Origin of the sequence: Kitasatospora sp. NPDC058032 (assembly GCF_042885845.1) — a bacterium.
Taxonomy (GTDB): Bacteria; Actinomycetota; Actinomycetes; order Streptomycetales; family Streptomycetaceae; genus Kitasatospora.
On sequence record NZ_JBHVRK010000024.1, the window covers coordinates 53,974 to 110,314 of the forward strand.

A 56,341-nucleotide genomic window follows, 5' to 3' on the forward strand; every position below is an offset into this window, starting at 1 on the left:
GGTGGGGCGGTTGGGGGTCGCGGGGGGTGGCGGGGGGGGGTCGGGGGGGGGGACGTTGGCCGGTGGGCGCGTGGTGCCCCCCCCGCACGCGGGGTAGGCCCACGACGGAACCGGGGACCCAGGCCCGGCCGTCAGCCGGTGGAACGGGGCAGCCGGGTGGTCAGGTAGAAGATGGTGAACGAGCCCAGGAGCTGGATGCCCAGGCAGAGCGCGAGCGCGTGGGCCATGCCGAGGGCGGGGGAGAGGGCCAGGTAGAGGGAGCCCAGGGTGGCGACGCCCAGGGCGAGGCTGGACTGCTGGCTGGTGGCGAGCACCCCGCTGCCGACGCCCGCCCGGTCGGCGGGGACCTTGGAGAGGACGACGCGGAACAGCGGGGTGCCGATCAGCCCCTGGCCGATGCCGGCGAGGGCGACACCCGGGGCCATCCGCAGCGGGGAGAAGCCGTCCGGGTCGGCGAGCACGGTGAGGGCCAGGGTGGCGAGGCCGGTGGCCTGGACGGCGGCGCCGGCGGTCAGGACCCGGCTGCCGAAGCGGCCGATCAGACGGGGGCCGGCGAGGGAGGCGGTGAAGTAGCCGACCGCCATCGGGACCAGCGCCCAGCCGGCCGCGACCGGGCCGAGGTGCAGGCCCTGCTGGAGGGAGACCGCGATGACGAACATGAAGCCGCCGAACCCGCCGAAGTAGGGCAGCGCGATGCCGAGGCCGCGCCGCATCTCGGGGATGCGCAGCAGGGTGGGCGGTACCAGCGGGGTGTCACCGCGGCGCTCGGCCCGGCGTTCGACCAGGGCGAAGGCGGTGGCGAGCACGGGGAACAGCGCGAGCAGCACCCAGGACCAGAGCGGCCAGCCGGCGGCGCGGCCCTCCATCAGCGGGACGAGCAGGGAGAGCAGGGTGGCGGTGAGCAGGACGGTGCCCGTGATGTCGATCCTGGCGGCCTGCTCGGCGCGGCTCTCCGGGACGAAGCGCAGGGCGAGCACGAGGGCCAGCAGGGCGAAGGGGACGTTCAGCAGGAAGACCGAGCGCCAGCCGCTGCCGAAGAGGTCGGCGGCGACCAGCATGCCGCCGAGCACCTGGCCGATGACCACCGAGATGCCGCCGACCGCGCCGTAGACCGAGAGCGCGCGACCGCGCCGGGCGCCGTGGGTGGCGGCCGTGATGGTGCCGAGCACCTGCGGGATCAGCAGGGCGGCCGACGCGCCCTGGGCGGCCCGGGCGGCGACCAGGGACCAGGCGTCGGGGGCGAGCCCGCAGGCGAGCGAGGTCACGGCGAAGGCGGCGGCCCCGGCGAAGAAGAGGCGGCGGCGGCCGAAGATGTCGCCCAGCCGGCCGCCGAGGACCAGCAGGACGGCAAAGGCGATGCCGTACCCGGCGGCGACCAGCTCCAGCACGGCGGGGCCGGCGGCGAGGTCGTGGTCGATGGTCGGCAGCGCGACGTTGACGATGAAGAAGTCCAGCATCGGGAGGAACGCCCCGAGCAGAACGGTGACCAGTCCGGCGGTGCCGAGGGAGGGGGAGCCGGCGGAGGAGCGGGCGGAGGGGGTGGCTGGGGAAGCGGTGGCGAGGGGCCTGGTGGCGGTCAGTTGCTGGGTCACGGTCCTACGATCCGCCGCGTCGCACCCTGGTACCAGAGTGTGCTTATCCGGGTATAAGAAGTACCTGGAAACAGGATGACGAGTGGCGCATCCTGGTGGAATGAGTCTGACCACCGTCACGGCAAGCGCGGCCGCGGCCACCACCGTCGCCGGATCCACCGTCGTGGAAACCACCGTCGTGGAAACCACCGGCAAGGCACCCGCCGATCCGCGGCGGCAGCAGCTGGCGGCGTTCCTCCGCAACCGCCGGGAGCGGATCACCCCCGAGCAGGTGGGGCTGCCACTGACCGGCCGGCGGCGCACGCCGGGGCTGCGCCGTGAGGAGGTGGCGCAGCTCGCCGCCGTCGGCGTCACCTGGTACACGTGGCTGGAGCAGGGGCGCGAGATCCAGGTGTCCGTCCAGGTGCTGGACGCGGTGGCGCGCGCCCTGCTGCTCGACCCGAGCGAGCGGGCCCATCTGTTCACGCTGGCCGGAGCGGAGGACCCGGCGCCGGTGCGGGAGTGTCTGACCGTGACCCCGAGCATCCGGCTGACCCTGGACCGGATGGCGCCCTACCCGGCCGCGGTGATCAACTCCCGCTACGACGTGCTGGCCTGCAACGCCCAGTACACCGGGATCGTCGGCGACCTGGAGGCGCTGCCCCCGGAGGACCGCAACCTGATGTGGCTGGCGTTCACCCCCTCGCGCTTCCGTGACGTGCTGGTGGACCACGAGGACGAGCGCGAGGTCATGGTGGCCCGGTTCCGCTCCGGGATGGGCGACCACGGGGGCGAGCCCGCCTGGCGGACGCTGCTCGGCCGGTTGCGCCAGGCCTCCCCGGTGTTCGACGAGGCCTGGCAGCGGCACGACGTGCTGCGGCCGGGGAACGGCCTGAAGCGCTTCCTGCTGCCGGAGGTGGGCCTGCTGCGCTTCGACTACACGAGCTTCTGGCTGGGCCCGTCCCAGGGCCCGCGGATGGTCGTCTACACCCCGAAGGACGAGGAGACCACCGCGCTGGTGACCCGGCTGCCCACCGGTCTGCCGTCGGCCGTCGCCGTGACGCCGGCCCCGGCGGTGCCGGCCCGCTGACGGCCGCCGCGCGCGGGCCAGCCCGAGCGCCAGGCAGAGTGCGGCGAGCGGGAGTTCGACGCAGCTCGCCATCATCAGCGCGGCGAGCGCCTCGGCGCCCGGGGCGGCCGTGGCGATGTCGACCAGGGCGTCGCCCGCGAGCAGCAGGGCGACCACGGCGGCGGGCACGACGGCGCCCGGCCGGCGGTGGCGCAGGACGGCGTCCAGCCGGAGCAGGGCGGCGAACTGGCACAGGTCGAGGACGACCCACGCCGTCTCGCCGGCGGCCGCGAGCACCGCGACCCAGGGCAGCAGCGCGAAGGCGGCGAGGACGGGCACCCGCGCGGCGACCGGGGCGAACGACGGGAGAGCGGGGCGGGCGGACAGGACAGCGGTGCTCATCGGACGTCCTCCGACCCCGTCACGAGGGCGCGGGCGCCGCGGGCGGCGCGCACCCGGGTCAGCGGGGAGCGCTCGGAGCCGGCCCCGCCGGCCGGCTCGACGAGCACGCCGTCGAAGACGCCCTCGGCCCAGGCGAGCCAGAACTCCCCGGCGACGGTGACCACCTCGCCCGCCGCGACCACCGGCGCGGGCCGCCCCGGGAGCCGGAGCAGCCGCCCGCCGGTGAACCCGACGGCCGGGGCGGCGCCGCCCCGCGGCAGCCGCCCCCAGGCGAGCCCGTGCCGGATGCGCCGCCGCCCGCCCGTCCACGCACCGGTACCAGCACCGGTCCAGGCGCGGGCGCCGCGCAGCAGACCGCGGCCGAGCCGGGCGGCGACCAGCACGTCCACCAGCTCGCCGTGCTCGTACACCTCCAGCGCCGCCCGTCCGCGCCCGGCCGGAACGCTGCGCACCGACCACGGCCCGACCGGCGCGACCGGGCCGTCCGGCAGCTCGAACCCGTCGAAGAAGCCGCCCGGCCCGACCGGCAGCCGGCCCTCGGCCTGGACGGTGTCGGTGGCGACGGCGGCGGCCGAGGCGGTGCCGTGGGCCGGACGCCGCCCGTGCGGCGGGGTGGCGGAGTTCGATGCGCTGCTCGTCATGCCGTCAAGACTCGTCCTCGGCCGCCTTGTTGTCGGTAGTGCGCCGATCCGAATCGGGGGTGTACCTAGCTTCACCATTTCTCGGCAGCCCCCTTCATGGTGACGCTTGATCACCTGGCTCTAGGCTGTCCGCCGTGCTCTCCACGAAGCCCCGCCGCGTGTTCGCCAGGAGCGCCGTCAGGCCCCCGTGGTCGGCGGCGGCCTGGCGGGACACCCGGTTCCTCGCCGCCGGGATCCCGCTCGCCCTGCCCGCCTGGATGCTGGCCATCACCCCGAAGGTGCAGCTGATCGTCCTGGGCGTGATCCTGCTCTCCGTCCGCCCGCTCACCACCGCGCAGCGCGGCCGGCTGCGCGCGCTGCGCGGGGTGGAGATCCCGCCGCTGCTGCGGCCCGCCGGAATGCCGGCCGGCCTGCTCGTCAGGCTGCGCACCGCCGTCAGCTGGCGGCAGGTCGGCTACCACCTGGTGGTCGGCCCGCTGGTCGCGCTCGCCGGGACCACCGTCATGTACGGCTGGGGCGCGGCCCTGGCGGCCTCGACGGTCTTCGGCTGGGCCTGGCTGATGCCGGCCGGCTCACCGGTCCACGAGCACTGGGCCGATCTGGACGTCGCGCTCACCGTCGGCGGCCTGCTGCTGCTCGTGGTGCTGCCCGCGGCGGCCGGCCTGCTGGCCTGGCTGGACGAGGCGATCGCGGTGCGGATGCTCGGCCCGGGCCGCACCGCCGAGCTGGAGCACCGGATCGAGGAGGTGGTCGAGAGCCGGGCCGGACTGGTCGACGCGGTCGACGCCGAGCGCCGCCGGATCGAGCGCGACCTGCACGACGGTACCCAGCAGCGGCTCACCTCGCTCGCCATGAACCTCGGCCTGGCCCGCCGCACCCTCAAGGACGTCCCGCCCGAGGCGATGCAGGTGATCGTCGAGGCGCACCAGGAGGCCCAGGCGGCCATCGACGAGCTGCGCGACCTGGTCCGCGGCCTGCACCCGGCCGTCCTGGAGGACCGCGGGCTGGACGCGGCGCTCTCCGGGATCGCCGCCCGCGCCCCGCTGCCGGTCCGGCTGGACGTCGAGGTGGCCGAGCGGATAGCCCCGACCGTCGAGGCGGTCGCCTACTTCACCGTCTCCGAGGCACTGACCAACGTGGCCAAGCACGCCCGGGCCACCCGGGCGGACGTCTCGGTGCGGACGGCCGGCGGCCGGCTGTGCCTGGTCGTCAGCGACGACGGCGTGGGCGGGGCGGACGCCGCGCGCGGCACCGGCCTGACCGGTCTGCGCCAGCGCACCGCCTCGGTCGACGGGTCCCTGTCCGTGCTCAGCCCCGTCGGGGGCCCGACCACCATCACCGTGGAGTTGCCGTGCGTGCTGTGATTGCCGAGGATTCCGTCCTGCTCAGGGTCGGCCTGGTCAAGGTCCTGGAGGCGGTGGGCTACGAGGTGGCCGCCGCCGTCGGGGACGCCGAGGAACTGCTCGCCGCGGTGCAGGAGCACCGCCCGCAGGTGGTGGTGGCCGACGTCCGGATGCCGCCCGGCTACACGGACGAGGGGGTGCGGGCCGCGCTGCTGATCCGCCGGCAGTGGCCGGAGGTGGCGGTGCTGCTGCTCTCCCAGTTCGTGGAGGAGCGGTATGCCGCGGACCTGCTGACCAGCAATACCAGCGGCGTCGGCTACCTGCTCAAGCAGCGGGTGGCCAACGTCGACGACTTCGTGGACGCGCTGCAGCGGGTCGCCGAGGGCGGTACCGCGCTGGACCCGGAGGTGGTCGCCCAGCTGCTGGTGCGCCGCCACCGCGATCCGATGGAGCGGCTGACCCCGCGCGAGCGGGACGTGCTCGCGCTGATGGCGGAGGGCCGCTCGAACGCCGCCATCGCCGCCGCCCTGGTGGTCAGCGACAGCGCGGTGGCCAAGCACATCAACTCGATCTTCGCCAAGCTCGACCTGCCACCCGCCGACGAGAGCCACCGGCGGGTGCTGGCGGTTCTGCGCTTCCTGGAAGTGGGATGACGATGACGACGGCGGGGACGACGGCCACCGGGCCGGCGGGGGCGGCGTCCGGCGGGACGCCGGCCGACGCGCGGGAGCGGGCACCGGAGCCCGCCCGCCGCACCCGCGGCCGCCGGACCTGGCGGCTGCTCGGTACGCTCGCGCTCCTCATGGTGCTGGTCGTCGGCTTCGTGCAGACCTGGGCGATGGCCGTGCAGCAGCGCACCCGCTCGGAGCGGTCCTACCCGGTCGCGGTGACCAAGGTGCGGCTGGACACGGGCAACGCCACGGTCCGGATCCGCCCCGGGCAGGAGGGCCGGGTGGTGGTGCGCGAGTACCTGAACTGGAAGATCCGGACGCCGGTGGTCACGACGCAGTTCGACCAGAGCCTGCTCGACGTCCGGATGCGCTGCGACCGGGTGCTGTCGGCGGTCGGGGACTTCGGCTGCGGCGCGGTGATCGAGCTGGACGTGCCGCCCGGGGTCGCGGTGACCGGCAAGCTGTCCAGTGGAAGCGTCCACGTCGCGGGGGTGGCGGGTGAGGTCAGTCTGCTTTCCACCTCGGGCGAGGTCCTGCTGACCGACGTGTCCGGCCCGGTGACCGTCCGCACCACCTCCGGCTCGGTGCGCGGCAGCCACCTCACCTCCCCGGACGTCAACGTCGCCGCGACCTCGGGTTCGATGGAACTGGGCTTCGCCGCCGTCCCGAGGATCGTGGACATCGGGGTGACCTCCGGGGCGGTGGTCCTGGGCCTGCCCCGGGGATCCCGCTACGACTTCGACGGCGGGGCGTCCCCGCTGGCGCTCGGCGACATCGACCCGGCGCTGGCCGACCGCTCCAGCCCGAACAAGATCAGGGTCTCGGTCAGCTCCGGCTCGGTGTCGGTCTTCGCGAAGGACGTCGACGACGACGGGTGGCCCCGATGGATCCCCCCGATGAGTGCCCCTGCGGGGTGACCCCGGGGGGTGACCCCGCGGGGACCGGTCCGCCGCCGGGAGGCCCGGGAACGAGGGCCCCGGGCGGCTCGGCCGGGTGGGGGACAATGAAGAGTCCCCCACCCGCCGTCCCCGAGGTCAGCCGCGCATGACAGTCCCGCCCGCCCCCATCGAGCCGAGCACCGCGACGGTCACCGCGACCGGCCCCGCCGACGGCGACACCACTGCGGCGGCCGGCGCCGCCGTGGCCGCCGCCACCGCCGCCGAGTTCGCGCCGCTGTCCATCGGCCCGCTGGAGGTCTGGCCGCCCGTCGTGCTGGCCCCGATGGCCGGCATCACCAACGCGCCGTTCCGCACCCTGTGCCGTGAGCAGAGCGGCGGCAAGGGCCTCTACGTCTCCGAGATGATCACCACCAGGGCCCTGGTCGAGCGCAACGCCAAGACGATGCAGCTGATCAAGTTCGACCCGAGCGAGAAGCCGCGCTCGATCCAGCTGTACGGGGTGGACCCGGTGACCGTCGGCAAGGCGGCCCGGATGATCGCCGACGAGGGCCTGGCCGACCACATCGACCTCAACTTCGGCTGCCCGGTCCCCAAGGTGACCCGCAAGGGCGGCGGCTCCGCGCTGCCGTACAAGCGCAACCTGCTGCGCGAGATCCTGCGGGAGGCGGTGGCCAACGCCGGTGACCTGCCGGTCACCATGAAGATGCGCAAGGGCATCGACGACGACCACCTCACCTACCTGGACGCCGGCCGGATCGGCGCCGAGGAGGGCGTCTCGGCGATCGCCCTGCACGGCCGCACCGCCGCCCAGCACTACGGCGGCACCGCCGACTGGTCGGCGATCGCCCGGCTGCGCGAGGCCGTCCCGGCCGGGATCCCGGTGCTCGGCAACGGGGACATCTGGTCGGCGGACGACGCGCTGCGGATGATGCGCGAGACCGGCTGCGACGGTGTGGTGGTCGGCCGTGGCTGCCTGGGCCGGCCGTGGCTGTTCAAGGACCTGGTGGCGATCTTCGAGGGCGAGGTGGACTACGCCCGCCCGACTTTCGCCGACGTGGCGCGGGCGATGGTCCGGCACGCGCAGCTGCTCGGCGAGTGGCTGGGCGACGAGGCCCGCGGCGTGATCGACTTCCGCAAGCACGTCGCCTGGTACACCAAGGGCTTCTCGGTGGGCTCGGAGCTGCGGGTGAAGCTGGCCAACTCCTCCTCGCTCGCCGAACTGGCCGAAACCCTCGCCCTGGTGGAGCAGTCGCAGTCCTGGCCTGCCGGTGCGGACGGTCCGCGCGGGCGGACCAGCGGCAACAACCGGGTCGTCCTGCCGGAAGGCTGGTTGGACGATCCGTACGACTGTGCCCGGCCGGGCGAAGATGCCGAATCGGACACCTCTGGCGGTTGATCTATACGCTCCGGCAAAAATGACCCCCGGGGGTCGATGGCCACTGCGGCCCAGCCCTCTTGGCCAATATGGCCAAGAGGGCTCCTTTTTGGCAGTCGAACATCACGGAGCGGACTCATTTCTGGACGCAGTGCGACGATGGGCGGAGCGGCTCTACGTTCGAACGCTGAGATGCGCCCGTGACGCTGGCCACATACCCTGGCGGTCGGAGGTGGCCGACAGGACGAAATGAACAAGTCGGGGGCGGATCGCTTCCCGAAGGGGAGTGGCGGCGGATCGGGCACTGAGGGTGCAGGAAATCAAGCCGGTCCGTCAGGCCGGAGCGTCCGTCGCTACGGTGCGTCCCCGTTATGTGATCTTCCGGTTTCGCCGCCTTCAAGACTTGAACGCTCGCTAGCGTCAGCCGGACGATTTCACCACCAGAGGTGAACGCCATTCAGTGCATTCGATCTAGCGGGTTACTTGCCGATCCTGGCGACGTACGCCCTATTGGCGGCGCGGAGGCGCCTTCGAAATGGGTATGTTCTCCGGCGTCAGGGCAACCGTGTGCGAGGAGACCGTCCCGTGGCGTCCCAGCAGAAGTTTGTTTACTCCTTCACTGAAGGAAACAAGGACCTCAAGGATCTTCTTGGCGGTAAGGGCGCGAACCTGGCCGAGATGACCAACCTGGGCCTTCCGGTCCCGCCGGGGTTCACCATCACCACCGAGGCCTGCAAGGTCTTCCTGGAGACCGGCAGCGAGCCCACCTCCCTGCACGAGGAGATCAGCGCCCACCTGGACGCCCTCGAGCAGGAGATGGGCAAGAAGCTCGGCCAGGCCGACGACCCGCTGCTCGTCTCGGTGCGTTCGGGTGCCAAGTTCTCCATGCCCGGCATGATGGACACGGTCCTGAACATCGGCCTCTCCGACGCCTCGGTGGCCGGTCTGGCCGCGCAGTCCGGCAACGAGCGCTTCGCCTGGGACTCCTACCGCCGCCTGGTCCAGATGTTCGGCAAGACCGTGCTGGGCGTCGACGGCGAGCTGTTCGAGGAGGCCCTGGACGAGGCCAAGCACGCCAAGGGCACCGTCAACGACCTGGACCTGGACGCCGGCGACCTGAAGCGGCTGGTCGAGGTGTTCAAGGGCATCGTCGAGCGCGAGACCGGCCGGGCCTTCCCGCAGGAGCCGCGCGAGCAGATGGACCTCGCCGTCCACGCCGTCTTCCACTCCTGGAACGGCGACCGGGCCCGGCTCTACCGTCGCCAGGAGCGCATCCCGAACGACCTGGGCACCGCGGTCAACATCTGCACCATGGTCTTCGGCAACCTCGGCGAGGACTCCGGCACCGGTGTCGCCTTCACCCGCGACCCCTCCACCGGCACCCAGGGCGTCTACGGCGACTACCTGTCCAACGCCCAGGGCGAGGACGTCGTCGCCGGCATCCGCAACACCCTGCCGCTGGCCGAGCTGGAGAAGCTCGACAAGAAGTCGTACGACGAGCTGATGACGATCATGCAGACGCTCGAGAACCACTACCGCGACCTCTGCGACATCGAGTTCACCATCGAGCGCGGCAAGCTCTGGATGCTCCAGACCCGGGTCGGCAAGCGCACCGCCGCGGCCGCCTTCCGGATCGCCGTCCAGCTGGTCGACCAGGGCCTGATCGACCTGGACGAGGCCCTGATGCGGGTCACCGGCGGTCAGCTCTCCCAGCTGATGTTCCCGCGCTTCGCCCCGAACACCGAGTCCAAGCAGATCGCCTGGGGCCTCGCCGCCTCGCCCGGCGCCGCGATCGGCAAGATCGTCTTCGACTCCTACACCGCCGTGAAGTGGTCGCGCTCCGGCGAGAAGGTCATCCTGGTCCGCCGGGAGACCAACCCGGACGACCTGGACGGCATGATCGCCGCCGAGGGCATCCTCACCTCGCGCGGCGGCAAGACCTCGCACGCCGCCGTCGTCGCCCGCGGCATGGGCAAGACCTGTGTCTGCGGCGCCGAGGAGCTGGAGGTCGACACCAAGCGCCGCCGGATGACCACCGCCGACGGCCTGGTGCTGGAGGAGGGCGACGTCGTCTCCATCGACGGTGCCACCGGCAAGGTCTACCTCGGTGAGGTCCCCGTGCTGCCCTCCCCGGTGGTCGAGTACTTCGAGGGCACCCTGCACGCCGGCGCCGACGTCCAGGGCGGCCTGGTCCAGGCCGTGCACCGGCTGATGTCGCACGCCGACGTCCGCCGCCGGCTCGCCGTGCGCGCCAACGCCGACAACGCCGAGGACGGCTCGCGCGCCCGCCGCTACGGCGCCCAGGGCATCGGCCTGTGCCGCACCGAGCACATGTTCCTCGGCGAGGAGCGCCGCAAGGAGGTCGAGCACCTGATCCTCGCGGACAACGACAAGGACCGCGAGCAGGCGCTCTCCACCCTGCTGCCGATGCAGAAGGGCGACTTCGTCGAGCTCTTCCAGGCGCTGGACGGCCTGCCCGTCACCGTCCGCCTGCTCGACCCGCCGCTGCACGAGTTCCTTCCGGACATCACCGAGCTGTCGGTGCGCGTCGCCCTCGCCGAGGCCCGCAAGGACCCCAACGAGAACGACCTGCGGCTGCTCCAGGCGGTGCACAAGCTGCACGAGCAGAACCCGATGCTCGGCCTGCGCGGCGTGCGTCTGGGCCTGGTCATCCCCGGCCTGTTCGGCATGCAGGTGCGCGCCATCGCCGAGGCCGCCGCCGAGCGCAGGCTGGCCGGCGGGGACCCGCGCCCCGAGGTCATGATCCCGCTGGTCGGCACCGTCCAGGAGCTGGAGCTGGTCCGCGACGAGTGCGAGCGCGTGCTCGCCGAGGTCGCCCAGTCCACCGGTGTCCAGCTGGACATCAAGCTGGGCACCATGATCGAGCTGCCGCGTGCCGCCGTCACGGCCGGCCAGATCGCCGAGGCCGCCGAGTTCTTCTCCTTCGGCACCAACGACCTCACCCAGACGGTCTGGGGCTTCTCCCGCGACGACGTCGAGGCCTCCTTCTTCACCGCCTACCTGGAGAAGGGCATCTTCGGGGTCTCGCCCTTCGAGACCATCGACCGCGACGGCGTCGGCTCGCTCGTCAAGCACGCCGTCGAGGCCGGCCGGGCCACCCGCCCCGACCTCAAGCTCGGCGTCTGCGGCGAGCACGGCGGCGACCCGGACTCGGTCCACTTCTTCCACCAGGTGGGGCTGGACTACGTCTCCTGCTCCCCCTTCCGGATCCCGGTGGCGCGCCTTGAGGCCGGCCGCGCCGCCATCGAGTCTGCGGGCAGCGACTCGCGCTGACGCCGGGGGGCTCTGAGCCCCCCGGCGCGGCCGGATCGCTGACCGCGTCCCCTCCATCGGGGAGGGGCGTACACCGGAGCTCGGCGCAGGAGAACCGGCGTACGTGAAGCGGCCGGGGCGGGAACGGACAACGGCGTCCGTACCCGCCCCGGCCGTGCGTGTTCCCCCGCCCGGACGGGGCGCGGCGGGTTGCCGCCGGGCCCGCCCGGCGCCCGGATGTGGCGGCGGCCACATGTGTGGCTGGCCGCGGGCGGGGCCGCCGACTGCCAAGCTGGAGCGCATGACCAGCAAGAACCGCCTGTGGACCGTCCTCGCCGTCCTGCTCTGCGCGATCGCCGCCGCAGTCGGCTACGTGGTGTCCGACGGCACCGGCGACGGCACGTCCAAGGCCGCCGCGACCTCCACCGGCCCGGCCGAGGCGTCCAGCGGCCCGTCGGCCCCCAAGCCGACCGCGTCCAAGCCCGGCGCGCCCAAGCCCTCCGCCCCGGCCACCCCGCCCCCGAGCGCCGCCGCCACCGGCTGGGTGCCGACCGACCCGGCGATGGCCGACGTCTGCCGCACCACGCTGCCCGGCCAGGCCCTCGACACCCTGGGCCTGATCGCCAAGGGCGGCCCGTACCCCTACCGCTCGGACGGCATCGTCTTCGAGAACCGCGAGAACCGCCTCCCGCGCAAGGCCTCCGGCTACTACCACGAGTTCACCGTCGTCACCCCCGGCTCCGGGGACCGCGGCGCACGCCGCGTGGTCACCGGCGACTCCGGCGAGCAGTACTGGACCGCCAACCACTACGGCACCTTCCAGGAGATCGACGCCCGCTGCTGAACCCCCGGGGGGTGCGCACAGCCGTCCCCTCGGGCGGGGTTACCGTGAAGCGCCGCGCGGGGGCGCGGGCTTTCCGGGAAGCGGTGGGGTATGAGGTTACGCAGAGTGCACGGGGTGGTCGCGGCGGTCGTCCTCACGGGCTTGCTGACGGGGTGCGCCTTCGGCACCGGGGACGGTCGGGCCGAGGACGCCGGGCCCGAACCGGAGATCGGGCAGATCATGGCGGAGCCGCTCGACGGCGCCCGGGTCGCGCTGCCGCTGGACGGCTACTCGGTCAGTGCCGAGGAATCCGCCGTCATCTTCCGGGCGATGGGCCGGGCCACCCAAACGTGCATGAGGGCCAAGGGGTTCGCCTACGACCCGGGCGAGGTCCCGGTGGCCCCGCCGTCGAGCCCCTTCGATCCGGGCAACCTCGGGCTGCTCTCGGCCGCCGCCGCCCGGCAGACCGGCTACCACAAGCCGCCCGGGCCGGCCGGTTCCGCGAACGGCACCACCGGTTCCACCGCGGCCGGGGCGGTCGAGCAGAGCGAGGCCTACCGGCAGGCGCTGACCGGCACGGCCGGCGTCGTGGACGCCGGGATCGACCGCGGGTGCATGGGCGAGATCGAGCTGCAGTTCCGGGCCGCGGGGGTCGGGAGCGGCACCGGCGACCTGGTCGGCAGCCTCCGCGCGAAGGCCTACGACCGGACCGCCGCCGACAGCCGGGTGAAGGCCGCGATCTCCGCCTGGCAGTCCTGCATGGCGGGGCTCGGCCACCACTACGACGGCCCGGCGCGGGCGAGTGCGGCGGGCTGGCCGGACCCGGTCTCGGAGCGGGAGAAGGCCACAGCCGTGGCCGACATGAACTGCAAGACGCAGGTGGGGCTGCTCGGCACCTGGTACACCGTCCAGACGGCCTACCAGGAGCAGTTCATCGGTCAGAACGAGGCCGCCCTGCAGGCGGTCAAGGAGAGGTCGGCGCAGCGCGTCGCGGCGGCCCGGAAGCTGCTCGGCCAGGGGTGAGGGAGGGCCGCGCCGGTCAGCGGGCCCGGCGCCAGGTGATCCGGGCGTGCGGTCCGTGCGGGCCGCCCGCGAGGAGCACGGCCAGCTCGTGCAGCACCGGGCCCGGGTCGCGGCGCAGCTGGACGGGTGTGGTGCGGACGACCGGCAGGCCGGCGGCGGTCAGCCGGTTGGCGCGGGTCAGGCTCTGCTCGTGGTCGGCCGGGCGCAGGTGCCAGGCCCGGGAGTCGATCTCCAGTGCGACGCAGGCCTGCGGCCAGTAGGCGTCCGGGACGGCCAGGAACCGTCCGTCCAGGTAGAGCGGCGGGTTCCAGAGCGGCTCGGGCAGTCCGGCGCCGCGCACCGCGTCCCGTGCCTCGCCCTCGACCACCGAGCGCACGCCGGCCGTCAGCTCCTCCACCACCGAGGCCAGCCGGGGCAGCTCGCGCGCGTCCGGCCGGGCGAGCAACTGGTCGAGCAGTTCGCCGAGTTCGCAGTGCCGGCGCTGGACGGCCTCGGCGCACAGGGCGCGGAACCGGTGCCGTCCGCTCTCCCTGGGCGCGAGGTCGGCCAGCGCCCGGGCGACCGAGGTGCTCCAGAGTCCGTCGTCGCGCTCGAAGCCGCCGGGCATCGCCCCGGCGGCCCGGTGGATGCGCACGAACCCCCGGTCGGCGACCCGGCGCCGAGCGGGGATCAGCACGTCCACCTCGGCGAGGTCGGCCGGGTGCCCGGCCGAGGGCAGCCCGGCGTCGGCGAGCACGGCCGCCCCGGTGAGCAGCACCTGCCCGCCGGACGGCGCGGCCGGCCCCTTGGGCCCCGCGTAGGCGAGGGCGGCCCGCAGCCGCTGGTGGGCCGTCAGCCGCCCGGTCTGCAGGCAGATCACCCGGGGCAGCACCCGTTGCCACGGCCCGCCGGCCCGCAGCCGGTGCGCGATGGTTCCGGACGGCACGCCGAGCCCGCGCAGCTGGGCGCGGGTGACGATGTGCTGCTGGTCGGCGCCGAGCAGCAGCAGCGGGTCGACGAGGGATCCGGCGCTGGTCATGCCGGGGTGCTTCCCGCCCGGATCGGGGGTATGCGGAACATCGCCCGCGGGGGGCTGCCCGGTCAAACCAGATTGACGCGGGACGGCGGGCGGGGTGGGCGTGCCCCCGATGACGACTCCTCACGCCGGCCCGGCGTTCGACGCGCTCGACGGCCTTTCCGTGGGCGACGCTCTCGGCGCCCGGTTCTTCGTTCCCGCCACCGCCCGCACCCGCCTCGCCGCCCGCAACGGCAGCCGGACCGGTGCCGCCGACACCGTCCCGTACGCGCTGTGGTGGGCGGTCCGGGTGGCACCCGTGCCGGGAGGCGGCCGGCGCCCGGTGTCGGCCGTGGCGGAGACGCACCCCGGGTACGTCAAGGCCCCGCTCGGACCGGACCGCCTCCGGGACGTCCTCGGCCTGGCGGCCATGGGCTACGCCTGCTGACCGCCGCGCCCGCGGTGGACGGCGGTGGCGGTGGCGGACGGCGGTGGCGGGCCTCAGGCCGTGATCAGGTGCCCGGCGCCGCCGCCGTGTCTAAGGCACTCCTGGTTGATCGCCGGATCCGGGGCGCTCGGCGAGGTGGCGGCGGCGATCCGCAGCTCGATGATGTCCCGGACGGCCGGCCACTCGCTGTCCAGGATCGAGTAGAACGCGGTCGACCGGACCACCCCGTCCAGCCCGCGCGAGTGCGCCCGGCGGACGCCCTCGGAGGTCGCCCCGAGCCGCTCGATGGCGGTGCGCGAGCGCAGGTTGCGGGCGTCGGCGCGCAGCGAGATCCGCTGCACGCCCCACGCCTCGAAGGCGTGCCGGAGCATCAGCAGCTTGGCCTCGGTGTTGATGCCGGTGCCCTGGGCCCGCGGGGACAGCCAGGTGTTGCCGATCTCGGCGGCGTCCGGGACGGCGGTGTCCGGGTCGCCGAACGGCACACCCGGCACCGGCGGCCAGACCAGCGGTCCCTGCCAGTAGTCGAGTTCCAGGAACCGGGTGGAGCCCACCACCCGGCCGTCGGCCTGGTTCACCGTGGCGAACGGCAGCGACCGGCCGGCGGCCTGGTCGGCCAGCGCGCGCGCGATGTACTCCCGGGCCGCTTCCAGGCCGTGCGGGACGGGGGTGAAGGCGTAAGTCGTACGGTCCTCGGCGCCGGCCTTGGCGATGGCCTCGGCGTGGTGCGCGGCGAGGGGCTCCAGCCGCACGGTGCGGCCGGTGAGGATGACAGGTACGGGCACGGAACCTTCGGTCCTTCATCGGTCGGAGGGTGCAGGCCCGTGCCGGGGTGCGGCGCGGGCGAGCGATGACTGGTTCGCCCCGCCCCGAGTGCGCCCACCGGTGCCCGCGCACGCCGGAGGCCGGTCGAGCGGAGCGGGGAGCGACGGCCCGGAGACGGGCAGCGCGGTGCCGGAACGGACACGGGTCCACGGACCGGTCCGGCGGGATGAGCGAGGGGACAGTGTGCGTCCGCGAGATGGCCGAGGAGGAAACGAGAGCGCGAAGGGAAGCAGGCGGCCAGGTGAAGGCAAGATGCGTCGTGGGTGGCTGGCCGAACACCGGTCCGGGACGTGGTCGACGGCGTTACGGACGACGTGACGACGACGCGACGATGCGAGGCAGCGAGAGGACGATACCCGTAAGAAGTCGGTGCGTCACTTCGCGGCACACGAATGGCCCCCGGGGCAGCGCCCGGACGGGCCGCCGGGACCGTTCGCACCCCCCTGACCAGGGGCTTTTCCGGTGGGTGCGATCATGGTCCGGCCGCCCCGCCGGGCAGCCCGCCGCACGGCCCGCGAGCAGCCCGCCGGGCGGCCCGCCGCGGGCGGTCCCGGCAAACGGGCCCGCCCCGCCGGGAATTCCGGCGGCGCCCCGCACGCTGGACGAGGAGAGCCGGGCACGAGCCCCCGCGCGCGCCGACGCACGGGGGAGCGGACGCGGCGAACCGCGACGAGGAGAGAAACGGGGTGTGGGTGAGCGGTGCGTGATCCCCAGGCGCTGTACGAGCTGGACCAGCAGGGCGTGGCCGCGGTGGCCGCGGCGAGGGCCGCGCTGGCGGACACCGGCGCCGGCCTGGTGCTGCTCCACCACTTCGAGGGCTTCATGGACGCCGGCGAGGCGGGCGGCCAGGTGGTCGACCACCTGCTGGAGACGGGGGCCCCGCAGGTGGTGGCCCGCTTCGACCACGACCGTCTGGTGGACTACCGCGCCCGCCGCCCCGCGATGGTCTTCGACCGCGAGCACTGGGCGTCGTACGAGCCGCCGGAGATCCTGCTCCAGCTGGTCCACGACACGGCCGGCTCGCCGTTCCTGCTGCTCAGCGGGCCGGAGCCGGACGTCGAGTGGGAGCGCTTCGCGACCGCCGTCCGCGAGCTGGTCGAGCGCTTCGACGTGCGGCTGAGCCTCGACTTCCACGGCATCCCGATGGGCGTGCCGCACACCCGCCCGGTCGGCCTGACGCCGCACGGCAACCGGCTGGACCTCGCGGCCGGCTACCCGCAGTGGTTCGAGCAGGCCCAGGTGCCGGGCAGCGCCCAGGCGCTGCTGGAGTACCGCCTCGCCGAGGCCGGGCACGACGTGCTGGGCTTCGCCGTGCACGTGCCGCACTACGTGGCGCGCTCGGCGTACCCGGCGGCCGCGGTGATGATCCTGGAGGCGGTGCAGTCCGCGACCGGGCTGGTGCTGCCCGGCACCCCGCTGCGCGAGCGGGTCGACGTGGTGTACGCCGACATCGAGGAGCAGCTGGCGCAGGGGGACGGCGAGCTGCGCTCGGCGATCCGCGGCATGGAGGGCCAGTACGACGCGGTGGCCGGCGCCGAGGACCGGGAGAGCCTGCTGGCCGAGCCGGTGGACCTGCCGTCGGCGGACGAGCTGGGCCGGCGCTTCGAGCAGTTCCTGGCCGAGCACGAGCGCGGGCCGGAGTAGCGGCCGGCGCGGGGAGCGGCGGAGGCCGGAGTGGAGTCCGGGGCGGCGGGCGGAGCGGAAATTCGCGGCCCCGGGCGGGATCGATCGCGCGCGCCCGTCCGTTGGGCCCTGCGGTGCCCGGGGGACGGGCCGTCGTAGGAAGAAGCGCTACCGGCTCCTACCCGGGGGGATCCCGTGCCACTGTCCGTACGCCCGACCGCCGCGCTCACCGGCGCGGTGAGCGCGGGCCTCGCCGCCGTGCTGGTGGCCGGCTGCTCCGGTTCCACCGGCCCGGCGGCCGGTTCCGCAACCGTCGCCGCGGCCGCCCCGGACGGCTCCGCGCCGCCGCGGGCCGCCGCCGTGACCACCCCGAAACCGACACCGACGCCCACCGGGCCGTACGTGGCGCTCGGCGACTCCTACACCTCCGGTCTGAAGATCAGCCCGCAGCAGGAGGCGGAGCCGAAGGGCTGCTCCCGGTCGGCGGTCAACTACCCGTCCCTGGTGGCCAAGGCGCTCGGCCTGTCCGGAGACCGGTTCCACGACGTCAGCTGCAGCGGCGCCCGCACCGGCGACCTGACCGGCGCCCAGAGCACCGACGGCGGCAGCAACCCGCCGCAGCTGGACGCGCTCACCCCGGCCACCCGCCTGGTGACCATCGGGATCGGCGGCAACGACGCCGGCTTCATGGACGTCGTCGGCCAGTGCGCCAAGGAGAACCTGGTGGACGCGCTCAGGGGCCTGGTCGGCTCGGACCGCGCCGCCGCGCCGTGCCGCGACTCCTACGCCGCCGCGGACGGCGGCGGCGACCAGGTCCAGCGCAAGGTCGACGCGGCGGGCGAGCGGCTCGGCCAGCAGCTGAAGGAGATCAAGCGCCGCGCCCCACAGGCCCGGGTCTACGTGGTCGGCTACCCGGCGCTGCTGCCCGCCGACCCGGCGAGCTGCGTCCCGGTGCTGGGCTCCACCGTGGCCGGCGGGGACCTGGGCTTCCTGGTGGAGAAGGAGCAGCAGCTCAACACCATGCTCAAACGGCGGGCGGAGGCGGCCGGGGCGGTCTTCGTGGACCTCGCGGCCCCCTCGGCCGGCCACGACATGTGCGCCGGGGAGAGCGCCCGCTGGGTGGAGCCGCCGTTCCCGGCGCACGGCCTGGCGGCCATCCATCCGAACGCCAAGGGCCAGGAGGGCGCCGCCGAGGCCGTCCTCAAGGCGGTCCGGGGCTGAGCCCCGAACGGAGCCGGAGACAGCCCCGCCAGGCCGACGGTGGGGGCCTACGGCGCGCGGCCAAGGGTTCACGCCCCGGCCCGCGCGCCGTAGCGCGCGGCACACTTCCGCTGTCACCGCCGCGGCGTACCGTGAGGGTCATATGGACGACACCGCGCACCGCCTCACCGCAGCCCCGGCCCCGACCCCGTACGATCACGCCGCCGAGGCCCGCTGGGTACCCGAACCGGACAAGCGCCCCGGCCGTACGGCGTTCCAGCGCGACCGCGCCCGCGTGCTCCACTCCGCCGCCCTGCGCCGGCTCGCCGGCACCACCCAGGTGGTCGCCCCGATGCGCAGCGACTTCCCGCGCACCCGGCTGACCCACTCGCTGGAGTGCGCCCAGGTCGGCCGCGAGCTGGGCGCCGCGCTCGGCTGCGACCCGGACCTCGTCGAGACCGCCTGCCTGGCCCACGACATCGGCCACCCGCCGTTCGGCCACACCGGCGAGGAAGCGCTCGACCAGGCCGCCGAGGCCTGCGGCGGCTTCGAGGGCAACGCGCAGTCGCTGCGCATCCTGACCCGCCTGGAGCCCAAGCGCTTCGCCCCGCAGGAGGAGGCACCCGCCCGGCTGGCCCCCTGGCCGGGCCGCAGCGTGGGCCTCAACCTGACCCGCGCCGCCCTGGACGCCGCCACCAAGTACCCCTGGACGCACGGCGCCCACCCCACCGACCCGGCCTCGCCCAAGTACGGCGTCTACGCCGACGACCTGGCGGTCTTCCGCTGGATGCGGGCCGGCTCCCCGCCCGGGCGCAAGTGCTTCGAGGCCACCGTCATGGACTGGGCCGACGACGTCGCCTACTCGACCCACGACGTCGAGGACGGCCTCCAGGCCGGCCACATCGACCCGGCCGCGCTGCGCGCCCCGGGCGAGCGCGCCGAACTGTTCAAGGTCGCCGAGCGCTACGCCCGGGACGCCGGGCCCGAGGAGCTGGCCGCCGCCCTGGACCGGCTGCTCGCCCAGGAGTGGTGGCCCGAGTCCTACGACGGCACGGCCCGCGCCCGCTCCGGGCTCAAGGACCTCACCAGCCAGCTGATCGGCCGGTTCTGCCTGGCCGCCGAGCAGGCCACCCGGGCCCGCTACGGCCCCGGCCGGCTCACCCGGTACGCGGCCGAGCTGGTGGTGCCGCGCGAGGTCCGGCTGGAGTGCGCGGTGCTCAAGGCGGTCGCCGTCCGGTACGTGATGCAGCGCGACGAGCAGGCCCAGCTGCGGGCCCGGCAGCGGATCGTGATCGCCGAGCTGGCCGAGGTCCTGGGCCGGCGCGCCCCCGAGGCGCTGGACCCGGTCTTCGCCGCGATGTACCGCGAGGCGGAGGACGACGGGGCCGCCCTGCGCACCGTGGTCGACCAGATCGCCACCCTCACCGACGCCTCGGCGCTGGCCCTGCACTCCCGGCTGGTCGGCCCGGCCCGGACCTGACCCGGGTCGCTCGCCCCGCCGTCCGGCCCGGTCGCCCCAGTAGACTTCCGGGGTGGCCGGGCGGATCAGGGACGAAGACGTGCAGGCGGTGCGGAGCGCACTGCCGATCGACGCCGTGGTCGGCGACTACGTACAGCTGACCAACGGTGGCGGCGGCGAGTACAAGGGCGTCTGCCCCTTCCACGACGAGAAGTCCGCCTCCTTCTACGTCAACCCGTCCAAGGGCGTCTTCCACTGCTTCGGCTGCCAGGAGAACGGCGACACCATCGCCTTCCTGATGAAGATCGAGCACTTCACCTTCGCCGAGGCCGTCGAGCGGATGGCCGCCCAGGCCGGCATCACCCTGCGCTACGAGGAGGGCGGCTACAGCCCCCGCCACCAGCAGGGCGAGCGCACCCGCCTGGTCGAGGCGCACAAGGTGGCCGCCGCCTGGTACCAGGAGCAGCTCGCCTCGCCCGAGGCCGAGATCGGCCGCCGCTTCCTGGCCGAGCGCGGCTTCGACGAGGAGGCCGCGAAGACCTTCGGCGTCGGCTACGCCCCGGCCGGCTGGGAGCACCTGGTCCGCTACCTGCGCGGCAAGGGGTTCAGCGACAAGGAGATCCTGCTCGGCGGCCTGGCCTCGCAGGGCCAGCGCGGCGGTCTGATCGACCGGTTCCGGGGGCGGCTGGTCTGGCCGATCCGGGACATCGCCGGCGAGGTGATCGGCTTCGGCGCCCGGCGGCTGCGCGAGGACGACAACGGGCCGAAGTACCTCAACACCCCCGAGACGCCGATCTACAAGAAGTCGCACGTGCTCTACGGCATCGACCTGGCGAAGAAGGAGATCGCCAAGTCGGGCCGGGCGGTCGTGGTCGAGGGCTACACCGACGTGATGGCCTGCCACCTGGCCGGGGTCACCACCGCGGTGGCCACCTGCGGCACCGCCTTCGCCGAGGACCACATCAAGATCATCCGCCGGCTGCTGATGGACACCTCCCAGTACCGCGGCGAGACCGTCTTCACCTTCGACGGCGACGCGGCGGGCCAGAAGGCCGCGCTGCGCGCCTTCGAGGACGACCAGAAGTTCGCCGCCAAGACCTCCATCGCGGTCAGCCCCGGCGGCATGGACCCGTGCGACCTGCGCCTGGCCAAGGGCGACGACGCGGTCCGCGAGCTGATCGACAACCCCGTCCCGCTCTTCGAGTTCGCGCTGAACTCGGCCGTCGCCAAGCACCGGGTGGACACCCCGGAGGGCCGCTCGGCGGCGCTGGAGGAGGCGGCGCCGATCGTCGCCAAGATCAAGGACCGCTCGATCCAGCACGAGTACGCCGTCCGGCTGGCCGGCATGCTCGGCATCCTGGACGAGCCGTTCGTGGTCCGCCGGGTCTCCCAGCTGGCCCGCTGGGACCGCGAGCGCCGGCAGAACCCGCGCGCCAACGGCCAGCAGCGCCGGCCCGAGCCGGCCCAGCAGACCCGCCCGGCCCGGCCCGCCTTCGTGCTCAACCCGCGCGACCCGGCGCAGTTCGTCGAGCGCGAGCTGCTCAAGCTGGCCCTGCAACACCCGGACCTGGTCGCGCCGGCCTTCGACAACTACGGCGAGGACGAGTTCCCGACCCCGCCGTACACCGCCGTGCGCCGTGCGATCGGCCAGGCCGGCGGCGCCGCGTACGGGGCCGCGCTGGCCGACTTCACCACCGTGGTGCGCGAGGCCTGCCCGGACGACCGGGTGCGCTCGCTGGTCACCGAGCTGACCGTGGAGCCGGTGCGCTCGCGCCGCAAGGCGGACGCCGTCTACGCGGGCGAGTTCCTGGTCAAGCTGCGGATGCTGGCCGTGGACCGGCGGGTCGACGAGGTCCGCGCCCACCTCCAGCGGCTGGGCAGCCGGGCCGCCCCCGAGGAACTGCACGCGGTGCAGACCGAGCTGTGGCAGCTCCAGCAGTACGGGCAGTCGCTGCGCAGCGGTGGCGCCGCCGCGTTGTAGGGGCTCGCGGGCGCTTGTAGGAGCGCGTTCAGAAAGTCCGCGCACGAGTCTCGGCCGCGGAGTGTGGCGTGCCCCACACTGGAGGACGTCCTGTCTCCGTTCAGCGCGGGTCCGCCAGAGTCGCGCCAGCCCCGAGGGGATGCCCGTGGACCGAGGCCTCGCCACGACCGCCCAGCCCACCACCACCGACCCGCTCGCCCCGCCCGAGGACCACGGCCGGGCGGGGGCGCCGCTGCCGGACGGCGCCCGGGTGCCCGCCCAGGGCCTGCCGGCCGGGCACCCCGACGCCGAGCCCCCCGAGCCCGGAGACGACGCCGCCGAGGCCGAGGACGCCGAGGAGGCCGAGGAGGTGCCGGAGCGCCCCGGCGTCGAGCCCGGCGGCCCGGCGGCCGACCTGCTCCGCCAGTACCTCCGCGAGATCGGCCGGATCCGGCTGCTCACCGCGGCCGAGGAGGTCGACCTGGCCCGCCGGATCGAGGCCGGCCTGTTCGCCGGGGAACGGCTGGACCGTGAACCCCCGCCCGCCGTCGCACTGGCCGGCGAACTGGCCGCCCTGGTGGCGGTCGGCGGGCTCGCCAAACGCCGGCTGATCGAGGCCAACCTGCGCCTGGTGGTCTCCGTCGCCAAGCGCTACGTCGGCCGCGGGTTGACCCTGCTCGACCTGGTCCAGGAGGGCAACCTCGGCCTGATCCGGGCCGTGGAGAAGTTCGACTACACCCGCGGCTACAAGTTCTCCACCTACGCGACCTGGTGGATCCGCCAGGCGATGAGCCGAGCGCTGGCCGACCAGGCCCGCACGATCCGGGTGCCGGTGCACGTGGTCGAGCTGATCAACCGGGTGGTGCGGGTGCAGCGCTCGCTGCTCCAGGAACGCGGGACCGAGCCCGGCGCGGCCGACATCGCGGCCGTCCTGGAGCTGACCGAGGTCCGGGTGCGCGAGCTGCTCCGGCTCGCCCAGGAGCCGATCTCGCTGCACACCCCGGTCGGCGAGGAGGACGATGTCGCGCTCGGCGACCTCATCGAGGACGCCGACGCGGCCTCACCCGCCGAGTCCGCCGCCTTCCTGTTGCTGCGTCAGCACCTGGACGCGGTGCTGGCCACCCTCGGCGAGCGCGAGCGGCAGGTGGTGCAGCTCCGCTACGGCCTGGACGACGGACGGACGCGCACGCTGGAGGAGATCGGGGTGCTCTTCGGGGTGACCCGGGAGCGGATCCGCCAGATCGAGTCCAAGACCCTGGTCAAACTCCGCGACCACGCCTTCGCCGCCCAGCTCCGGGGCTACCTCGACTGAGCCGGCAGGCAGGCCCTAGTGACCTGAGTCGGACTGGCTCGGCGGCGCGGGCTGGGCCGGGTCGGTGGCGGTCGCGGTGGCCGGCGGGGTGGCCGGGCCGACCGGGATCGGGGTCGAGGCGACCACCCGGGCCAGGTCGGAGACCGGGGACGAACAGGCGGAGCCCTCCGGGTCCTTGCGCTGCCCGCAGACCTGCAGGGTGACCGTCGGATCGGCCGCGTTCACCATCCACGAGTAGTTGTCGTACCCCCAGTGGATCAGCGCGGTCTCCGACTCGCCGGCGCTGGTGGTGATGGTCGCCTGGTCGCCGGGCTGGCCCTCACTGATCCCGGCCCAGGCCGCCTGGCACTTCTGGCTGTACCGGAGGTAGACGACGACCTTGCCGACGTTGGTGGTCAGCAGGGTCCGGGCGTCCCCGCCGCAGCCGGTCGGCCGGGGGTCCTTGTGGGCGCAGCCGAGCGCCTGACAGGTCGGGACGTCCGGGGCGGGGTTGGCGGGCACCGCGGCCGGCGAGGAAGCCGGGGGCGGCGAGGAGACCGGGGCGGACGCCGACACGGTGGCGGCGGCCTCCGCGGCGCCGTCGTCGGCGCCGTCGCCGGAGAGCACCCGCAGGCCGGCGAGGCCCAGCAGCAGCGCCACCACCACCGCGGCCGAGAGCAGGGCCACCGCAGGGCGGCGGCGCGTCGGACGGGGCGCCGGCCCGGCGCCCTCCGCAGGCTCCGCGTCCGCCGCACCCTCCGTACCTGCCGCGGCGTCAGGCTCCGTGTCCGGCAGGGTCTCCGGCGCCGTGTCCGGCACGGTCCCTGGCTCCGCTTCCTGGCCCGCCTCCGCCGGCGCCGACGCCTCCGCCGCCGTCAGGTTCCACAGCGCCCGCAGCGCCGGGCCGTCGCACTCCACGGTCCCGATCAGCGCGTCGAGCGCCTGCTCGGTGACGATCCGCTTGCCGTTCAGCCAGCGCTCCCAGGAGGCCCGGCTGTAGTGGGTCCGGGCGGCGAGCTCGGAGAGCGAGAGCCCGGTCGTGTCCTTGACGGCGCGCAGTTCCTCCGTCAGACGTCTGGCGGGGGCGGAGAGGTCGTCCGGCAGCTGCTTCCAGGCGGAACCCATGCGGTCTCTTCCAAACATCGAGGCGGGCGGGGCGGCGGGCTGGAACGGGCGACGCCCCGCGGGGCACCGCTCCGGGCCCGGGCGGGCATGTCCGCGTCTCAAACCTCAGCGGCCCGGCGTCCCAAAACCCAGGTCCTGGCGCTGAGACGGACGGAAGTGTCTCACAACACCGGGAAAGGCTCGAACATTCATATGGTCGTCGGGCATTGTTCTTCCGGCCGGAGCGGTTCGCCGCCCCGGTCCTTCGTCCGGGGACCGTTTCGACGGCCCGGCGACGGCCGTGCCCTGACCCCCACCGGTACGTGACAGCCTCCACGGGGGGAGGCTGCCCCGGACCGCAGGGACACGCGGCCGGGCCGACGCGTCCAGCGCGTCCGCCCGGCCGCGATCACGCCCGCCGCGAGCCCCGGCCGCACCTACATCCGCGGGTGCGGCGGGGCGGCGGCGGGCGGTGCCGGGGTCAGTGGTGGAAGCCCGTCCGGACCGGCACCCCGAGATCCTTGAGCGGGCCCGGCTGGCGGCGCAGCTCCGGCAGCAGCCGTTCCAGATCGCCCAGCAGCAGGTCCGCGAGGTCGCGGGAGAAGCCGTTGCGGCAGACCACCCGGAGCACCGCGAGGTCCTCCCGGTTCGCCGGGAAGGTGTACGCGGGCACCTGCCAGCCGCGCTCGCGCAGCCGGCGCGACACGTCGAAGACGTCGAACGGCACGTCGTCCGCCGTGGTGAGCGCGAACACCGGCAGCTCGTCGCCCCGGGTCAGCAGCCGGAAACCGCCGAGCCCCGCGATCCCGTCGGCCAGGTACCCGGCCACCTCCCGGCAGGCGCCCTGGACGGCCCGGAAGCCGGCCCGGCCGAGCCGCAGGAAGACGTAGTACTGGGCGATCACCTCGGCGCCGGGCCGGGAGAAGTTCAGCGCGAAGGTTGGCATGTCGCCGCCCAGGTAGTTGACCTTGAACACCAGCTCCTCGGGCAGCGCCTCGTGGTCCCGCCACAGCGCCCAGCCGACGCCCGGGTAGACCAGCCCGTACTTGTGGCCGGAGGTGTTGATGGAGGCGACCCGGGGCAGCCGGAAGTCCCAGGGCAGGTCCTCGTCCAGGAACGGCGCGATCATGGCGCCGGAGGCGCCGTCCACGTGCACCGGGACGTCCAGGCCGGTGCGCCGCTGCAGGTCGTCGAGCGCGGCGCAGATCTCCGCCACCGGCTCGTAGGAGCCGTCGAAGGTCGAGCCGAGCACCCCGACCACGCCGATGGTGTTCTCGTCGCAGAGCTCCACCGCCTGCTCGGGGCCGAGGTGGAAGCGCTCGCCGTCCATCGGCGCGGTGCGGGCCTCGACCTCCCAGAAGTTGCAGAACTTCTCCCAGCAGACCTGCACGTTGATGCCCATCACCAGGTTGGGCCGGGCCCCGGCCGCGTAGCGGTCGGCGTTGCGGCGGATCCAGCGCCGTTTGAGCGCCAGGCCGGCCAGCATGCAGGCCTCGCTGGAGCCGGTGGTGGAGCAGCCCACGGCGGCGTCCGGGTCGGGGGCGTGCCACAGGTGGGCGAGGATGGACACGCAGCGTCGCTCCAGTTCGGCGGTCTGCGGGTACTCGTCCTTGTCGATCATGTTCTTGTCGAGGCACTCGGTCATCAGCCGGGTGGCCTGCACCTCCATCGAGGTGCTGACGAAGGTCGCCAGGTTGAGCCGCGCGTTGCCGTCCAGCAGCAGTTCGTCGTGGATCAGCTGGTACGCCGTGTCGGCCGGTACGGGGCCGTCGGCGAGCCGGTGCAGCGGGGGCGCCAGTTCCATCGCGCCGAGCGGGTCGGCGGCGGTGCCGACGAACGGGCCGACGGTCAGCCGGCGGTCGTCGCCGGTCCCCTTGTGCAGTGCCATGGCATTCTGCCGCCCTTCCGAACGGTGGCCGCGTTGCCTTCCACGCTCCCACCGGTCGCCGGGTGACGCATCTTCACCGCTCGGGCCGTCCGTACACGCTCCGTGCACCCCCGCGTGCCCGGGCGGGGTGCCCCGGCCGGCCGTCTCAGCCGGCCGTCTCCGGGTGGACCTGCTCGCGGGCGGCCCGGTACTGCTGGCGGACCGCCGACCCGACCGGCAGGTCGTGCTCGGCGTCCGGGGTCACGGTGACGGCCTCCGGCAGGTCCCACCGCGGCGGCTCGGGCGTGCCGGCCAGTGCCCAGGCCGCCTGCCGGGCCGCGCCGCGGGCCGCGTGCGCTCCGGGCGGCGGGACGACCACCGGGACGCCGAACAACTGCGGGGCGACGTGCCGCACCGCCGCCAGCCGCCCGGCGGCGCCCAGCAGGAACACCCGCTTCACCTCGACGCCGCGGGCGCGCAGCACGTCCAGCGCGTCCGCGCTGTTGCAGAGCATGCCCTCGACGGCGGCCCGGGCCAGGTGCTGAGGGGTCATCGACTCGGCCCGCATCCCGGTCAGCGTGCCGGCCGCGTGCGGCAGCGCGGGCGTCCGCTCGCCGTCCAGGTAGGGGAGCAGCACCAGCCCGTAGGCGCCGGGGGACGACTGCAGGGCGAGGTCGCTGAGGCCCTCCAGGTCGCGGCCGAGCAGGGCGGCGGTGGAGCGCAGTACCTGGGCGGCGTTCAGGGTGGCGACCATCGGCAGGTGGCGCCCGGTGGCGTCGGCGAAGGAGGAGACCAGGCCGGTGGCGTCCACCACGGCCTGCTCGTGGACCGCGAAGATCGTCCCGGAGCTGCCGAGCGAGACCACCGCGTCGCCGGGGCCGAGGCCGAGGCCGAGCGCGGCGGCCATGTTGTCGCCGGTGCCGGCCGAGATGAGCAGTCCCTCGGGGGTGTGGCCGGCGGGTTCGGCGGGCCCGAGCACGTCCGGCAGCTTCAGCTCGTGGCCGAGTGCCAGCTCGACCAGGTCCTGCCGGTACTCGCCGGTGATCGGGGACCAGTAGCCGGTGCCGGAGGCGTCGCCGCGGTCGGTGGTGCGGCGCTTGGGGTGGCCGAGCAGCTGCCAGACCAACCAGTCGTGCGGCAGCAGCACCTCGGCGATCCGCCGGGCGCCGGCGGGCTCGAACTCGGCGAGCCAGCGCAGCTTGGCGACGGTGTACGCGGGGCTGGGGACGGCGCCGATCGCGGCCGTCCAGGCCGCCGGGCCGCCCAGTTCGTCCAGCAGGGCGGCCGCGGCGCCGCTGGAGCGCGGGTCGTTCCACAGGATCGCCGGGCGGACCTGCACACCGCCGGCGTCCAGGCCGATCATGCCGTGCTGCTGCGCGCTGACGCCGATCGCCCGGACGCTCTCCAGCAGGCCGCCGGCCGCCGCGTCGCCGAGCGAGTGCAGCCAGAGCTGCGGGTCGGTCTCGCCGGGCCGGGTGTCGGGGTCCTCGGGCGCGGGGTGCGGTGCCTTGCCGGAACGCAGGACGGCCCCGGTGGCGGAGTCGCACGCGACGATCCGGGTGCGACCGGTCGAGCTGTCTATCCCCGCGACGATGGCCATAGTCGAGATCATGCCTCAGCGGGCGTCCGGGCGCGGCCCGCCCGGGCAAGTGTTGCCCGTTCGGTACCGCGCCCGGGAGCCCGCCTCCGGCCGGCCGTCACCGCCCGGTCACCCGCCCGTCACGGACGGGTGTCGGACGGGTGTCAGGCGGTGCCGCGGGCCGGTCCGGGACGTCGGTCGGGGACGCCGGTCAGGGGCGGTAGGTGCCCCAGCTGTCGTCCTCGCTCCTGGCCCGGTTGAAGTACGGCACCCGGTCGGTGACCGAGTCGGGCAGCCGGTCGCCGACCTTGCCGGCGACGGCGCCGGCGGCCTTCCCGGCGACCGCGCCGGCCTGCTGCCGGGCCTTGCCGGCGGCACCCTGGACCTTCGGGTTCTGGGTGACCTGCCGGGTCATCCTGGCGATCTGCTCGTACCGCTGGCGCCCCGCCCGCGTGCCCAGGACGTAGCCCGTCGCGAGTCCGACACCGAACGACAGCTTCCACATGGTCGGATTCCACCCTCTCCTGGCGGCCATTGCCGCATTGCCCTACCCGTCTGCCGGGACGGTGAACCGTCGGCGACCCCAAGCATCCACGGATGGTGCCTCGGGCGCGCGGGGAACGCGCCGGGCGGGGCGTCCGGCCGGGGGCCGGGGAAAGCGATTGGCGGACCACCCCCCCGAGTGCGCTAATGTATGTCCCGCAGCGAGCGCCGAGGGGCCCGGGAGACCGGGAGCCGGAGCGCGAAGCTCGATCCCCCATAGCTCAATTGGCAGAGCAGCCGACTGTTAATCGGCAGGTTATTGGTTCGAGTCCAATTGGGGGAGCGCGGTGGATGCCCATCTGGTGCTGAAGCCATACGTGGTACGGGAGTTGTGTGCCGCGATCCCGCATAGCTCAATTGGCAGAGCAGCCGGCTGTTAACCGGCAGGTTTTTGGTTCGAGTCCAAATGCGGGAGCTGCGCCGGGTCCGCCCGGTGACTGCTCAGAGCGAAGGCCCCTCGGTAGACCGGGGGGCCTTCGTGTTGCTCCGGGCGGTCCGGCCGGTGTGAGCCGCCTCACGTCGGTGCTGGACGTCGGCGCCTCACGCCACCGCCTGCTGGAAGAGCTCGGTGACCCGCTCGTCGAAGGTGACGCTGTACGAGGTGCCCGGCGTCTCGCCGCCCTCCTGGTAGCCGCCGATCACCCCGATCACCCGGCCGTTGGTGGTGAGCCAGGGGCTGCCGCTGGTGCCGTCGGTGTAGCCGGCGCAGTCGAACCGCTCCTGGGTGGGGCTCTGCGAGGCGGTCAGGCCCGAGCAGGTGATCGGCTCGTCGCGCTCGTTGGGGTAGCCGGTGACCGAGACCGCCAGGCCGAAGCCCTGGTCGGTGCCGAGCGGGTTGCCGCCGACCGCGTCCTCGACCTGCCGGCCGCCCAGCGGGCCCACGGTGACGAACGCCACGTCGTAGTCGGGGTCGGCGCCGGCGGACCAGCGGGGATCGACGGTGACCGACCTCACCGGCCAACTCCCGTACGGTGAGTATCCGTTGCGGTAGCCGGGGGTGAACACCAGGCCGTCCAGCAGACCGATCCGGTGGTTCTGCACGCAGTGCGCGGCGGTCACCAGCAGATTGCGCCGCGGACTCTGCACCACGCTCGCCGTGCACGCCCGGGGCCCCTGCGGGGTGTGCACCGACAGCGTGCCGACCCGGTCCCAGGCCGGGTTCTGCGGGGCCACCTCCGCCGTCCGTCCGCCGCCCTTGCCCCCGCCGCACGCGATCGCGGCGGCCAGCAGCAGGGCCGCCACCACGACCGTCCTCGCGGCGTGCGCGGTGCGGACCGGGCGGGAGGGCATCCGGGGCTCCGTCTCCTCCTCGGGGCGGACGCGACCGTCCACGCTTCTCCGCCGTTCGGGACCAAGATCTACCAGTCCGGCGCGGCCGGCGCCACCGTCGTCCGCCCGCCCGCGCACCCGTGCGCGCCCCCGGCGCGCACCACGGGTGATCGACCGGCTATGCTGCCCGGGACGGCCTTCCGGGGCCGTCTGCTGCTGCCGCGACCGGCCTGCCGTCGCGTGCCGCGAACCGGGGCGGTAGCTCAGCCGGTTAGAGCAGGGGACTCATAATCCCTTGGTCGTGGGTTCGAGTCCCACCCGCCCCACCCTCCGTACCCGCGCGAGCGGCCCCCTGGCTGGGAAAACCCTAGGGGATCGGGCCTGCTGCCACGTGGCGACGCGCCAGAATTCACCCGGACGATGAGGCCTCGGGCCCGCGTCGGCACCCCGTCAACCACGGCCGGACCCCGGCCGGACGGCGGGCCGGTGCGGGCGGCTCCGTATCCTGGCCGGGTGCTCCAGGCTCCGTGTGTACCGACCCCGCTGGTCCCGTGTGTTGACGAGGTGTTCGAGCGGGCCGGGGTGGGGCTGCGGCTGAAGCGGGACGATCTGGTGCATCCGCTGGTGCCGGGGAACAAGTGGCGCAAGCTGGGGCCCAATCTGGAGTCGGCGGTGCGCGAGGGGCACCGGCGGCTGGTGACCTTCGGCGGGGCGTACTCGACGCATCTGCGGGCGGTGGCGCTGGCGGCGGGGGCGCTGGGGCTGTCGAGCGTGGGGCTGGTGCGGGGCGAGGAGCTGGCGGGGGCGCCGCGGAACTGGTCGTTGCGGGCCGCCGAGGAGGCCGGGATGGAGCTGGTGTTCCTGTCCCGGGCCGAGTACCGGGAGGTGGCCGGGCGGGTCGCCGGGGGCGGCGGCGGGGAGGCGGAGCTGCGGCGGCGCTTCGGGCCGTGCCTGGTGCTGCCCGAGGGCGGGTCCAACGCGCTCGCCGCGCGCGGTGCGCGGGCGGTGGTGGCGGAGCTGCTGGAGTCGGGCGGGCTCGGGGAGCGCGACGTGGTCTGCTGCCCGGTCGGCACCGGCGGCACGCTGGCCGGGATCGCGGCGGGCCTGCCGCCCGGGGCGCGGGCGCTGGGCGTGGCGGTGCTGCGCGGCGGCGAGGGCTACCTGGAGGGCGAGGTGACGCGGCTGCACCGGGAGGCGTACGGGCGGGAGTTCGACGGCTGGCGGATCGACCACGGGCACCACGGCGGCGGGTACGGGCGGGTGCCGGCCGCGCTGGAGGAGTTCGCGGCCGGCTTCGAGCGGCGGCACGGCATCGCGCTGGAGCGCCGCTACGTGGCGAAGGCGCTGGCGGCCCTGTACGACCTCACCGCGGCCGGCGCCTTCCCGCCCGGCACCCGGCTCACCGCCGTCGTCACCGGACTGCCCGACCCGGTCTGAGCCGGGCAGCCCGCGTCGGCTCAGCCGAAGGTGAGGTTGGCGCAGGGGTCGGTGTCGGCGGAGCGGCTGTTCTCGGCTATGGCGCTGGGGACGGTGGTCGGCAGCGGGCCGGTGGCGGCGGCCGCGACGCCGGACGGGACGCCGGGCGTGGGCGCGCCGGTGGCGGCCGGGTGGTAGTCGCGGCCGAGGGTGACGGTGATGCCCTCCGAGCCCGGCTCCTCGGTCATCCGGGAGCCCGGGAAGAGCGCGGCGAGCTGCTCGGCGACGGCCTTGAACGGCGGGTCGTAGGCGATCTCGGTGCGCAGCCGCCCGCCGGTGGTCTGGCCGAGCGCGACGTTCTGGTAGCCCTGGGCGCGGATCGCCGCGGAGCCGTGGCCGGCCAGTCCGTCGGTGCCGACGCCGTTGACCACGGTGACCGGGGTGGCGAGCTGCTCGGCGGTGAGCGGGGTGGCGGTCGGCGAGGGCGAGGGGGCGGACTCGGCGGGGGCGGTGGGGGTGGCGCTCGCGGCGTCGGCGACCTCGCCGGTGGCCTGGCCGTCCAGGGTGCGGTCCTCGCGCAGCAGCCGCCACAGGGTGTCCACGTCGGGGTGGACGAGGTCGACCCGGCCGTTCTGCACGGTGGAGAACCGCCAGGGGGCGGTGACGAAGGTGATGTCGGAGAGGTTGATCTGCTGCAGCGACTGGGCGAAGTCGACCAGCTTCATCGCGGTGCCCAGGCCCTCGTCGACGGTGAGCGAGCGGGTCGCGGCGTCGGCCAGCGGGAGCAGGGTGGGCAGGGAGAAGCCCTGGGACTGGACCTTGCGGATCATCGAGGAGAGGAAGGCCTGCTGGCGCTTCATCCGCCCTATGTCGGAGTTGTCGCCGAAGCCGTAGCGGGCGCGCAGGTAGTCGACGGCCGGCGGGCCGGACAGCTTCTGCGGGCCCTTCTTGAGCTTGATGTTGTGCGAGTTGACGTCGTTGGGCACGCAGACGTCCACGCCGTTGATGGCCTCGGTCATCGCGGCGACGCCCTTGAAGTCGACCACGATGGTGTGGTCGATGCGCAGGCCGGTGAGCGCCTCGACGGTGTTCTGGGTGCAGGCCGGGTTGCCCTTCTCGGCCTCGCCGACGGTGAAGGCCTCGTTGAACATCTGGCTGGTCCGCGGCTTGGTCCAGTCGCCGCTGGGCAGCCGGCAGGAGGGGATGGTCACCAGGGCGTCGCGGGGTATGGAGACGCCGACGGCGTGCTTGCGGTCGGCGTAGACGTGCAGCAGGATCGCGGTGTCGGAGTGGCCGACGCCCACGTCGCCGCCGCCGAGGTCGGCGTTGCCGTCGTTGCGGGTGTCCGAGCCGAGCAGCAGGACGTTGACCGGCACCGAGGCGCCCCGCGCGGTCGGTGTCGGTGCCGGCGGCCGCTCGGTGGCGACGCCGCCGGCGTCGAAGGTGGTGATGTTGGTGTCGAGCCGGTGGTAGAACCAGGCCCCGGCACCGACCACGGACAGCACCAGCACGGCGGCGAGTCCTATGACGGTCCGTATGACACGCCGACGGCGCGAGCTGCTGCTCATCCTTCCCGTCCCCCCGTCTTCCGCTCAGTTTCCCCACCCGTACCGCGTGGCCGCGGGCGGGTGCCGGTCATCCGAACGTTAGACGTTTCGGGGGAGTGTTCGGTTACCTCCGATCGGCGGCCAATTCGGGGGCCGGTGCTGTGATGCTTCTCACGCCCCCGGCCCGGCGGCGCCGGCGAGCATCCGCCGGAGCAGGTCGCGCAGCTGCGTGCGCTCCTCCGGTCCGAGCGCGGCCAGCGGCTCGCGGGCGAAGTTCAGCGACTCGCGCAGCTCCGTGGAGGCGGTGCTGCCGGTGTCGGTGGCGGCGACCAGCTTGACCCGGCGGTCCTGCCGGTCGGGCTGGCGGGTGACGAAGCCGCGGGTCTCCAGCCGGTCGACGATGCCGGTGATGTTGGAGGGCTCGCAGCTGAGCGTCTGGGCGATCTGGCGCATGGGCATGGGGCCGCGCCGCAGCAGGGCGAGCACCTTGGCCTGCGCTCCGGTGAGCGAGCGGGCGGCGGCGGCCTCCTCGTACTCGCGGTGGAAGAGCGCGACCAGGTTGGCCATGAGATCGACGACCTCGCGGGTGATCTCGTCGGCCTGCGGCGGCGTGTCCCGGTTCTGCTGGGCGTTCATGGCCACCAGTCTATCTGAACATTTGACCACGTGAACTTTTCATGCCCATCGCTACTTCACCTACTCAACCTTTTATCTGGGGAGATCACCATGGCCGCCGAGCCGACCGCGCCGGAAGCCCCCGCCACCGCTCGTGAGTGGCACCTCGCCGCCCGTCCGCAGGGCTGGCCCGCCCCGGCCGACTTCGCCCTCGTCGAGGCGCCGGTCCGCCCCCCGGGCCCGGGCGAGGTGCTGGTCCGCAACACCCACCTGTCGGTCGACCCGTACATGCGCGGCCGGATGAACGACGTGAAGTCCTACATCCCGCCGTTCCGGCTCGGCGCGGTGATGGACGGCGGCGCCGTCGGGTACGTGGTCGCCTCCGGCGCCGAGGGCTTCGCCCCGGGCGACGCGGTGCTGCACGGGCTGGGCTGGCGCGAGTACGCCACCGTCCCGGCCTCGCGCGCGGTCAAGGTGCCGTCGATCGAGGGCGTGCCGCTCTCCGCCTACCTCGGCGTGCTCGGCATGCCCGGCCTGACCGCGTACGCGGGCCTGCTGGCGGTCGGCGCGCTCAAGGAGGGCGACCGGGTGTTCGTCTCCGGTGCGGCCGGCGCGGTCGGCTCGATCGTCGGTCAGATCGCCCGGCTCAAGGGCGCCTCGCTGGTGGTCGGCTCGGCCGGCTCGGCGGAGAAGGTCGCCCGGCTGACCGGGGAGTACGGCTTCGACGCCGCCTTCAACTACAAGGACGGCCCGGTCGGCGAGCAGCTCGCCAAGGTCGCCCCGGAAGGCATCGACCTCTACTTCGACAACGTCGGCGGCGAGCACCTGGAGGCCGCGATCAGCGCGCTGGGCGTGCACGGCCGGGCCGTGCTGTGCGGCGCCATCGCCCAGTACAACGACACCTCCGCGGCGCCCGCCCCGCGCAACCTGGCCCAGATCATCGGCAAGCGGCTGCGTCTGGAGGGCCTGCTGGTCGGCGACCACGACGCGCTGAAGCCGCAGTTCCTCGCCGAGGTCGGCGGCTGGCTGAAGGACGGGAAGCTGCGCTTCGAGGAGACCGTGGTGGACGGCTTCGAGAACGTTCCGCAGGCCTTCCTGGACATGCTGCGCGGCGCCAACACCGGCAAGATGGTGGTCCGCCTGGACGGCTGACGTCCCATCGGCGCCGCTCCGCCCCGCACCCGGTCCGCCCGGTGCGGGGCGGTTCGCGTACCCGGCGGAGAGGCTCGGGCCGCACTACCGCATTCCGGCCGGATCCGAAAGTGCGTCATCCCCGCTGCGGGGCCGCGCGGTACGGTGGTCCCGCCCGGCGATGGGGCCGTTCGGGGGAGAGATCCGACCGGGGGGTGGACCTCGTTGCGGTTTCGACTAGCATTGAGCGAAAGCCTGTCCGTTTTGCTCAATTTAGTGGCTTAATGTCAGCCGACGTGGGTAACTGCGGATCAACTACGGGCACGAACACGAGGCAGCTGGGGAAGGCGACCCTCGTCCACAGCCTGGAGGTCCCGGTGACGACACGTGGAGTCCTGTACATCCACTCCGCGCCCCGCGCGCTGTGCCCGCACGTCGAGTGGGCCGTCGCGGGGGTGCTCGGCGTGCGGGTGAGCCTGGACTGGATCCGCCAGCCGGCCGCGCCCGGGCACTGGCGTGCCGAGCTGTCCTGGCAGGGCGAGCCCGGTACCGCCTCGAAGCTCGCCTCCGCGCTGCGCGGCTGGCAGCTGATGCGCTACGAGGTCACCAGCGAGCCCTGCGCCGCGGCCGAGGGCGAGCGGTACAGCAGCACCCCCGGCCTCGGCATCTTCCACGCCGTCACCGGCATCCACGGGGACATCCTGATCCCCGAGGACCGGCTGCGGGCCGTCCTGCTGCGCGCCCGCAGCGAGGGGGCGGACCTGGAGGCGGAGATCGCCATGCTGCTGGGCAAGCCCTGGGACGACGAGCTGGAGCCCTTCCGGTACGCCGGCGAGGGCGCCCCGGTGCGCTGGCTGCACCAGGTGGTCTGACCGGACGGACGAACGGGAGAGGGGGCCGGCGCTCGCGATGAGCGCCGGCCCCCTCTCCGTCGTACGGGACCCGGAAGCCGGGACCGGGGTCAGCGGGTGCGGAAGGCCAGCACCACGTTGTGGCCGCCGAAGCCGAACGAGTTGTTCAGCGCGGCGATCCGGCCCTCGGGCAGCTTGCGGGCCTCGTCGCGGACGATGTCCGCGTCCACGTCGTCGTCCAGCTCCTCGACGTTGATGGTCGGCGGGGCGAGGCGGTGGTACAGCGCCTGCACGGTGGCGACCGTCTCGATGCCGCCGGCGCCGCCCAGCAGGTGACCGGTCATCGACTTGGTGGCCGAGATGGCGATGTGGTCGAGGTCCTCGCCCAGCTCCTTGCGCAGCGCCTTCAGCTCGGCGGTGTCACCCTGCGGGGTCGAGGTGGCGTGCGCGTTGACGTGCACGATCTCGGCCTTGTCCAGCTGGTTGCGGTCGAACAGGTCGGCCAGCGCGCGGGCCACACCGGCGCCGGTCGGCTCCGGCTGGGCGATGTGGTGGGCGTCCGAGGACAGGCCCTGGCCCACCGCCTCGCAGTAGATCCGGGCGCCGCGGGCCTCGGCGTGCTCCACCGACTCCAGCACGACCACGCCGGCGCCCTCGCCCAGCACGAAGCCGTCCCGGCCCTTGTCGTACGGGCGGGAGGCGCGCTCGGGCTCGTCGTTGTTCTTGGACATCGCCATCATGTTGGCGAACGCGGCGATCGGCAGCGGGTGGACCGCCGCCTCGGTGCCGCCCGCCACCACGACGTCGGCGCGGCCGCTGCGGATCATCTCGATCGCGTAGCCGATCGCCTCGGCGCCGGAGGCGCAGGCGGAGACGGGGGTGTGCACACCCGCGCGGGCGCCGACCTCCAGGCCGACGTTGGCCGCCGGGGAGTTGGGCATCAGCATCGGGACGGTGTGCGGGGAGACCTTGCGGGCGCCCTTCTCCTTCAGCACGTCGTACTGGTCGAGCAGGGTGGTCACGCCGCCGATGCCGGAGGCGATCACGGCGCCCAGGCGCTCCGGGGCGAGCTTGGACGACTCGTCGGTGGCCGGGGTCTCGAAGCCGGCGTCGGCCCAGGCCTCACGGGCGGCGATCAGCGCGAACTGGGCCGAGCGGTCCAGCTTGCGGGCGAGCGGACGGGGCAGGATCTCGCCCGGCTCGACGGCGGTGCGCGCCGCGATCCGCACGGGAAGCTCGGCGGCCCACTCCTCGGTCAGGGCAGCCACCCCGGAGCGCCCGGCGACCAGGTTCTCCCAGGTGGTGGCGGCGTCGCCGCCCAGCGGCGTGAAGGCGCCGATACCCGTGACGACCACGGTACGGTTCTCAACAGTCACTGGATCTTCTTCTCTCACGTTGTGCGGGGGTCGGCGGCGGCCGAAGGTGAGCCCGGCCGGGCGCCCGGTGGGGCGTCCCGGCCGGCGGGTCGGCCGACTCCCGGGAGCCGGCCGATGTCAGGCGTCGAACGCGTCGAGCGCGTCGACCGCTCAGGCGTGGCTGAGGATGTAGTCCACGGCGTCGCCGACGGTCTTCAGGTTCTTGACCTCGTCGTCCGGGATCTTGACGTCGAAGCGCTCCTCGGCGGCCACGACGACCTCGACCATGGACAGCGAGTCGACGTCCAGGTCGTCGGTGAAGGACTTGTCGAGCTCGACGTCCTCGGTCGGGATGCCGGCGATCTCGTTGACGATCTCGGCGAGACCTTCCAGAACCTCGTCCTTGGTAGCCATACTGGCTGCTCCTCTTCGGTGTTGAATGCGGCCGCCCGGCGGACGGACGCAGGTTTGCGGGTGGTATCGGGCGAAAACGCCTAGGGGAGCGTAACGACTGCGGCGGCGTACACGAGACCCGCCCCGAACCCGATGATCAGGGCGAGGTCGCCGCTGCGGGCCTCGCCGCTCTCCAGCATGCGCTCCATCGCCAGCGGGATGGACGCCGCCGAGGTGTTCCCGGTCTCCGTGATGTCACGGGCGACCGGCACCGTGGCGGGCAGCTTGAGGGCCTTGATCATGGCGTCGGTGATCCGCATGTTGGCCTGGTGCGGGATGAACGCGCCGAGCTGGTCGGCGGTGATCCCGGCGGCGTCCAGCGCCTGCTGCGCCACCTTCGCCATCTCCCAGACCGCCCAGCGGAAGACCGTCTGGCCCTCCATGCGCAGCGCGGGCCACTTGATCTCCTCGCCGGCGCCGTTGACGGCGTCCTCCTTGGCGAAGGCGGTGTCCCAGGCCTCGGTCTGCGAGATGACGTCCTTCTGCGAGCCGTCCGACCCCCAGATGACCCGGCCGATGCCGGGGGTGTCGGACGGGCCGACGATCGCCGCTCCGGCGCCGTCGCCGAAGATGAACGCGGTCGAGCGGTCCGAGGTGTCGGTCAGGTCGCTGAGCCGCTCCACGCCGATCACCAGCACGTACTCGGCGCTGCCGCCGCGGACCATGCCGTCGGCCAGGCTCAGGCCGTAGCCGAAGCCGGCGCAGGCGGCCGAGATGTCGAAGGCCGGGGCGGTGCCGCAGCCGAGCCGCTCGGCGATCTCGGTGGCGATCGCCGGGGTCTGCTTGAGGTGCGAGACGGTGGCGACGATCACACCGCCGATCCGCGCCGGGTCGATCCCGGCCTGGGCGATCGCCTTGCCGGCGGCCTGCACCGACATCTCGGCGACCGACTCCTCCGGCCCGGCCCAGCGGCGCTCGGCGATCCCGCTCCGGGTGCGGATCCACTCGTCCGAGGAGTCGATCCAGGTCAGCACCTCGGCGTTCGGGATCACCCGGACCGGGCGGTAGCCGCCCACGCCGTGGATGCGCGCGTACTGCGCACCGGTCACCGGTGTGATCTGGGGGGTGTCGCTCATGCCTGCTGCTCCTGCTCCTGCCCACCGTGCTCCGCGACGAGCTCGCGGGCCTTGTCCAGGTCGGCGGGGGTCTTGAGGGCAAGCGTCGCCACGCCCTTGAGGTTGCGCTTGACCAGTCCGGTGAGGGTGCCCGCCGGGGCGAGCTCGATGACGGCGGTCGCGCCGAGCCGCTGAAGGGTCTCCATGCAGAGGTCCCAGCGGACCGGGTTGGAGACCTGCGACACCAGCCGGCTCAGCACCTCGGCGCCGGAGGCGACGACCTCGCCGTCCTGGTTGGAGACGTAGGCGACCTTGGGGTCGGCGACCGGCAGGGTCGGGGCCAGCTTGGCCAGCCGCTCGACACCGGGAGCCATGTGGGAGGTGTGGAACGCGCCCGCGACCTTCAGCGCGATCAGCCGGGCGCCGGCCGGCGGGTCCGCGCGCAGCGCGTCCAGCTGCGGCAGGGTGCCGGCCGCGACGATCTGGCCGCCGCCGTTGTTGTTGGCCGGGGCCAGGCCGTGCTCGGCGAGCTTCGCGGCGACGACCTCCGGGTCGCCGCCGAGCACGGCGGCCATGCCGGTCTCGGTGGCGGCGGCGGCCTCGGCCATGGCGAGGCTGCGCTCGCGCACGAAGGTGAGCGCGTCGCGTGCGCTGAGCACGCCGGCACCGGCCGCGGCGGTGATCTCGCCGACGCTGTGGCCGGCGACGGCGCCGACCAGCGCACGGGCCGCGTCCTCGTCCGGGAACAGCGCACGTGCGGTCACCAGGCCGGCCGCCACCAGCAGCGGCTGGGCGACGGCGGTGTCCTTGATCTCCTCGGCGTCCGCCTCCGTTCCCGCACGCACAAGGTCGAGCCCGGCGACCTCCGACCAGCCCTGCAGGCGGTCGGCGACACCGTCGAGCTCCAGCCAAGGGCTGAGGAAACCGGGGGTCTGGGCACCCTGTCCAGGGGCGACGATTACGAGCACGGTTCAACCCTCTCTCGCCAGGCGCCCGGGGGCGGGTAGGCGACGGTAACGAAGAAAAGCATCCGGGATTGTAAGGTCCCTACAGCGTGGTCAGCTTGACTCTCCGGCGGCGGTGAGCCGGCCCAGCGCCAGTGCGATACGCAGGGTGAACGCCGAACGTACGTCGGAAGGCGCGTAGCCCGTGACGTCGGTCACACGTCGGAGCCGGTAGCGCACCGTGTTGGGGTGGACGAAGAGCATCCGGGCGGCACCCTCCAACGAGGAGGCCTGCTCCAGGTAGACGCTCAGGGTCTCCAGGAGTGCCGAGCCCGCCTCGTCCAGCGGTGTGTAGATCTCCTCCACCAGCTGCTGCCGGGCCGCCTGGTCGCCGGCCAGCGCCCGCTCCGGCAGCAGGTCGTCGGCCAGCACCGGCCGCGGCGCGTCCGGCCAGGCCGCGCAGGCCCGCAGGCCGGCCGCGGCGGCGTGCGCCGAGCGGGTCGCCGAGAGCAGGTCCGGCACGGTCGGGCCGACCACCACCGGGCCCGGCGCGAACTGGCCGATCAGCGCCCGGGCCGCGTGCACCGGCTCCTTCTCGCCGCCCACCACGACCACCAGGCGCTTGCCCAGCACCCCGGTCAGCACGTGCAGCTTGGCGTACCGGGCGGCCCGGCGGATCGCCTCGACCACCAGCTCGCTGTCACCGTCCGGAGCCGAGCCCATCACCACCCGGACCTGGCTCGGCTGGCCCCAGCCGAGCGCGGCGGCCCGGGACAGCACGCCCTCGTCGGCGTCGCCGGAGAGCAGCGAGTTGACCACCAGCGCCTCCAGCCGGGCGTCCCAGGCGCCCCGGGCCTCGGCGGCCTGGGCGTACACCTGGGCGGTGGCGAAGGCGATCTCACGGGCGTAGACCAGCACCGACTCGCGCATGTCGGCCTCGTCGCCGGGGGCGGCCACCTCCTCGATGGCCTCCTCCATCACCTCGATGGTGGTGCGGATCAGCTCGACGGTCTGGCGCAGGGTGATCGCCCGGGTCAGCTCGCGCGGCGCGGTGCCGAAAACATCGGTGGAGATCGCCTGCGGGGCGTCCGGCCTGCGGTACCACTCGGTGAACGCGGCGATGCCGGCCTGGGCGACCAGGCCGATCCAGGAGCGGTGCTCCGGCGGCATCCGCCGGTACCAGCCGAGCTGGTCGTCCATCCGGGCGATGGCGGCCGAGGCGAGCTTGCCGGAGGACTTCTCCAGCCGCTTGAGGGTCGCCGCCCGGCGCTCGGCGCGCTCGGCGGCGAGTCGGCGCTCCTGCGCGGTCAGGCGCGGCGCCGCCCGTCCGGGCCGGTCTCTCCCGGCGCCCGGGGTCGGGCTCTTCCCGTTCTTGTCGGGATTGGCGGTCGGATCGCTCTTGGAGTTCGCGGAAGCGGCTGGCACAGGGACAAGACTGCCTCACCGGAGTGACTGCTCGTGCACAGGGCCCGGTGGACGGGCCGGGTGGTGACGGTCACACCCGTCCCGGCTGCCACTACGGTGGGTCCCGTGACCGATGCCCCCGCCCGCCCCCGCGCCGATCTGCGCCGTACCGCCGAGCGCTACCGCTCGACGCCCGCCGAGGGCGTCGAGACCCGGCACGCGTTCTCCTTCTCCGGGCACTACGACCCGAAGAACACCCACTTCGGCGCGCTGCTCGCGTGCAACGAGGAACTCCTCGCCCCCGGCGCCGGGTTCGACGAGCACCGGCACCGGGACACCGAGATCCTCACCTGGGTACTGGAGGGCTCGCTCGCCCACCGGGATTCCCAGGGGCACGGCGGGGTGGTGCGCCCCGGCATGGTCCAGCACCTGAGCGCCGGCTCCGGCGTCACCCACACCGAGCGCAACGTCGGCGGCGCCGACGGCCCGGTCCGCTTCGTCCAGATGTGGCTCCAGCCCGACGTCTTCGACGCGCCCCCCGCGTACGGGCTGCGCGGGGTGGAGCGTGCCGCCGACGGGTTGACGCTGCTCGCCTCCGGGCTGGAACGGGACGCCGGAACCCGGGCGCTGCGGCTGCGGCGCGGCGACGCCGCGCTGTGGCTGGTGACCGCCGGGCCGTGGCAGCCGCTGCCCGAGCTGCCGGCCGCCGCCTACCGCTACGCGCACCTGACGGCCGGCTCGCTCGGCTACCGGACGGTGCCCGGGCCGCAGGGCGGGGGCCGCTCGATGGTCCCCGGTGACAGCGTGCGGATCACCGGGGACGCCTTCGCGGCGCCGACGGCCGGCGAGAGCGGCGCGGAGCTGCTCCTGTGGGAGATGCACTCGCCGGTCTCGTACGGCTGATGTCCTAGAGCTCGGCGAGGACGGCGTCGCTGAGGGCCGGCCAGGCCTCGGCGGCCCACGGGCCGAAGTCCCGGTCGGTGAGCGCGACGCAGGCCGCGCCGGCCTGCGGGTCCACCCAGAGGAAGGTGCCGGACTGGCCGAAGTGGCCGAAGGTGGCCGGGGAGTTGGCGGTGCCGGTCCAGTGCGGCGCCTTGCCGTCGCGGATCTCGAAGCCGAGGCCCCAGTCGTTCGGCCGGCGGTGGCCGAAGCCGGGCAGCACCCCGCTGGTGCCCGGGAAGGCGACCTCGCGGGTGGCGGCGCGCAGGGTGCCCGGGTCGAGCAGCTTGGGCGCCTGGAGCTCGGCGGCGAACCGGGTGAGGTCGGCGAGGGTGGACAGGCCGCCGGCGCCGGCGGGGGAGCGGTGCGCGGTGTTGATCAGGGTGGCGTGCATGCCGAGCGGCTGGAACACGGCCTCGGCGGCGTACCGGCCGAACTCGATGCCGGCGGCCCGCTCCAGGGTCTGCGCGAGCACGTCGAAGCCGGCGTTGGAGTAGAGCCGGCGGTTGCCGGGCGCGGCCATCACCTTGTGCTCGTCGAAGGCCAGGCCCGAGGTGTGGGCCAGCAGGTGCCGCACGGTCGAGCCCTCCGGCCCGGCCGGGTCGTCCAGTTCGAAGACGCCCTCCTCGACCGCGACCAGCACGGCGTACGAGGTGAGCAGCTTGGTCACCGACGCCAGCGGGAACAGGTGGTCCTGCGGCCCGTGCGCGCCCAGCACCGCGCCGTCCGCGCCCCGTACGACGGCCGCCGCCGCGTGCGGCACCGGCCAGGTCTCGATCTTCCGCAAGCTCTCCATGGGGCCCGACTCTAACCGGGCCGGCGGGCCCGGCGGGATGGCAGGCTTGACGGTGGCGCGCTTGCTTCGAGTGCGCTCCAAGGCGCTGGTTTCGTCGTCACGTTCATCACCGGGGGACCGACCATGACCGAACTCGCATCGTTCGAGACCGAACTGCGTTCCTGCTGGGAGGTGTTCCGGGATCCGGCCGGCACGCCCGACCGGAGGCCGCGGCACACCATCGGCGAGGTGTCGGAGGCCAGCGGGCTGACCGCGCACACCCTGCGCTGGTACGAGCGGATCGGCCTGCTCGATCCGGTGGACCGCTCGGCCTCGGGCCAGCGCCGGTACAGCGACGGCGACCTGCACCGGCTGGCCTTCCTGGGGCGGCTGCGGCTGACCGGGATGCCGGTGGCCGACATGCTGCGGTACGTGGAGCTGGCCCGGCAGGGCGAGCGGACCTCCGCGGACCGCCGCGACCTGCTGCTCGCCCACCGGGAGGCGGTGCGGCAGCAGATCGCGGACCTGCACGCGACGCTGGCCGTGCTCGACCACAAGATCGACGTGTACACCGGGCGGCTGGAGCGGTGCGCGTCGAGCCACTAGTTCCCGGCCGGGAGCCCTCGGACCGCGCGGCCGGAGTGGGCGGCGAGCCGGGTGTACACGTCGGCGTCGTCCGGGGCGGGCTGGACGGGGGCGAACGGGACGCCGCCGCCGCGCCGTTCGGCCGGCAGCGCGACCCGGGCGATCGCCAGCGCCGTCTCGCCCAGCCGCTCGTCCAGCGGGCGGTCGGTGCCGAGCGCGCGCGCGATGTCCCAGGAGTGGATGACGGTCTCCAGGAGGTAGCCGCCCACCGCGTCGCGGCCGCTCACCTCGCCCCAGGGCACCGAGGTCGGGCGGTCCAGCTTGGCGTCCTCCGCCCAGGCGGCGGTCACCCGGGCGCGGGCCCGGCCGAGGGCGGCCGGCCAGCCGTCGTCGGGAACCCCGCCGGTCGCGGCGGCGACGTCCAGGGAGAGCCCGCCCTCGCCGGTGTAGGCGAACCGGTGGATCCCGCCGACCACGTGGCCGAGCAGGGCCCGCAGGTCGTACTCGGCGCACGGGGTGGGCCGGTCCAGGTCCTCCGGTCCGACCTCGGCGAGCAGCTTCTCCAGCTGGTCGAGGGCGAGCAGGTACAGCGGGCGCGGGTCCTGGGTGGTGTCCATGAGGTGTCTCGGCTCCAAGGTGCGGAAGGGTTTTCCTGTCGGCAGGCAATCTCCCGGTAAAACCTGACAACCATCGTCATGATTCTTGGGATCCTCGTGCCATGAAGGCCGACCGCCTGCTCTCGATCCTGCTGCTGCTCCAGACCCGCGGCCGGGTGCCCGCCACCGAACTGGCCGAACGGCTGGAGGTGTCGGTCCGCACCATCTACCGCGACGTCGAGGCGCTCTCGGCGGCCGGCGTGCCCGTCTACACCGAACGCGGCCGGCACGGCGGCATCAGTCTGCTGCCCGGCTACCGCACCGACGTCAGCGGTCTGACGGCCGACGAGGCGCGGGCCCTGTTCGTGCTCTCCGCCCAGGGCGCGCACAGTGACCTCGGGCTGGACGGCGCGCTCGGCTCGGCGCTGCGCAAGGTGATGGCCGCGCTGCCCGCCCCGCACCGGCCGGGCGCCGAGCGGATCAGCGAGCGGGTCCTGGTCGACCCGGCGCGCTGGCTGCAGGCCGGTGCGCCGCCGGGACCGGATCTGGGCGAGCTGCAGTACGCGGTGTTCGCCGACCGGCGGCTGCGGCTGCGCTACCGGCACAGCGGCACGCCCGCGCCGATGGAGTACACCGTGGATCCGTACGGCCTGGTCAGCAAGGCCGCGGTCTGGTACCTGGTGGCCGATCTGCACGGTGAGCCGCGGCTGTTCCGGGCCGACCGGGTGCTGTACGCGGAGACCGCGGAGGAGCCGGTGCGCCGACGGCCCGGGGTGGGACTGGGCGACGTCTGGACGGTGCTGCGCGAGCAGGTGGAGCGGCTGCCCAAGGAACTGCTGGTGAAGGTGCGGGTGCGGCGCGGGCGGCTGGACATGTTCGTCCGGATCCACGGCGCCCGGCTGGCCGCCCCGCCGCCGGAGAGCGGGGGCGGGGCGCCCGAGGACTGGGTCGAACTCGCGCTCGGTTTCCAGTCGTTGCTGGCCGTCCGGGCGCTGCTCGCGTTCGGCGCGGACGCCGAGGTGCTCTCCCCGCCGGCCGCGCGCCGGGAGATGGGCCGCACCGCCGCCGAGGCCCTGCGGCTCTACGGGGACCCGCGCTAGCGTCCGGCGCCGGGCCGTCCGGCGCCGGGCCCTCCGGTGTCAGGCCCTCCGGTGTCAGGCCTCCGGGGCGGGCCGGACCACGTCCCCGTAGGTGCCGAGGGCGACGGCCGCGAAGTTGTGCAGGCTGTCGGTGCCGGTGGCGAAGTAACCGTTGTGGCCGGCGGAGCGGGCCGAGGAGATCCGCTCGGCGCCGAAGTCCAGCGAGGTCGGATCGGCGCCGTGGCCGAGCCCGCCGACCTCCAGGTACGGCACGTTGCCGATCCAGTCGGTCTCGTTGCGGGTGGCCCAGACGTGCACGCCCGCGCCCAGCTCCGAGGTGCTCTCCACGCCCATGCCGGGGGAGCCGAACACCACGAGGTCGGTGATCCCGCTGGTGTCGGCCGGCGAGGCGGCGGCCCGCGGGATGTCCGGTGCGGCGGTGCCGCAGACCACCGAGCCGTAGGAGTGGCAGAACAGCGCGGGCGGCGCCTGGGGCCGGGTGGTCTCCTTGAGCCCGGCGAGCAGCCGGCGCAGCCGGGGCGCGCCGACGTCGGCGAGCCGGGAGGTCACCGCGTCGGGGCCGAGGCCGGAGGGGGTGACGTAGCCGGTCCAGGCGACCACCGCGGTGCGGGTGCCGGGGGCCTGCCGCCGCTCCTCCTGGTACAGCGCCCGGGCCATTCCGGCGGGGGAGCGCAGCGGTTCGACGGCCTGGTCGAAGTGGCCGAGGTCGGCGTCGGAGCCGGGGACGAGCACCGCGACCCGGTCGGCGCTGCCGAGGTCGCCCCAGACCTCGGTGAGCAGCCCTCGGCCGCGCGGGTCGAAGGCGAGGATCTGCCGGCCGGGCGCGAGCAGGCTCTGCACGTCGTTGGCGCGGGAGACGGCGAGCGCGTGCTGCTCGGGGGTGAGGGCGCGGTCGGTGGAGCGGGCCCGGGCGTGGTCGCGCTCGGCGGCGAGCGCGATCCGGTTGGCCCGGTAGCGCACGGCGAGCGGGGCGCCGTCGAAGTTGCCGACGACCAGCGGGTAGGCCTCGACCAGCCGGTTCAGTTCGGCGGGGGAGAGCTGGGCGAAGAACTCGGCCGCGGCGGCCGGGGCGGTGGTGGCCGGGTCGGGCAGGTCGTGCCCGTAGGAGTGGTCCTCGACCCAGGCGGCGCTGCCGGCCGGCGGGGTGGAGATGGCCAACTGCTCGGTCGCGGCCGCGGCCTGGGCCGCCGCGGCGCCGGCGTCGGCGAGGACGGCGGCACCCGCGAAGGCGCCGATCAGGACGTGCTTCCACCGCCGACGGCGCATCGCCTCAACTCCCCGAGAGTCCCGTCACCGATCCCGGACGGGGCCCGGAGGGCGGTACGACTGCCAATTTCCCAGCGCAAGCCTAGGGGCCAGGAGGCGCGCTGGGCGCGGCTCAAACTGTGGGATGGATCACATGAACCGGGAGTGTCCGGGATGCGTCCTGATCGTTCGCGCGAGCACCGCCGCGCCCCCGCGGCCGGGTGGTCGCGGGGACGCGGACGGCGGGCCCGGTGCCCGGCTCAGAGCAGCGAGTTCCAGGCCGAGACCGAGCGCGAGCCGCCGACCAGGCGGTCCGGGTGGCCGCTGCCGTCGGCGACCGAGATCCGCCGGTAGCTGTCACCGTGGAACACCCAGTACTCGCTCCGGCCGCCGATCCGCTGGGCGTCGGGGACGGGCAGGAAGCAGTCCACCGCGGCGACGCCGTCCAGCGAACCCCACTGGGAGAGTTCGCGGTCGCCGCGCTCCAGCGTGTCGGGGTGCCCGGTGCCGTCGGCGACCGAGATCAGCCGGTAGCGCTGCCGGCCGCCGGTGGTGTGGAAGGCCCAGTACCAGCTCCGGCCGTTCACCCGCTGCTGGTCGGGTACGGCGAGGAAGCAGTCCACCCGCTCGACGCCGTTCAGCGAGGCCCAGGGGCCGAGGTCGCGGTCCGGGCGCTCCAGCGCGAAGGTGTATCCGCCGCCGGAGGTGATCGAGACCGCCCGGTACCGCTGACCGCCGCCGCTGCCGCTGTGGAACGCCCAGTACCAGCTCTTGCCGCCGGGGTTCTGCAGGTCGGGCATGGGCAGCAGGCAGTCGATCCGGCCGATCCCCTGGAAGGCCGGCCGGCTGCTCAGCGCGGTGTCGCCGTCGACCAGGCGGTCGGTGTGGGCGGTGCCGTCGGCCACCGAGATCTGCCGGTACCGGTCCCCGTGGTAGGCCCAGAACCGGCTCTGGCCGCCCTGCCGCCACTGGTCCGGGACGGCGAGGAAGTCGTCGCACGGGTAGGCGGGCCCGCCCGGGGCGGTGCTCTGGCCGCCCTGCTGGGCCTGGGTCTGGGTCTGGCTCTGCCCGCCGTTCTGCCCGCCGGCCTGGCCGCCCGTCGCGGTCCGGTCGGGGCCGACCAGCCGTCCGTCGGCGAGCCCCCGCAGGGTGCTGAGCGAGGGCATGAAGGCGTACACCGAGCCGGTGGTGCGGACGAACTGGGCGAAGCTCACCGGGGTGTGCTTGACGGTGCCGTCCGGCTCCTCGCTCTCGAAGTCGACGTCGTCGGCCGGCTGGGTGACCGGGTCCTTGCCGGGCTGCGGGGTGCGGCCGGGCGGGAAGTTCGGCTCGTCCATCCAGTCGGCCTGGATGAACTCGAACTGCCGGGCGATGTCGGCCTGGTAGCAGACGAACAGCAGGCCGCGCGGGTCGTCGGGCCCGCCCGGGCCCTCCGAGGCCGGGTCGAACGGTGCCCCGTACGGCGTGCCGCGGCGCATGATCCGGCGGCCGTCGAGCTCCTTGGCGTCGAGCGGCGGGTCGGTGGGGCCGGGTGCCTGGAGGCCGGCCCGCGGGCTGGTCTTGCGCAGGTGCGACCAGAGCGGGGTGACCAGGCCCTCCGGGTCGTCCCGGAAGTCGAAGTCGTTGTCCGCGGCGGCGACGGGGTCGTTGGGGACGTCGCGGTCCTTGAAGTGGCAGACCGGGGCGCCGGAGCGCCAGCGGCCGACCATCCGGGCCGCCAGCCACTCGGTGGTCGCGGCGTCCGGGACGGCCTTGGCGAGCCGGAGCTCCTTCAGCTTGACCGAGACCTGCGACCACCAGCCGGGGACGTCCTGGGCGAGCCGGCGCACCACCTGGAAGGAGCCGTCCGCCGTCCAGTCCGGGTACTGCTCCCTGGGAAAGCTCAGCGGGGCGTTCTCCTGGCCGCAGACGAACTCGCCGGCCGGGATGATCCGGGTGCCCGGGTGGCCCGCGACCTCGTCGGGCCGGCCCGGGTCGGGCGGGTCGAAGCCCCGGACGCCCGGCTCGCTGATGCCGTCCTTGAAGCCGAAGTGCTCCTTGCCGCGGCGGCTGCCGAGCAGGGTCTGCGCGTTCTGCTGGTAGACGATCAGCACCCGGGACTCGGCGGCGGCGATCCGCTGCTCCTCGATCGCCGTCCGCAGGTCCGGCTCGGTGTCCGCGGAGAGCTTCAGCACGGCGTGCACCGGCTGGCTCCTGCCGTTGCCGAACAGCCAGTTCGCCGGGGAGTTCTCACCGGTGTCGCCGAGCGCCCCGGCCCGCTTGGCCGAGCCCTCCTTGAACGCCTCGAGACCGGTGCCGACCGGCGGGGGCTGCGGGAACGGGTCGGTGTCGGAGAGCAGCCGCAGGCCCTCGTAGGTGAAGCTGACGCCGAGCCAGGTCGCCTTGAGGGTCTTGGGGTCGTCGCCGCCGGAGGTCCTGCGGGCCTCGCTGAAGGCCTCGTTGAACGCGGCGACCTCACGGGTGGTGGCGATCTGCGGGGTGAGCTGCCGCAGCCACTCGCGGGCCAGGGCCGCGTCCTCGAACTTCAGGAACAGGACGCTGACGTTGTCCTTCTTGAAACCGGCCAGGATGTCGCCCTGGATCTCCTCGCTGTCGCGGAGGAACAGATCCGTTGCCGTTGCCATGGGGGTGGGGGTTCCTTTCGGGTGCGCGGTCAGGCGGTGAGCTGGATCCACTTGGCGACGGAGGGCACGCCCTGGTCGTTGAGCAGGAAGAGCAGGTACCAGCCGGGCGGGGCGGCCTTGGCGTCCGGCGGGGCCTGGAGCTCCAGCCGGTTGCCGGCCCGGCTGCTGAGCCGCAGGTCGAGGTGGCGCTGGCTGGTGTTGATCGAGTGGGTGGAGGTGGTGGGCGAGAGCAGCACCGCCTTGGTGACCCGCTCCGGGGTGGAGGTGTTGACCAGGAAGGTCTGGTCGTAGCCGACGGGCGTGGTCGGCGCCCCGGTGAGGACCGGGCGGTCGCCCTGGTGGAGGTAGGCGGGCTCGTAGATCTCGATGGTCCCGTTCATGGTGACCGGGCCCGTGGTGCCGGGGATGCCGCTCACCGTGCCGTCGATGTCCGGGTTGTTGGCGAGCTGCTGGAGCTCGTCGCCGGTGACCATGACGCGTCCGTCCGGCAGCACCACGGCGTTGGAGTGGTAGCCGCGCGGGAGCCGCTGGACCGGGCCGAGCTGCCAGTTGCCCTGGTCGTCGCGGAGTTCGACCTGGCGGTACTTGAGGTCGGCGTTCGGGTTGTACGGGCCGTTGCCGTAGTCGCGGATGTCGTAGGCGCCGTTGACGGTCATCAGCCGGCCGTTGGGCAGCAGCAGGGTGTCGTCCTGGGTGCGGCCGAAGGCGCGGGACTTCTCGGCGGTCCAGCTGCCGTTGGAGAAGCGCAGGGTGCTGGGGTTGTCCCGGTCGCCGCCGAGGATCAGCGCGGAGTCCGGGCCGTTGACGCCGCCGGGCAGCGGGACGGCCGAGCCGTAGTTGCGCTTGCGGCCGTCCGGGCGGGCGGTCAGGTCGCTGCGGGACTCCGCGACCGGGTCGAACTTCCACTGCTCGGCGGCCTGCCGGCCGAAGCCGTAGATGTTGCCGTCGTTGAGCGAGAACAGGTGCGGGTAGTCCAGGGTGAACGGGGCGTCGGCCTTGAACCGGTCGACGGGGGTGTTCACCGGGGTCTGGGTCTTGAGCGTGGGCACCGGGTAGTTCTTGGCGGGGAAGCGCTCGACCACCGGGGTGGGGGTGCCCCAGCCGAGTTCGGACTGGCCGGACATGATCAGCTGCCGGCCGTCCGCGCCGGTCACCACCGTGGGGTACCAGCGGCCGACGGACATGTCGGGGTTGCGGGTCCAGGTCTCGGTCCACGGGTCGAAGATCAGCGAGAGCTTGGCGCCGGTGCCGCCGTTGCCGCCGAGGTTGCCGCCGAAGACGCCGAGCATGCCGTTGGGCAGGAAGGAGTGGCCGGCGCAGAAGAACGGCGCCGGGCGGGGCTGGTCCAGGCCGTCGGGCATGTTGACGGTGGGCGGGGTGACCTGCTTGAAGGCGTCCTTGCCGTAGCCCTTGGCCGGGTCCCAGAGGAACGCCCGGCCGGCGTTCTCCCGGCCGGTGGTCTGGGTGGGGGCGGGTTCCTTCTCCGGGTTGGTCTCGATCCGCTCGAAGGAGAACAGCAGCACCTTGCCGGTGGGCAGCAGCGCGACGTGGTCGCCGAAGTCGGGGGAGGGGAAGTACTGGTTGAAGGTCCCGAAGGTGCCGGCGGCGAAGCCCTTGTTGTGGTCGGCCTGGGACTGCGTCAGCGCGTTCAGCCGGTTGGTGCGGGTGGTCTGCGGGTAGTCGCCGATGCCGCGGACGGCCGCGCGCATCCGGGCGTGCTCCTCGGCGTGCTCCTGGCCGAGCGCGGCGACCTCGTCGTCGCGCAGCTCGGCGAGCATCCGGGGGTCGGCGACCTTGGGTGCGGTGGCGGCCGGGCCGTCGGGGGTGTCGTGACCGCCGGGGCCGTGGGCGGCGGCCGGGGCGACGGCGGTCAGGGCGGTGCCGGTGGTCAGCGCACAGACCACGGCGGTGGCGAGCACGGCCGGAAGGCGCCGGCCGGGCCGTGGCGGGGACAGGGACATGGAACTCCTCGAACGGGGGAACGGGGCCGTCCGGCTCGGAACTCCGGGCGGGGGATAGGGGGAACGGCCGCCGGGGCGGTGCCCGGTCGCCGACAGCCACAGGCCATCACGGTGGGTGTCGGTTCGCATGCGGAGTCACTGCGTTCGGCGTCGGCGGGTCCGCAGAGCGGGTGATCGGGGGCGCCCGGGAACGCGGAAGCGGGCGCGGACCCGCCGGTCCGCGCCCGCGCGCCGCGTCGCCCGCTGCATCGCCCGCCCGGGTGCGTCAGACGACGCCCAGCGCGTACGCGGCGAAGAACGCCGCCCCCGCGCCGGCCGCCGCCTTGGCCGGTCGCGACAACCCCGTCCACGGGCCGTCGAAGCGCCGGGTGAACCACCCGATCGCGACCAGCGCGGCGCCGAACAGCGGCAGCAGCGCCAGCCGCAGCGCGACCCAGCCGAGCGAGTCCGGAGCCACCGTCAGCCCCGGCACCGCGCCGAAGGCGGCGGCACCCGGCACGGCGACCGCGAGCATCGCGCTCTGGTGCCAGCAGAAGATCGTCATCGCCGAGAGGTTCACCGCCACCACGGGCAGCCAGAGCAGCGGACGGCGGGTCAGCAGCCGGCCGAGCCGCTCGCGCAGCAGCACCGCGGCGCCGCACTGCACCGCGGCCAGCGCGAGCACCAGCAGGGACGGCGGGTGCGAGTTGGTGCGCTCCGCGCCCGGCACGCCGACCATCGACGCCGGGTAGTGGAAGACCAGCAGCAGCACGGCGAACAGCGCGCCGCCACCGGCCAGCAGCAGCCGCGCCGCCGGACGGCCGAGGCGGCCCCCGGCCCAGAGCACGCCCAGCTGGTAGCCGAACAGCCAGCCCGGCAGGATGTTCAGCAGCCCGAGCCAGGACGGCAGCGACGGCGCCCACGGCCCGTACCGCAGCAGGTCGACGACGGCGACCGCGCCGAGCAGCAGACCCGCCGACCAGCCGCCCAGCCGGCGGGCGAAGGCCGCGCAGAGCGGGGTGAGCGCGGTCAGGCCCAGGTAGACCGCGATGTACCAGAGCGGCTGCACCACCAGCGTCGAGCCGGTGCGCACGGTGTCGGCGGGGACGCCGAGGCGCGGCAGCAGCGGGATCAGCAGCGCCCAGACGGCGGCCACCCCGAGCACCGGGCGCAGCAGCCGCACCACCCGGCCGCGCAGCCAGCCGGCGTGGCCGACGCCCCTGGCCCGGGCGCGTTCCAGCGAGCGGACCGCCGAGTGGCCGCCGACCAGGAAGAACACGCCCAGCAGCTGGAGCCCCCAGCTGAGCGGGGCGAAGAAGCCGAGGCCGGGGGAGGAGAGCGGACTGGCGTTGTGCAGGGCGCCGTCGGCGGAGCGGGTGAAGCCGCCGAGCAGCCAGTGGCCGACCGGGACGGCGAGCAGGGCGAGGGCGCGCAGGCCGTCCAGGGCGCGGTCACGGCTCTCGGGGGTGCGGGCGTCCACCTGGCGGGCGGCCCGGTGCAGCGGGGCGAGCAGGGTGGCGGTCATGACGGGGTCTCCGTTCGGCGGTACGGCGGTACGGGGGTACGGCGGTACGGGGTTCTCGGCGGGGGAGGCCGGGTCAGCGGCCGAGGGCGAGGTCGGCGTAGGCCGCCAGCGAGGCGGTGCCCGGGGCGAAGTAGCCGGTGTGGCCGTGCGAGCCGGTGGACGGCAGCGCGCGGGCACCGAAGGCCGGGTCGGTCGGGTCGGCGCCGTGGCCGAGACCGAACAGGCGCACGTGCGGCACGTTGCCGATCCAGTCGGAGCCGTTGCGGGCGGTGGCCCAGAGCGGGACGCGCGGGTCGAGGTCGGCGGCCGAGTCGACGCCCAGGCCCGGCGAGCCGAGCACCACCACGCCGGAGGCCTGCCGCGGGCCGGGCCGGGCGAGTCCGCAGACCACCGAGCCGTAGCTGTGGCAGAAGACCGTGGCCGGGGTGTCGGGCCGGGTGCTGTCGGCGAGTCCGTCGAGCAGCCGGGTCAGCCGCTCGGCGCCGGCCGCGGCCAGCGTCTCGGTGGCGGCGTCCGGGCCGAGGCCGAGCGGGGTGGTGTAGCCGGCCCAGGCGATCACCGCGGTGCGCCCGCCGGTCGCGTCGTACAGCGCCCGGGCCATGCCGACGGGGGTGCCGTACGGGTCGCCGGCGCGGTCGAAGGTGCGCAGGTCGATGTCGGAGCCGGGGACGACGACGGCGGTGCGCCGGGCGCCGGCCAGGTCGCCGAACACCTCGGCGACCTGGCCGCGGCCGCGCGGGTCGAAGGCGAGGAACCGGCGGGGGCCGCCGGGCGCGGCCGGGTCGAGCAGGGTGCGGTAGCGCTCGGCGCGCTCCCGGGCGGCGGCGTGGTCCTGCGCGGTGAGCGCCGGGTCGACGGCCCGGGCGAGGGCGCGCTCGCGCTCCTCGGCGACGGCCCGGGCGTTGGCCCGGTAGCGCAGCTCGACGGGCGCGCCGTCCAGGTTGCCGACCACCAGCGGGTGGCGGACGGCCAGGTCCTCCCGGGCGGCGGGTGCCAGCCCGGCGAAGAAGGCGGCCACCTCGGCGGGGGCGGCGGTGGCGGGGTCCGGCAGCGGCAGACCGAGGGCGGTGTCGGCGATCCAGGCGGCGGCGCCGGGCGGCGGCCCGGTCACCGCGCGCTCGCCGCCGGCGGCCCAGCCGCCCGCCCCCAGCACCGCGGCCAGGGCCAGCGCGGCGGCGGCCGCCGCGCGGCCGATCCGGTTCCTCGTCATGTCCGTTCCCTCCGTGGCCAGTTCGGCTCGACGGGAAGGACGGTAGGAACGGGACGGCCCCGCGGACATCACTCCGCGGGGCCAACTGCCGGGTGCTACCCGGGTATCAGGGGGCCTGCCCCCGGGGGAGGGCCCCACCGGGGGCCGGGGGAGCGGCTCACTGGCCCGGGGTCACCAGGCCGGACTCGTAGGCGAGCACCACCGCCTGGGCGCGGTCGCGCAGGTCGAGCTTGGCCAGGATCCGGCCGATGTGGGTCTTCACGGTCTGCTCGGCGAGGACCAGCCGGGCGGCGATCTCCTGGTTGGACAGGCCGCGGGCGATCAGCTCCAGGACCTCGGTCTCGCGCGGGGTCAGCCCGTTGAGCCGCAGTTTGGGGTCGCGCCGCTTGGCCGGCCTGGTCCGGGCGAAGTCCTCGATCAGCCGCCGGGTCACCGAGGGGGCGAGCAGCGCTTCACCGGCCGCGACCACCCGGACGGCGGCGATCAGGTCGTCCGGCGGCGCGTCCTTGAGCAGGAAGCCGCTGGCGCCGGCCCGCAGCGCGTCGTAGACGTAGTCGTCCACGTCGAAGGTGGTGAGCATCAGCACCTTGGGGCGGTGCGCGCCGGGCACGGCCGGGTCCAGCAGCCGGCGGGCCGCCTCCAGGCCGTCCATGACGGGCATCCGGACGTCCATCAGCACGACGTCCGGGTGGGTGCGGCCGCTCACCTCCAGGCCCTGCGCGCCGTCCGCGGCGTCCCCCACCACGTCGATGTCGCTCTGCGCGTTCAGCAGGGCGGCGAAGCCGGCCCGCACCATCGCCTGGTCGTCGACGATGATCACGCGGATGGTCATACGGTGCTCTCCCCGGGGGTGTCTGCGGTGCGGCCGGCGGCCCGTCCGGCTCCCTCGGACGCGGGGCCGCCCGGCCGGCTGTCGTCCGACCGAGTATCCGTCAGGCCGGCCAGCGGCAGGACGGCGGCCACCTTGAACCCGCCGTCCGGCAGCGGCCCGGTGTCCAGCCGGCCGTTCAGCAGCCGGATCCGCTCGCGCATGCCGACCAGCCCCTGGCCGGTGCCCTCGACCGAGGCCTCCAGCGACTCGCCGCGCACCGGCGGGGCCGCGTTGACCACGGTGACCAGCAGGGATCCGTCGGCGACCGCCAGCGACACCCAGGTCGCGGCGCCGGGGGCGTGCCGGACCACGTTGGCCAGCGCCTCCTGGACGATCCGGTAGACGGAGAGGCCGACGGCCGGCGGCAGCGGGTCACCGGCCAGCTCCGGGGCGAGCGTCAGCTCGGCGGACACGCCCGCCCGGCGGACCGTGTCGACCAGCTGGGCGAGCTGACCGATGCCCGGCTGCGGCGCCTTCTCGGCGCCCGACTCCTCGCTGCGCAGCACCCCGAGCAGCCGCCGCATCTCGGCCAGCGACTCGCGCGCGGTGCCGGCGATCGCGGTGAACTCCTCGGCCGCCTCGGCCGGGACGCCGGTGATCCGGTAGGGCGCGCTGGCCGCCTGCACGGCGATCACCGACATGTGGTGGGCGACCACGTCGTGCAGCTCGCGGGCGATCCGGGCGCGCTCCTCCAGCAGGGTGCGCCGCTCGCGTTCGGCCTCGCTGATGTGTTCCTGCTCGGCGAGCAGCCGGCGGGCCTCGGCGCGTTCGCGCAGTGCCCCGCCGACCACCAGGACGGCGCCCGCGAGGGCGGTGGCGAGCAGGCTGTTGTCGCCGCCGAAGCCGCCGGCCAGACCGACGACGGACAGCGCCAGGCTCGCCGCGGCGGTGACCAGCCAGACCGCGACCAGGGTGCGCCGGGACTCGCGCAGGGCGAGCGGCAGCATCAGCAGGAGGTAGCCGACGATGCCGGGCGGCGGCCACGGCCAGGGGCCGTCGACCCCGGAGGCGGTGGCGCCGCGGCCGGTGGAGAGGATCAGCAGCGAGGCCAGCAGGGCGCCGCCGCCGGCCATCCACCAGGCGGGCAGCGGCCGGGTGACGGCGAGCAGCAGCGGCGCGGTCTGGGTGACCGCGAGGGCGGCGGCCAGACCCGTGGAGACCCCGTAGTCGTTGACCAGCACGTTGATGCCGGTCGGCAGCAGTGCGACGGTCGCGGCCGCGGCGAGGACGTACGGCAGGAGGCGGACCCAGCGGCGGGTGGCCTGGGCGAGCAGCGGGGTGTGGTCGGCGGAGGGACGGGTGAGCGGGGCGAGCAGCGTGCGCACCGGACCGCCCGGGGCCGGCCCGGTGGGTGGCTTGGGCATCCGGCCAGCCTAGGGAGGTACGGCGCGGCCGGCGTCCTCCTCGGGTCCGGTCCTCGGTGTAGTACCCGGGTATGAGGGTCAGGCTCTCCAGTCGCCGGTCAGGGCCGGGGCGAGCAGGTCCAGGTGGCGGTTGATCAGCGCGATCATGCCCTCCGGCCCGGTGTCCTCCTGGTCGGCGCTCCAGGACAGGTGCGCGGCGCGCAGCACGCCGCCGAAGGCCGCCGCGAGCACGGCGGGGCGCAGGTCCTCGGCCGGGTCGACGCCCTCACGCTCGGCGATGATCCCGACCAGCAGCCGCTCCTGCTCGGTGACCCGGCGCAGATGGGCGGCGAGCAGGGTGGGGGTGTTCTCGATCATCCGGATCAGCTCCAGCGCGGCCGTCACCGAGCAGGGCCCGGTGTCCCGGCCGGCGCCGCGCTCGCGCCAGGAGCCGACGATCGCGGCGCGCAGCGCCTGCAGCGGGGTCTCCTCGGCGGGGCGGGCCCGCAGCTGCTCGATGAAGTGGTCCTCGGCCTCGGCGAGGACGGCGAGGGCGACCTCGTCCTTGTTGGCGAAGTAGCGGAAGAAGGTGCGCTGCGAGACGTCGACGGCGGCGGCGATCTCGTCGACGGTGGTGCGGGCGAAGCCCTGGCCGAGGAAGAGCCGGTGGGCCGCCTCGATGAGGGCGTCGCGGGTGCGCTGCTTCTTCCGGGCGCGCAGCCCGGGCTCCTGGACGGGGGCGGGGGAAGCGGGCTGAGCGGCCATGGCGCGGGCCTTCCGGACGGTGATCGGGCTGGTGCTGTGGAGGCTACTGTAGCGATCTGACAAATGGCAGACGCATGCAGAAGTCAGCGTTTGCCGAATGTCAGTGACTGACATAATGTCCCTGGGTGGCGCCCTCAGGCCGGGCAACTCGTGGGGACGGGTGGGCCGGGGCGCCACTTCCATGTCCGCTCGCAGCCAGCCCCCCGGAGGGCCCAGATGAGCCAGTCCCTGACCAAGAGCGCCACGGCGGACGCATCGCCGCCGGGCACGTCACCGGGCGGGAGGAGCCTCCAGGGGCACCCCTGGCTGACCCTGCTCACCGTCGCCGTCGGCGTGATGATGGTCGCCCTGGACGGCACGATCGTCGCGATCGCCAACCCGGTCATCCAGGCCGACCTCAAGGCCGCGCCCTCCGAGATCCAGTGGGTGACCAGCGGCTACCTGCTGGCCCTGGCGGTCTTCCTGATCACCGCCGGCAAGATCGGCGACCGGTTCGGCCACAAGACCACCTTCCTGGTCGGCGCGGTCGGCTTCGCCGCCACCTCGGCGGCGATCGGCTTCGCCGGGAACATCCAGACGGTGATCTTCTTCCGCGTCCTGCAGGGCCTGTTCGGCGCGCTGCTCCAGCCGGCCGCGCTCGGCCTGCTGCGCGGGGCCTTCCCGGCCGAGAAGCTCAACATGGCGATCGGCATCTGGGGCGGCGTCATCGGGGCCTCCACCGCGGCCGGCCCGATCGTCGGCGGCCTGCTGGTCGAGCACGTCAGCTGGGAGTCGGTGTTCTACATCAACATCCCGGTCGGCCT

Annotated in this window: 47 protein-coding genes and 3 tRNA genes (1 of these 50 cut by a window edge); 24 read left to right on the forward strand and 26 right to left on the reverse strand. The window is 74.3% G+C overall.

Features of this window, described 5'->3' with window-relative positions; all coding sequences use genetic code 11:
- Positions 1–131: 131 nt before the first annotated feature.
- Positions 132–1,592 carry an MFS transporter gene (locus ACFVUH_RS29825; RefSeq protein ID WP_387916430.1) on the reverse strand — a complete coding sequence of 487 codons (1,461 nt, stop codon included), beginning with the start codon at positions 1,590–1,592 and terminating at the stop codon, positions 132–134.
- Positions 1,593–1,692: 100 nt separating this feature from the next.
- On the opposite strand from ACFVUH_RS29825, the gene ACFVUH_RS29830 reads away from it, so the two are divergent.
- The gene (locus ACFVUH_RS29830; protein WP_387916432.1) at positions 1,693–2,661 is read left to right on the forward strand and encodes a helix-turn-helix transcriptional regulator; all 969 of its coding nucleotides are present in this window, start codon (positions 1,693–1,695) and stop codon (positions 2,659–2,661) included.
- A 377-nt stretch (positions 2,662–3,038) separates the two neighbouring features.
- On the opposite strand, the gene ACFVUH_RS29835 is transcribed toward ACFVUH_RS29830, so the two are convergent.
- A complete protein-coding gene (locus ACFVUH_RS29835; protein WP_387916434.1) occupies positions 3,039–3,683 on the reverse strand; it encodes a hypothetical protein in 645 nt (214 codons plus the stop codon).
- Between the two features lie 134 nt (positions 3,684–3,817).
- Between ACFVUH_RS29835 and ACFVUH_RS29840 the strand changes: the two genes are divergently transcribed.
- From ACFVUH_RS29840 to ACFVUH_RS29870, 7 genes are all read left to right on the forward strand, one after another.
- Positions 3,818–5,047, forward strand: a complete 1,230-nt coding sequence (locus ACFVUH_RS29840; RefSeq protein ID WP_387916435.1) for a histidine kinase — start codon at positions 3,818–3,820, stop codon at positions 5,045–5,047.
- The gene (locus ACFVUH_RS29845; protein ID WP_355373022.1) at positions 5,035–5,679 is read left to right on the forward strand and encodes a response regulator transcription factor; all 645 of its coding nucleotides are present in this window, start codon (positions 5,035–5,037) and stop codon (positions 5,677–5,679) included. Before ACFVUH_RS29840 ends, ACFVUH_RS29845 begins: the two co-directional genes overlap by 13 nt.
- Complete coding sequence (locus tag ACFVUH_RS29850) at positions 5,676–6,614, forward strand: DUF4097 family beta strand repeat-containing protein (RefSeq protein WP_387916438.1); 939 nt, start codon at positions 5,676–5,678, stop codon at positions 6,612–6,614. Before ACFVUH_RS29845 ends, ACFVUH_RS29850 begins: the two co-directional genes overlap by 4 nt.
- Before the next feature lie 304 nt (positions 6,615–6,918).
- Positions 6,919–7,992: a tRNA dihydrouridine synthase DusB gene (gene dusB / locus ACFVUH_RS29855; RefSeq protein ID WP_355373070.1), complete on the forward strand. Its 1,074-nt coding sequence runs from the start codon at positions 6,919–6,921 to the stop codon at positions 7,990–7,992.
- 564 nt (positions 7,993–8,556) lie between these two features.
- Positions 8,557–11,265 carry a pyruvate, phosphate dikinase gene (ppdK, locus tag ACFVUH_RS29860; RefSeq protein WP_355373018.1) on the forward strand — a complete coding sequence of 903 codons (2,709 nt, stop codon included), beginning with the start codon at positions 8,557–8,559 and terminating at the stop codon, positions 11,263–11,265.
- A gap of 280 nt (positions 11,266–11,545) precedes the next feature.
- Positions 11,546–12,088 (forward strand): ribonuclease domain-containing protein, encoded by a 543-nt coding sequence (locus ACFVUH_RS29865; RefSeq protein ID WP_387916440.1) that lies wholly within the window; start codon positions 11,546–11,548, stop codon positions 12,086–12,088.
- A gap of 90 nt (positions 12,089–12,178) precedes the next feature.
- Positions 12,179–13,090, forward strand: coding sequence for a hypothetical protein (locus tag ACFVUH_RS29870; RefSeq protein ID WP_387916441.1), 912 nt, complete (start codon positions 12,179–12,181; stop codon positions 13,088–13,090).
- Between the two features lie 16 nt (positions 13,091–13,106).
- On the opposite strand, the gene ACFVUH_RS29875 is transcribed toward ACFVUH_RS29870, so the two are convergent.
- Positions 13,107–14,108 (reverse strand): hypothetical protein, encoded by a 1,002-nt coding sequence (locus ACFVUH_RS29875; protein ID WP_387916442.1) that lies wholly within the window; start codon positions 14,106–14,108, stop codon positions 13,107–13,109.
- Positions 14,109–14,217: 109 nt separating this feature from the next.
- On the opposite strand from ACFVUH_RS29875, the gene ACFVUH_RS29880 reads away from it, so the two are divergent.
- The gene (locus tag ACFVUH_RS29880) at positions 14,218–14,532 is read left to right on the forward strand and encodes a hypothetical protein (RefSeq protein ID WP_387916443.1); all 315 of its coding nucleotides are present in this window, start codon (positions 14,218–14,220) and stop codon (positions 14,530–14,532) included.
- A 53-nt stretch (positions 14,533–14,585) separates the two neighbouring features.
- Here ACFVUH_RS29880 and ACFVUH_RS29885 read toward each other — a convergent pair whose 3' ends face one another.
- Complete coding sequence (locus ACFVUH_RS29885) at positions 14,586–15,314, reverse strand: GNAT family protein (RefSeq protein WP_344325279.1); 729 nt, start codon at positions 15,312–15,314, stop codon at positions 14,586–14,588.
- Positions 15,315–16,053: 739 nt separating this feature from the next.
- Between ACFVUH_RS29885 and ACFVUH_RS29890 the strand changes: the two genes are divergently transcribed.
- The 5 genes from ACFVUH_RS29890 (at position 16,054) to ACFVUH_RS29910 (ending at position 22,908) form a co-directional block, all read left to right on the forward strand.
- Positions 16,054–16,998: a PAC2 family protein gene (locus ACFVUH_RS29890; protein ID WP_387916445.1), complete on the forward strand. Its 945-nt coding sequence runs from the start codon at positions 16,054–16,056 to the stop codon at positions 16,996–16,998.
- A 174-nt stretch (positions 16,999–17,172) separates the two neighbouring features.
- The gene (locus tag ACFVUH_RS29895; protein ID WP_387916446.1) at positions 17,173–18,198 is read left to right on the forward strand and encodes an SGNH/GDSL hydrolase family protein; all 1,026 of its coding nucleotides are present in this window, start codon (positions 17,173–17,175) and stop codon (positions 18,196–18,198) included.
- 142 nt (positions 18,199–18,340) lie between these two features.
- Positions 18,341–19,657, forward strand: a complete 1,317-nt coding sequence (locus ACFVUH_RS29900; protein ID WP_387916448.1) for a deoxyguanosinetriphosphate triphosphohydrolase — start codon at positions 18,341–18,343, stop codon at positions 19,655–19,657.
- 52 nt (positions 19,658–19,709) lie between these two features.
- Positions 19,710–21,617, forward strand: coding sequence for a DNA primase (dnaG, locus tag ACFVUH_RS29905; RefSeq protein ID WP_387916450.1), 1,908 nt, complete (start codon positions 19,710–19,712; stop codon positions 21,615–21,617).
- A gap of 139 nt (positions 21,618–21,756) precedes the next feature.
- Positions 21,757–22,908 (forward strand): RNA polymerase sigma factor, encoded by a 1,152-nt coding sequence (locus tag ACFVUH_RS29910; protein ID WP_387916451.1) that lies wholly within the window; start codon positions 21,757–21,759, stop codon positions 22,906–22,908.
- Between the two features lie 15 nt (positions 22,909–22,923).
- Here the strand turns inward: ACFVUH_RS29910 and ACFVUH_RS29915 are convergent, their stop codons facing one another.
- The 4 genes from ACFVUH_RS29915 to ACFVUH_RS29930 form a co-directional block, all read right to left on the reverse strand.
- The gene (locus tag ACFVUH_RS29915) at positions 22,924–24,012 is read right to left on the reverse strand and encodes a DUF2690 domain-containing protein (protein WP_387916453.1); all 1,089 of its coding nucleotides are present in this window, start codon (positions 24,010–24,012) and stop codon (positions 22,924–22,926) included.
- Positions 24,013–24,472: 460 nt separating this feature from the next.
- Positions 24,473–25,879: a glutamate decarboxylase gene (locus ACFVUH_RS29920; protein ID WP_387916455.1), complete on the reverse strand. Its 1,407-nt coding sequence runs from the start codon at positions 25,877–25,879 to the stop codon at positions 24,473–24,475.
- A gap of 145 nt (positions 25,880–26,024) precedes the next feature.
- Positions 26,025–27,458 carry an FGGY family carbohydrate kinase gene (locus tag ACFVUH_RS29925; protein WP_387916457.1) on the reverse strand — a complete coding sequence of 478 codons (1,434 nt, stop codon included), beginning with the start codon at positions 27,456–27,458 and terminating at the stop codon, positions 26,025–26,027.
- Positions 27,459–27,648: 190 nt separating this feature from the next.
- Positions 27,649–27,942 carry a hypothetical protein gene (locus ACFVUH_RS29930; RefSeq protein WP_355372982.1) on the reverse strand — a complete coding sequence of 98 codons (294 nt, stop codon included), beginning with the start codon at positions 27,940–27,942 and terminating at the stop codon, positions 27,649–27,651.
- 248 nt (positions 27,943–28,190) lie between these two features.
- Here ACFVUH_RS29930 and ACFVUH_RS29935 point away from each other — a divergent pair.
- Both ACFVUH_RS29935 and ACFVUH_RS29940 read left to right on the forward strand, forming a co-directional pair.
- A tRNA-Asn gene (locus tag ACFVUH_RS29935) sits at positions 28,191–28,263 on the forward strand.
- Positions 28,264–28,322: 59 nt separating this feature from the next.
- A tRNA-Asn gene (locus ACFVUH_RS29940) sits at positions 28,323–28,395 on the forward strand.
- 125 nt (positions 28,396–28,520) lie between these two features.
- On the opposite strand, the gene ACFVUH_RS29945 is transcribed toward ACFVUH_RS29940, so the two are convergent.
- Positions 28,521–29,312: a trypsin-like serine peptidase gene (locus ACFVUH_RS29945; RefSeq protein WP_387916458.1), complete on the reverse strand. Its 792-nt coding sequence runs from the start codon at positions 29,310–29,312 to the stop codon at positions 28,521–28,523.
- Between the two features lie 189 nt (positions 29,313–29,501).
- Here ACFVUH_RS29945 and ACFVUH_RS29950 point away from each other — a divergent pair.
- Positions 29,502–29,575, forward strand: a tRNA-Ile gene (locus ACFVUH_RS29950).
- A gap of 187 nt (positions 29,576–29,762) precedes the next feature.
- Positions 29,763–30,686: a 1-aminocyclopropane-1-carboxylate deaminase/D-cysteine desulfhydrase gene (locus tag ACFVUH_RS29955; RefSeq protein WP_387916460.1), complete on the forward strand. Its 924-nt coding sequence runs from the start codon at positions 29,763–29,765 to the stop codon at positions 30,684–30,686.
- A 20-nt stretch (positions 30,687–30,706) separates the two neighbouring features.
- Here the strand turns inward: ACFVUH_RS29955 and ACFVUH_RS29960 are convergent, their stop codons facing one another.
- Together ACFVUH_RS29960 and ACFVUH_RS29965 are read right to left on the reverse strand one after the other, a co-directional pair.
- Positions 30,707–32,233: an LCP family protein gene (locus tag ACFVUH_RS29960; RefSeq protein WP_387916461.1), complete on the reverse strand. Its 1,527-nt coding sequence runs from the start codon at positions 32,231–32,233 to the stop codon at positions 30,707–30,709.
- A gap of 150 nt (positions 32,234–32,383) precedes the next feature.
- Positions 32,384–32,848, reverse strand: coding sequence for a MarR family transcriptional regulator (locus ACFVUH_RS29965; protein WP_355372972.1), 465 nt, complete (start codon positions 32,846–32,848; stop codon positions 32,384–32,386).
- A gap of 90 nt (positions 32,849–32,938) precedes the next feature.
- Here ACFVUH_RS29965 and ACFVUH_RS29970 point away from each other — a divergent pair, with 90 nt between their 5' ends.
- Together ACFVUH_RS29970 and ACFVUH_RS29975 are read left to right on the forward strand one after the other, a co-directional pair.
- The gene (locus ACFVUH_RS29970) at positions 32,939–33,979 is read left to right on the forward strand and encodes an NADP-dependent oxidoreductase (protein ID WP_387916462.1); all 1,041 of its coding nucleotides are present in this window, start codon (positions 32,939–32,941) and stop codon (positions 33,977–33,979) included.
- 356 nt (positions 33,980–34,335) lie between these two features.
- On the forward strand, positions 34,336–34,830 hold the full coding sequence (locus ACFVUH_RS29975; RefSeq protein ID WP_350566458.1) for a DUF3145 domain-containing protein: 495 nt from the start codon (positions 34,336–34,338) through the stop codon (positions 34,828–34,830).
- An 89-nt stretch (positions 34,831–34,919) separates the two neighbouring features.
- Here the strand turns inward: ACFVUH_RS29975 and fabF are convergent, their stop codons facing one another.
- The 5 genes from fabF to ACFVUH_RS30000 form a co-directional block, all read right to left on the reverse strand.
- On the reverse strand, positions 34,920–36,185 hold the full coding sequence (fabF, locus tag ACFVUH_RS29980; RefSeq protein WP_355372967.1) for a beta-ketoacyl-ACP synthase II: 1,266 nt from the start codon (positions 36,183–36,185) through the stop codon (positions 34,920–34,922).
- A gap of 150 nt (positions 36,186–36,335) precedes the next feature.
- Entirely contained in the window at positions 36,336–36,578 is a 243-nt protein-coding gene (locus ACFVUH_RS29985) for an acyl carrier protein (protein WP_344325330.1), read from the reverse strand.
- Between the two features lie 80 nt (positions 36,579–36,658).
- Complete coding sequence (locus ACFVUH_RS29990) at positions 36,659–37,693, reverse strand: beta-ketoacyl-ACP synthase III (protein ID WP_355372964.1); 1,035 nt, start codon at positions 37,691–37,693, stop codon at positions 36,659–36,661.
- Complete coding sequence (locus ACFVUH_RS29995; protein WP_387916463.1) at positions 37,690–38,640, reverse strand: ACP S-malonyltransferase; 951 nt, start codon at positions 38,638–38,640, stop codon at positions 37,690–37,692. The genes ACFVUH_RS29990 and ACFVUH_RS29995 overlap by 4 nt, the downstream gene beginning before the upstream one ends.
- A 90-nt stretch (positions 38,641–38,730) precedes the next feature.
- Positions 38,731–39,927 (reverse strand): helix-turn-helix domain-containing protein, encoded by a 1,197-nt coding sequence (locus ACFVUH_RS30000; RefSeq protein ID WP_355373067.1) that lies wholly within the window; start codon positions 39,925–39,927, stop codon positions 38,731–38,733.
- A 219-nt stretch (positions 39,928–40,146) separates the two neighbouring features.
- Here ACFVUH_RS30000 and ACFVUH_RS30005 point away from each other — a divergent pair, with 219 nt between their 5' ends.
- Positions 40,147–40,923, forward strand: a complete 777-nt coding sequence (locus ACFVUH_RS30005; RefSeq protein ID WP_387916464.1) for a pirin family protein — start codon at positions 40,147–40,149, stop codon at positions 40,921–40,923.
- Between the two features lie 4 nt (positions 40,924–40,927).
- Here ACFVUH_RS30005 and ACFVUH_RS30010 read toward each other — a convergent pair whose 3' ends face one another.
- A complete protein-coding gene (locus ACFVUH_RS30010; RefSeq protein ID WP_355372956.1) occupies positions 40,928–41,755 on the reverse strand; it encodes a serine hydrolase domain-containing protein in 828 nt (275 codons plus the stop codon).
- 123 nt (positions 41,756–41,878) lie between these two features.
- On the opposite strand from ACFVUH_RS30010, the gene ACFVUH_RS30015 reads away from it, so the two are divergent.
- Positions 41,879–42,340 carry a MerR family transcriptional regulator gene (locus ACFVUH_RS30015; RefSeq protein ID WP_355372953.1) on the forward strand — a complete coding sequence of 154 codons (462 nt, stop codon included), beginning with the start codon at positions 41,879–41,881 and terminating at the stop codon, positions 42,338–42,340.
- Here the strand turns inward: ACFVUH_RS30015 and ACFVUH_RS30020 are convergent.
- Positions 42,337–42,936, reverse strand: coding sequence for a TIGR03086 family metal-binding protein (locus tag ACFVUH_RS30020; protein ID WP_387916465.1), 600 nt, complete (start codon positions 42,934–42,936; stop codon positions 42,337–42,339). The two genes, ACFVUH_RS30015 and ACFVUH_RS30020, sit on opposite strands and share 4 nt — an antisense overlap.
- Positions 42,937–43,037: 101 nt before the next feature.
- Between ACFVUH_RS30020 and ACFVUH_RS30025 the strand changes: the two genes are divergently transcribed.
- Positions 43,038–44,015, forward strand: a complete 978-nt coding sequence (locus ACFVUH_RS30025; protein ID WP_387916466.1) for a helix-turn-helix transcriptional regulator — start codon at positions 43,038–43,040, stop codon at positions 44,013–44,015.
- Positions 44,016–44,069: 54 nt separating this feature from the next.
- On the opposite strand, the gene ACFVUH_RS30030 is transcribed toward ACFVUH_RS30025, so the two are convergent.
- From ACFVUH_RS30030 to ACFVUH_RS30065, 8 genes are all read right to left on the reverse strand, one after another.
- The gene (locus ACFVUH_RS30030; RefSeq protein WP_387916468.1) at positions 44,070–45,281 is read right to left on the reverse strand and encodes an alpha/beta hydrolase; all 1,212 of its coding nucleotides are present in this window, start codon (positions 45,279–45,281) and stop codon (positions 44,070–44,072) included.
- 239 nt (positions 45,282–45,520) lie between these two features.
- Entirely contained in the window at positions 45,521–47,884 is a 2,364-nt protein-coding gene (locus tag ACFVUH_RS30035; RefSeq protein WP_387916470.1) for a Dyp-type peroxidase, read from the reverse strand.
- Between the two features lie 29 nt (positions 47,885–47,913).
- Positions 47,914–49,845, reverse strand: coding sequence for a galactose oxidase-like domain-containing protein (locus tag ACFVUH_RS30040; protein ID WP_387916472.1), 1,932 nt, complete (start codon positions 49,843–49,845; stop codon positions 47,914–47,916).
- 265 nt (positions 49,846–50,110) lie between these two features.
- Complete coding sequence (locus tag ACFVUH_RS30045; protein ID WP_387916474.1) at positions 50,111–51,349, reverse strand: acyltransferase; 1,239 nt, start codon at positions 51,347–51,349, stop codon at positions 50,111–50,113.
- 73 nt (positions 51,350–51,422) lie between these two features.
- Entirely contained in the window at positions 51,423–52,559 is a 1,137-nt protein-coding gene (locus ACFVUH_RS30050) for an alpha/beta hydrolase (protein WP_387916476.1), read from the reverse strand.
- Between the two features lie 157 nt (positions 52,560–52,716).
- Positions 52,717–53,391 (reverse strand): response regulator transcription factor, encoded by a 675-nt coding sequence (locus ACFVUH_RS30055; RefSeq protein ID WP_355371213.1) that lies wholly within the window; start codon positions 53,389–53,391, stop codon positions 52,717–52,719.
- On the reverse strand, positions 53,388–54,794 hold the full coding sequence (locus tag ACFVUH_RS30060) for a sensor histidine kinase (protein ID WP_387916478.1): 1,407 nt from the start codon (positions 54,792–54,794) through the stop codon (positions 53,388–53,390). Before ACFVUH_RS30060 ends, ACFVUH_RS30055 begins: the two co-directional genes overlap by 4 nt.
- A gap of 78 nt (positions 54,795–54,872) precedes the next feature.
- Positions 54,873–55,538, reverse strand: a complete 666-nt coding sequence (locus ACFVUH_RS30065) for a TetR family transcriptional regulator (RefSeq protein WP_355371207.1) — start codon at positions 55,536–55,538, stop codon at positions 54,873–54,875.
- Between the two features lie 216 nt (positions 55,539–55,754).
- On the opposite strand from ACFVUH_RS30065, the gene ACFVUH_RS30070 reads away from it, so the two are divergent.
- A protein-coding gene (locus tag ACFVUH_RS30070) for an MFS transporter (RefSeq protein ID WP_387916480.1) crosses the window boundary here: on the forward strand, positions 55,755–56,341 show its 5' portion. 1,018 nt of this gene lie beyond the right edge of the window; the window shows 587 of its 1,605 coding nt (coding positions 1–587); its start codon is at positions 55,755–55,757; the stop codon falls past the right edge of the window.

Bases quoted from the DNA above. Each gene is read 5' to 3' on its own strand.
- ACFVUH_RS29870 (WP_387916441.1), top strand. From the start codon at position 12,179: ATGAGGTTACGCAGAGTGCACGGGGTGGTCGCGGCGGTCGTCCTCACG.
- ACFVUH_RS30030 (WP_387916468.1), bottom strand. From the start codon at position 45,281: ATGCGCCGTCGGCGGTGGAAGCACGTCCTGATCGGCGCCTTCGCGGGT.
- ACFVUH_RS29900 (WP_387916448.1), top strand. From the start codon at position 18,341: ATGGACGACACCGCGCACCGCCTCACCGCAGCCCCGGCCCCGACCCCG.
- ACFVUH_RS29850 (WP_387916438.1), top strand. From the start codon at position 5,676: ATGACGATGACGACGGCGGGGACGACGGCCACCGGGCCGGCGGGGGCG.
- ACFVUH_RS29925 (WP_387916457.1), bottom strand. From the start codon at position 27,458: ATGGCCATCGTCGCGGGGATAGACAGCTCGACCGGTCGCACCCGGATC.
- dusB (WP_355373070.1), top strand. From the start codon at position 6,919: ATGGCCGGCATCACCAACGCGCCGTTCCGCACCCTGTGCCGTGAGCAG.
- ACFVUH_RS30015 (WP_355372953.1), top strand. From the start codon at position 41,879: ATGACCGAACTCGCATCGTTCGAGACCGAACTGCGTTCCTGCTGGGAG.
- ACFVUH_RS30045 (WP_387916474.1), bottom strand. From the start codon at position 51,349: ATGACCGCCACCCTGCTCGCCCCGCTGCACCGGGCCGCCCGCCAGGTG.
- ACFVUH_RS30025 (WP_387916466.1), top strand. From the start codon at position 43,038: ATGAAGGCCGACCGCCTGCTCTCGATCCTGCTGCTGCTCCAGACCCGC.
- ACFVUH_RS30040 (WP_387916472.1), bottom strand. From the start codon at position 49,845: ATGTCCCTGTCCCCGCCACGGCCCGGCCGGCGCCTTCCGGCCGTGCTC.
- ACFVUH_RS29960 (WP_387916461.1), bottom strand. From the start codon at position 32,233: ATGAGCAGCAGCTCGCGCCGTCGGCGTGTCATACGGACCGTCATAGGA.
- ACFVUH_RS29865 (WP_387916440.1), top strand. From the start codon at position 11,546: ATGACCAGCAAGAACCGCCTGTGGACCGTCCTCGCCGTCCTGCTCTGC.
- ACFVUH_RS30060 (WP_387916478.1), bottom strand. From the start codon at position 54,794: ATGCCCAAGCCACCCACCGGGCCGGCCCCGGGCGGTCCGGTGCGCACG.
- ACFVUH_RS29910 (WP_387916451.1), top strand. From the start codon at position 21,757: ATGCCCGTGGACCGAGGCCTCGCCACGACCGCCCAGCCCACCACCACC.
- ACFVUH_RS29930 (WP_355372982.1), bottom strand. From the start codon at position 27,942: ATGTGGAAGCTGTCGTTCGGTGTCGGACTCGCGACGGGCTACGTCCTG.
- ACFVUH_RS29965 (WP_355372972.1), bottom strand. From the start codon at position 32,848: ATGAACGCCCAGCAGAACCGGGACACGCCGCCGCAGGCCGACGAGATC.
- ACFVUH_RS30020 (WP_387916465.1), bottom strand. From the start codon at position 42,936: ATGGACACCACCCAGGACCCGCGCCCGCTGTACCTGCTCGCCCTCGAC.
- ACFVUH_RS29970 (WP_387916462.1), top strand. From the start codon at position 32,939: ATGGCCGCCGAGCCGACCGCGCCGGAAGCCCCCGCCACCGCTCGTGAG.
- ACFVUH_RS30035 (WP_387916470.1), bottom strand. From the start codon at position 47,884: ATGGCAACGGCAACGGATCTGTTCCTCCGCGACAGCGAGGAGATCCAG.
- ACFVUH_RS30055 (WP_355371213.1), bottom strand. From the start codon at position 53,391: ATGACCATCCGCGTGATCATCGTCGACGACCAGGCGATGGTGCGGGCC.
- ACFVUH_RS30050 (WP_387916476.1), bottom strand. From the start codon at position 52,559: ATGACGAGGAACCGGATCGGCCGCGCGGCGGCCGCCGCCGCGCTGGCC.
- ACFVUH_RS29920 (WP_387916455.1), bottom strand. From the start codon at position 25,879: ATGGCACTGCACAAGGGGACCGGCGACGACCGCCGGCTGACCGTCGGC.
- ACFVUH_RS29915 (WP_387916453.1), bottom strand. From the start codon at position 24,012: ATGGGTTCCGCCTGGAAGCAGCTGCCGGACGACCTCTCCGCCCCCGCC.
- ACFVUH_RS29875 (WP_387916442.1), bottom strand. From the start codon at position 14,108: ATGACCAGCGCCGGATCCCTCGTCGACCCGCTGCTGCTGCTCGGCGCC.
- ACFVUH_RS29835 (WP_387916434.1), bottom strand. From the start codon at position 3,683: ATGACGAGCAGCGCATCGAACTCCGCCACCCCGCCGCACGGGCGGCGT.
- ACFVUH_RS29985 (WP_344325330.1), bottom strand. From the start codon at position 36,578: ATGGCTACCAAGGACGAGGTTCTGGAAGGTCTCGCCGAGATCGTCAAC.
- ACFVUH_RS29990 (WP_355372964.1), bottom strand. From the start codon at position 37,693: ATGAGCGACACCCCCCAGATCACACCGGTGACCGGTGCGCAGTACGCG.
- ACFVUH_RS29830 (WP_387916432.1), top strand. From the start codon at position 1,693: ATGAGTCTGACCACCGTCACGGCAAGCGCGGCCGCGGCCACCACCGTC.
- ACFVUH_RS30010 (WP_355372956.1), bottom strand. From the start codon at position 41,755: ATGGAGAGCTTGCGGAAGATCGAGACCTGGCCGGTGCCGCACGCGGCG.
- ACFVUH_RS30065 (WP_355371207.1), bottom strand. From the start codon at position 55,538: ATGGCCGCTCAGCCCGCTTCCCCCGCCCCCGTCCAGGAGCCCGGGCTG.
- ACFVUH_RS29880 (WP_387916443.1), top strand. From the start codon at position 14,218: ATGACGACTCCTCACGCCGGCCCGGCGTTCGACGCGCTCGACGGCCTT.